The 56,381-nt window shown below is 62.5% G+C and carries 50 protein-coding genes and 5 tRNA genes (2 of these 55 only partly in view); 34 read left to right on the forward strand and 21 right to left on the reverse strand.

All coding sequences use genetic code 11. From position 1 onward, the window contains the following. On the forward strand, positions 1-1,074 hold the 3' portion of the coding sequence (locus BM019_RS10455; protein WP_009047979.1) for a lipoprotein-releasing ABC transporter permease subunit. Its footprint begins 171 nt before the window's first position; the window shows 1,074 of its 1,245 coding nt (coding positions 172-1,245); its start codon lies off the left edge, out of view; its stop codon occupies positions 1,072-1,074. Positions 1,075-1,136: 62 nt separating this feature from the next. On the opposite strand, the gene BM019_RS10460 is transcribed toward BM019_RS10455, so the two are convergent. Both BM019_RS10460 and BM019_RS10465 read right to left on the reverse strand, forming a co-directional pair. Then, a complete protein-coding gene (locus tag BM019_RS10460) occupies positions 1,137-2,498 on the reverse strand; it encodes a heavy metal sensor histidine kinase (protein ID WP_092418196.1) in 1,362 nt (453 codons plus the stop codon). Then, positions 2,498-3,178, reverse strand: a complete 681-nt coding sequence (locus BM019_RS10465) for a heavy metal response regulator transcription factor (protein WP_085530306.1) — start codon at positions 3,176-3,178, stop codon at positions 2,498-2,500. Before BM019_RS10465 ends, BM019_RS10460 begins: the two co-directional genes overlap by 1 nt. 155 nt (positions 3,179-3,333) lie before the next feature. On the opposite strand from BM019_RS10465, the gene BM019_RS10470 reads away from it, so the two are divergent. Then, a complete protein-coding gene (locus tag BM019_RS10470; RefSeq protein ID WP_092418197.1) occupies positions 3,334-3,888 on the forward strand; it encodes a copper-resistant cuproprotein CopI in 555 nt (184 codons plus the stop codon). A gap of 68 nt (positions 3,889-3,956) precedes the next feature. Continuing rightward, positions 3,957-4,787 (forward strand): NADPH-dependent 7-cyano-7-deazaguanine reductase QueF, encoded by an 831-nt coding sequence (queF, locus tag BM019_RS10475; RefSeq protein ID WP_092418198.1) that lies wholly within the window; start codon positions 3,957-3,959, stop codon positions 4,785-4,787. A gap of 45 nt (positions 4,788-4,832) precedes the next feature. Here the strand turns inward: queF and BM019_RS10480 are convergent, their stop codons facing one another. Next, positions 4,833-5,096, reverse strand: coding sequence for a DUF4404 family protein (locus tag BM019_RS10480; protein WP_007926964.1), 264 nt, complete (start codon positions 5,094-5,096; stop codon positions 4,833-4,835). A gap of 113 nt (positions 5,097-5,209) precedes the next feature. Next, on the reverse strand, positions 5,210-5,830 hold the full coding sequence (locus BM019_RS10485) for an HAD superfamily inactivated hydrolase PcrP (protein WP_085530308.1): 621 nt from the start codon (positions 5,828-5,830) through the stop codon (positions 5,210-5,212). A gap of 201 nt (positions 5,831-6,031) precedes the next feature. On the opposite strand from BM019_RS10485, the gene BM019_RS10490 reads away from it, so the two are divergent. Beyond that, a complete protein-coding gene (locus BM019_RS10490) occupies positions 6,032-6,715 on the forward strand; it encodes an MlaA family lipoprotein (protein ID WP_092418199.1) in 684 nt (227 codons plus the stop codon). Between the two features lie 57 nt (positions 6,716-6,772). Here the strand turns inward: BM019_RS10490 and BM019_RS10495 are convergent, their stop codons facing one another. Further along, positions 6,773-7,072, reverse strand: a complete 300-nt coding sequence (locus BM019_RS10495) for a PilZ domain-containing protein (RefSeq protein ID WP_085530309.1) — start codon at positions 7,070-7,072, stop codon at positions 6,773-6,775. A gap of 277 nt (positions 7,073-7,349) precedes the next feature. On the opposite strand from BM019_RS10495, the gene rssB reads away from it, so the two are divergent. Together rssB and rssC are read left to right on the forward strand one after the other, a co-directional pair. Beyond that, the gene (gene rssB / locus BM019_RS10500; protein WP_062823089.1) at positions 7,350-8,531 is read left to right on the forward strand and encodes a two-component system response regulator RssB; all 1,182 of its coding nucleotides are present in this window, start codon (positions 7,350-7,352) and stop codon (positions 8,529-8,531) included. Then, a complete protein-coding gene (gene rssC, locus BM019_RS10505; protein ID WP_007926970.1) occupies positions 8,531-9,013 on the forward strand; it encodes an anti-sigma factor antagonist RssC in 483 nt (160 codons plus the stop codon). The genes rssB and rssC overlap by 1 nt, the downstream gene beginning before the upstream one ends. Before the next feature lie 74 nt (positions 9,014-9,087). Here the strand turns inward: rssC and tal are convergent, their stop codons facing one another. The 3 genes from tal to BM019_RS10520 all read right to left on the reverse strand — a co-directional run bounded on the left by tal (position 9,088) and on the right by BM019_RS10520 (position 12,069). Beyond that, the gene (gene tal, locus BM019_RS10510; protein WP_009043002.1) at positions 9,088-10,014 is read right to left on the reverse strand and encodes a transaldolase; all 927 of its coding nucleotides are present in this window, start codon (positions 10,012-10,014) and stop codon (positions 9,088-9,090) included. Positions 10,015-10,203: 189 nt separating this feature from the next. Then, on the reverse strand, positions 10,204-11,205 hold the full coding sequence (dusA, locus tag BM019_RS10515) for a tRNA dihydrouridine(20/20a) synthase DusA (RefSeq protein ID WP_092418200.1): 1,002 nt from the start codon (positions 11,203-11,205) through the stop codon (positions 10,204-10,206). A gap of 225 nt (positions 11,206-11,430) precedes the next feature. Continuing rightward, positions 11,431-12,069 carry an FMN-dependent NADH-azoreductase gene (locus tag BM019_RS10520; RefSeq protein ID WP_062823072.1) on the reverse strand — a complete coding sequence of 213 codons (639 nt, stop codon included), beginning with the start codon at positions 12,067-12,069 and terminating at the stop codon, positions 11,431-11,433. A gap of 95 nt (positions 12,070-12,164) precedes the next feature. Here BM019_RS10520 and BM019_RS10525 point away from each other — a divergent pair, with 95 nt between their 5' ends. After that, on the forward strand, positions 12,165-13,019 hold the full coding sequence (locus tag BM019_RS10525; RefSeq protein WP_009043005.1) for a LysR substrate-binding domain-containing protein: 855 nt from the start codon (positions 12,165-12,167) through the stop codon (positions 13,017-13,019). 51 nt (positions 13,020-13,070) lie between these two features. Here the strand turns inward: BM019_RS10525 and BM019_RS10530 are convergent, their stop codons facing one another. Then, complete coding sequence (locus BM019_RS10530) at positions 13,071-13,559, reverse strand: hypothetical protein (protein WP_009043006.1); 489 nt, start codon at positions 13,557-13,559, stop codon at positions 13,071-13,073. A 257-nt stretch (positions 13,560-13,816) separates the two neighbouring features. Between BM019_RS10530 and BM019_RS10535 the strand changes: the two genes are divergently transcribed. After that, a complete protein-coding gene (locus BM019_RS10535; protein WP_092418201.1) occupies positions 13,817-15,379 on the forward strand; it encodes a sensor domain-containing diguanylate cyclase in 1,563 nt (520 codons plus the stop codon). A gap of 42 nt (positions 15,380-15,421) precedes the next feature. Here BM019_RS10535 and BM019_RS10540 read toward each other — a convergent pair whose 3' ends face one another. Then, positions 15,422-15,991, reverse strand: coding sequence for a GNAT family N-acetyltransferase (locus BM019_RS10540; protein WP_092418202.1), 570 nt, complete (start codon positions 15,989-15,991; stop codon positions 15,422-15,424). Positions 15,992-16,179: 188 nt separating this feature from the next. Between BM019_RS10540 and BM019_RS10545 the strand changes: the two genes are divergently transcribed. Continuing rightward, complete coding sequence (locus BM019_RS10545) at positions 16,180-17,016, forward strand: arylamine N-acetyltransferase family protein (protein WP_092418203.1); 837 nt, start codon at positions 16,180-16,182, stop codon at positions 17,014-17,016. Positions 17,017-17,062: 46 nt separating this feature from the next. Here BM019_RS10545 and BM019_RS10550 read toward each other — a convergent pair whose 3' ends face one another. Further along, entirely contained in the window at positions 17,063-17,482 is a 420-nt protein-coding gene (locus BM019_RS10550) for a hypothetical protein (RefSeq protein WP_092418204.1), read from the reverse strand. Between the two features lie 237 nt (positions 17,483-17,719). Between BM019_RS10550 and BM019_RS10555 the strand changes: the two genes are divergently transcribed. Continuing rightward, on the forward strand, positions 17,720-19,258 hold the full coding sequence (locus BM019_RS10555; RefSeq protein WP_092418205.1) for a nucleobase:cation symporter-2 family protein: 1,539 nt from the start codon (positions 17,720-17,722) through the stop codon (positions 19,256-19,258). 52 nt (positions 19,259-19,310) lie between these two features. Here BM019_RS10555 and BM019_RS10560 read toward each other — a convergent pair whose 3' ends face one another. Together BM019_RS10560 and BM019_RS10565 are read right to left on the reverse strand one after the other, a co-directional pair. Further along, entirely contained in the window at positions 19,311-20,468 is a 1,158-nt protein-coding gene (locus BM019_RS10560) for an MFS transporter (RefSeq protein WP_092418206.1), read from the reverse strand. A 562-nt stretch (positions 20,469-21,030) separates the two neighbouring features. Next, a tRNA-Asn gene (locus BM019_RS10565) sits at positions 21,031-21,106 on the reverse strand. 270 nt (positions 21,107-21,376) lie between these two features. Between BM019_RS10565 and BM019_RS10570 the strand changes: the two genes are divergently transcribed. Beyond that, positions 21,377-21,610, forward strand: a complete 234-nt coding sequence (locus tag BM019_RS10570) for a hypothetical protein (RefSeq protein WP_007923734.1) — start codon at positions 21,377-21,379, stop codon at positions 21,608-21,610. Positions 21,611-21,616: 6 nt separating this feature from the next. Here the strand turns inward: BM019_RS10570 and BM019_RS10575 are convergent, their stop codons facing one another. Both BM019_RS10575 and BM019_RS10580 read right to left on the reverse strand, forming a co-directional pair. After that, positions 21,617-21,811, reverse strand: coding sequence for a hypothetical protein (locus BM019_RS10575; RefSeq protein ID WP_062823065.1), 195 nt, complete (start codon positions 21,809-21,811; stop codon positions 21,617-21,619). 136 nt (positions 21,812-21,947) lie between these two features. Then, complete coding sequence (locus BM019_RS10580; RefSeq protein ID WP_092418207.1) at positions 21,948-23,144, reverse strand: amino acid aminotransferase; 1,197 nt, start codon at positions 23,142-23,144, stop codon at positions 21,948-21,950. 336 nt (positions 23,145-23,480) lie between these two features. Between BM019_RS10580 and uvrB the strand changes: the two genes are divergently transcribed. Beyond that, positions 23,481-25,496, forward strand: a complete 2,016-nt coding sequence (uvrB, locus tag BM019_RS10585; protein WP_007923725.1) for an excinuclease ABC subunit UvrB — start codon at positions 23,481-23,483, stop codon at positions 25,494-25,496. A gap of 126 nt (positions 25,497-25,622) precedes the next feature. On the opposite strand, the gene BM019_RS10590 is transcribed toward uvrB, so the two are convergent. After that, positions 25,623-27,113 carry an MDR family MFS transporter gene (locus BM019_RS10590; protein ID WP_172962986.1) on the reverse strand — a complete coding sequence of 497 codons (1,491 nt, stop codon included), beginning with the start codon at positions 27,111-27,113 and terminating at the stop codon, positions 25,623-25,625. Positions 27,114-27,162: 49 nt separating this feature from the next. Next, complete coding sequence (locus BM019_RS10595) at positions 27,163-28,224, reverse strand: HlyD family secretion protein (protein ID WP_092418251.1); 1,062 nt, start codon at positions 28,222-28,224, stop codon at positions 27,163-27,165. 236 nt (positions 28,225-28,460) lie between these two features. Between BM019_RS10595 and gltX the strand changes: the two genes are divergently transcribed. The 12 genes from gltX to BM019_RS10655 all read left to right on the forward strand — a co-directional run bounded on the left by gltX (position 28,461) and on the right by BM019_RS10655 (position 37,945). After that, positions 28,461-29,942 carry a glutamate--tRNA ligase gene (gene gltX, locus BM019_RS10600; protein WP_007922014.1) on the forward strand — a complete coding sequence of 494 codons (1,482 nt, stop codon included), beginning with the start codon at positions 28,461-28,463 and terminating at the stop codon, positions 29,940-29,942. A 225-nt stretch (positions 29,943-30,167) separates the two neighbouring features. Further along, positions 30,168-30,243, forward strand: a tRNA-Ala gene (locus BM019_RS10605). 78 nt (positions 30,244-30,321) lie between these two features. Next, positions 30,322-30,397 (forward strand) — tRNA-Glu (locus BM019_RS10610). A gap of 53 nt (positions 30,398-30,450) precedes the next feature. Next, positions 30,451-30,526 (forward strand) — tRNA-Ala (locus tag BM019_RS10615). 80 nt (positions 30,527-30,606) lie between these two features. Then, positions 30,607-30,682 (forward strand) — tRNA-Glu (locus BM019_RS10620). A 182-nt stretch (positions 30,683-30,864) separates the two neighbouring features. After that, positions 30,865-31,404: a TetR/AcrR family transcriptional regulator gene (locus tag BM019_RS10625; RefSeq protein WP_007922012.1), complete on the forward strand. Its 540-nt coding sequence runs from the start codon at positions 30,865-30,867 to the stop codon at positions 31,402-31,404. Between the two features lie 29 nt (positions 31,405-31,433). Then, on the forward strand, positions 31,434-32,267 hold the full coding sequence (locus tag BM019_RS10630; protein WP_009043018.1) for an alpha/beta fold hydrolase: 834 nt from the start codon (positions 31,434-31,436) through the stop codon (positions 32,265-32,267). Positions 32,268-32,315: 48 nt separating this feature from the next. Next, positions 32,316-32,753: an acyl-CoA thioesterase gene (locus BM019_RS10635; RefSeq protein WP_009043019.1), complete on the forward strand. Its 438-nt coding sequence runs from the start codon at positions 32,316-32,318 to the stop codon at positions 32,751-32,753. A gap of 100 nt (positions 32,754-32,853) precedes the next feature. Next, positions 32,854-33,813 (forward strand): tRNA dihydrouridine synthase, encoded by a 960-nt coding sequence (locus BM019_RS10640; protein ID WP_092418208.1) that lies wholly within the window; start codon positions 32,854-32,856, stop codon positions 33,811-33,813. Between the two features lie 121 nt (positions 33,814-33,934). Continuing rightward, positions 33,935-34,381: an Hsp20 family protein gene (locus tag BM019_RS10645; RefSeq protein WP_009043021.1), complete on the forward strand. Its 447-nt coding sequence runs from the start codon at positions 33,935-33,937 to the stop codon at positions 34,379-34,381. A gap of 184 nt (positions 34,382-34,565) precedes the next feature. Next, entirely contained in the window at positions 34,566-35,264 is a 699-nt protein-coding gene (locus BM019_RS10650) for a DUF1266 domain-containing protein (protein ID WP_092418209.1), read from the forward strand. Further along, positions 35,261-37,945 (forward strand): DUF805 domain-containing protein, encoded by a 2,685-nt coding sequence (locus BM019_RS10655; protein ID WP_092418210.1) that lies wholly within the window; start codon positions 35,261-35,263, stop codon positions 37,943-37,945. Before BM019_RS10650 ends, BM019_RS10655 begins: the two co-directional genes overlap by 4 nt. On the opposite strand, the gene BM019_RS10660 is transcribed toward BM019_RS10655, so the two are convergent. The 3 genes from BM019_RS10660 to BM019_RS10670 all read right to left on the reverse strand — a co-directional run bounded on the left by BM019_RS10660 (position 37,942) and on the right by BM019_RS10670 (position 43,990). Continuing rightward, the gene (locus tag BM019_RS10660) at positions 37,942-39,633 is read right to left on the reverse strand and encodes a molecular chaperone HscC (RefSeq protein ID WP_092418211.1); all 1,692 of its coding nucleotides are present in this window, start codon (positions 39,631-39,633) and stop codon (positions 37,942-37,944) included. The two genes, BM019_RS10655 and BM019_RS10660, sit on opposite strands and share 4 nt — an antisense overlap. A gap of 106 nt (positions 39,634-39,739) precedes the next feature. Beyond that, entirely contained in the window at positions 39,740-43,018 is a 3,279-nt protein-coding gene (locus BM019_RS10665; protein WP_092418212.1) for a sensor domain-containing protein, read from the reverse strand. Positions 43,019-43,099: 81 nt separating this feature from the next. Beyond that, positions 43,100-43,990 carry a LysR family transcriptional regulator gene (locus BM019_RS10670; RefSeq protein WP_092418213.1) on the reverse strand — a complete coding sequence of 297 codons (891 nt, stop codon included), beginning with the start codon at positions 43,988-43,990 and terminating at the stop codon, positions 43,100-43,102. 145 nt (positions 43,991-44,135) lie between these two features. On the opposite strand from BM019_RS10670, the gene leuC reads away from it, so the two are divergent. From leuC to BM019_RS10700, 6 genes are all read left to right on the forward strand, one after another. Beyond that, positions 44,136-45,554: a 3-isopropylmalate dehydratase large subunit gene (gene leuC / locus BM019_RS10675; RefSeq protein ID WP_009043027.1), complete on the forward strand. Its 1,419-nt coding sequence runs from the start codon at positions 44,136-44,138 to the stop codon at positions 45,552-45,554. Positions 45,555-45,564: 10 nt separating this feature from the next. Then, positions 45,565-46,209 (forward strand): 3-isopropylmalate dehydratase small subunit, encoded by a 645-nt coding sequence (leuD, locus tag BM019_RS10680; protein WP_007921993.1) that lies wholly within the window; start codon positions 45,565-45,567, stop codon positions 46,207-46,209. Between the two features lie 228 nt (positions 46,210-46,437). Further along, positions 46,438-47,520, forward strand: coding sequence for a 3-isopropylmalate dehydrogenase (gene leuB, locus BM019_RS10685; RefSeq protein ID WP_092418214.1), 1,083 nt, complete (start codon positions 46,438-46,440; stop codon positions 47,518-47,520). A 54-nt stretch (positions 47,521-47,574) separates the two neighbouring features. Further along, a complete protein-coding gene (asd, locus tag BM019_RS10690) occupies positions 47,575-48,687 on the forward strand; it encodes an aspartate-semialdehyde dehydrogenase (protein ID WP_007921989.1) in 1,113 nt (370 codons plus the stop codon). Between the two features lie 185 nt (positions 48,688-48,872). Further along, positions 48,873-49,883 carry an aspartate-semialdehyde dehydrogenase gene (locus tag BM019_RS10695; protein ID WP_092418215.1) on the forward strand — a complete coding sequence of 337 codons (1,011 nt, stop codon included), beginning with the start codon at positions 48,873-48,875 and terminating at the stop codon, positions 49,881-49,883. A gap of 203 nt (positions 49,884-50,086) precedes the next feature. Then, positions 50,087-52,690 (forward strand): motility hub landmark protein FimV, encoded by a 2,604-nt coding sequence (locus tag BM019_RS10700; protein WP_092418216.1) that lies wholly within the window; start codon positions 50,087-50,089, stop codon positions 52,688-52,690. A gap of 77 nt (positions 52,691-52,767) precedes the next feature. Here the strand turns inward: BM019_RS10700 and BM019_RS10705 are convergent, their stop codons facing one another. Then, on the reverse strand, positions 52,768-53,427 hold the full coding sequence (locus BM019_RS10705; RefSeq protein WP_092418217.1) for a M24 family metallopeptidase: 660 nt from the start codon (positions 53,425-53,427) through the stop codon (positions 52,768-52,770). A 230-nt stretch (positions 53,428-53,657) separates the two neighbouring features. Between BM019_RS10705 and truA the strand changes: the two genes are divergently transcribed. The 4 genes from truA to folC form a co-directional block, all read left to right on the forward strand. Next, positions 53,658-54,482: a tRNA pseudouridine(38-40) synthase TruA gene (truA, locus tag BM019_RS10710; RefSeq protein ID WP_009043032.1), complete on the forward strand. Its 825-nt coding sequence runs from the start codon at positions 53,658-53,660 to the stop codon at positions 54,480-54,482. Positions 54,483-54,546: 64 nt separating this feature from the next. Beyond that, on the forward strand, positions 54,547-55,170 hold the full coding sequence (locus BM019_RS10715) for a phosphoribosylanthranilate isomerase (protein WP_085530331.1): 624 nt from the start codon (positions 54,547-54,549) through the stop codon (positions 55,168-55,170). A gap of 268 nt (positions 55,171-55,438) precedes the next feature. Beyond that, on the forward strand, positions 55,439-56,359 hold the full coding sequence (gene accD / locus BM019_RS10720) for an acetyl-CoA carboxylase, carboxyltransferase subunit beta (protein ID WP_092418218.1): 921 nt from the start codon (positions 55,439-55,441) through the stop codon (positions 56,357-56,359). Further along, on the forward strand, positions 56,356-56,381 hold the start of the coding sequence (gene folC, locus BM019_RS10725; protein WP_092418219.1) for a bifunctional tetrahydrofolate synthase/dihydrofolate synthase. It continues 1,282 nt past the right edge of the window; the window shows 26 of its 1,308 coding nt (coding positions 1-26); the start codon lies at positions 56,356-56,358; the stop codon falls past the right edge of the window. Before accD ends, folC begins: the two co-directional genes overlap by 4 nt.

Below are 56,381 nucleotides of genomic sequence, written 5' to 3' on the forward strand. Positions count from 1 at the left end.
CGCATCCTCGGCATGGTGCCCCACGCCACCATCGTCGGCGTCAAGCCGATCGACGACTGGCAGCCGGTGGCCGCCGCGGCGATGAAAAATCCCGAGGTGACGGCCGCGGTGCCGTTCACCGAGATGGAAGGCATGCTCTCCTACAAGGGCTCGATGCAGCCGATCCAGATCAGCGGCATCGACCCGGCCCAGGAAGGCAAGGTCTCCATCGTTGCCCAGCACATCGTGCAGGGCCGCCTGGATGCCTTGAAACCGGGCGAGTTCGGGGTGGTGATCGGTGAGATCACGGCACGGCGCTTCCGCCTGAATGTCGGCGACAAGCTGACCCTGATCGTGCCGGAAATCAGCTCCGCGCCGGGCGGCATCACCCCGCGCATGCAGCGTTTGAATGTGGTCGGGGTGTTCAAGGTCGGGGCCGAGCTCGATGGCTCCATGGGCCTGATCCATGTGGCCGATGCCGCCGAGATGCAGCATTGGCAGCCAAACCAGGTGCAGAGCGTGCGCCTGGCGGTCAAGGACCTGTACGCCGCGCCCAAGGTTTCCAGCGATATCGCAGCCAGCCTGGGTGCTGGCTTCAAGGCCGACGACTGGACCCACACCCAGGGCAGCCTGTTCAGCGCGATGAAGATGGAAAAAACCATGATCGGCCTGTTGCTGCTGATGATCGTGGCCGTGGCCGCGTTCAACATCATCGCCACGCTGATCATGGTGGTGAACGACAAGGGTGCGGACATCGCGATCCTGCGCACTATCGGCGCCACGCCACGGCAGATCATGGCGATCTTCATGGTCCAGGGCACGGTGATCGGTATCGTCGGCACCTTGATCGGTGGCGTGCTGGGGGTGATCGCGGCGTTGAACGTCAGCGCGCTGGTGGGTTGGCTGGAGCGGGTCAGCGGCCAGCACATCTTCAGTTCCGACGTGTACTTCGTCAGCAACCTGCCTTCCGAGCTGCAGGGCGGCGACGTGGCCCTGATCTGTACCGCGGGTTTCGTCCTGAGCTTCCTGGCGACCCTGTATCCAGCGTGGCGTGCGGCGAAGGTCGAGCCGGCGACGGCGTTGCGTTACTCGTAAGGCCCAAGCCCGCTATCGCGAGCAAGCTCACTCCTCCGGGGAGCTTGCTCGCAACCCCTCCGCTAGTCCTGCCTCGGCAACTCAATCACAAAGCTCGTCCGGCCCTGCGTCGATTCGCAACGAATCTGCCCACCATGGGCGCGGATGATCGATTGGGTGATGGCCAGCCCCAAGCCTGCATGTTCACTGCTGCCTTCATGGCGCGCCGGGTCGGCGCGGTAGAAGCGGTCGAACAGCCGTGGCAAGCGTTCAGGCGCAATGCCTTCGCCGGTGTTTTCCACCCGCAGGTATGACCCCTTGGCGGTCTCGCCAAGCCGCACTCGCACTTCGCCGCCAGCCGGGGTGAAGCGCAGGGCGTTGTCCAGCAGGTTGGAAAGGGCGCGGCGCAACATGCTGCGGTCGCCCTGGATCTTCGCGCTGCCTTCGCGCCCCAGGGCGATACCGGCGTCTTCGGCCAGCGGCGTATAGAACTCCAGCAGCATGTCGGTTTCCTCACCCAGCTCCAGGGCTTCGCGTTTCGGCGTCAGCAGGCCGTGGTCGGCCTTGGCCAGGTAGAGCATGTCGTTGACCAGCTGGGCCATCCATTGCAGCTCTTCGAGGTTGCTGTGCAGGGCTTCGCGATAGTCTTCCAGCGCCCGTGGGCGGGTGAGGGTGACCTGGGTGTGGGTCAGCAGGTTGGACAGCGGGGTGCGCAGCTCATGGGCGATGTCCGCCGAGAACGCGGAGAGGCGCTGGAAGGAGTCGTCCAGGCGTCCGAGCATGGCATTGAAGGCATGGGCCAGTTCGGCGAGTTCGCCGGGCATCTGCTGCTCTGGCAGGCGCTGGGTCAGGGAGCTGGCGGACACGCCGGCGGCGACCTCACTCATCCGCCGTAGCGGACGCAAGCCGCTGCGCGCGGCCCAGGCCCCGAGCAGCGCGGTGGCCAGGGCCGAGAGGCCGACGGTCAGCCAGATCAGGTGCTGCATACGCTGCAGAAAATGCTGGTGGTGGGTGATGTCGAGCATCAGGGTCAGCTCTGGCGAGCCGGCCTGGCCAGGCTCCAGGGCCGCACTGTAGACACGGTAGGCGGTGCCGTCATGTTGCAGGCTGTGCAGTCCGCTCGGCTGGGCCGAAGTGGCCGGCAGAACCTTGGCGCTGTCGAACCAGACGGCGCTATCCGCCCCTGTGACCCGTAGCGTCAGGTCCGGTTGATGGCTGAGTTCATCCTGCAGCTGTGCCTTGCGTTCGGCAAAGCGTTGCGGAGTGTCGGCGCCCTGCAGTGCACTGCGCATGGCGATCAGCTTGCCTTCCAGCAGTTGCTGGTCGAGCTCGATGAAGTGCGCCTCGCTGGCGCGGCTGAACAGCACCCCGGCGAGCAACGAAACCACCGCGGTGCAGCCGGCGAACAACAAGGCCAGGCGGCCGCTCAGGGACAAGCGGCGCATCAGGCCTGGCGCTCTTCGAGCACGTAGCCCATGCCGCGCACGGTGTGGATCAGTTTGTTCGGGTAATCGTCATCGATCTTCAGGCGCAAGCGGCGGATCGCCACCTCGATGACGTTGGTGTCGCTGTCGAAGTTCATGTCCCAGACCTGGGAGGCGATCAGCGTCTTGGGCAGCACTTCGCCCTGGCGCCGCAGGAGCATTTCCAGCAACGAGAATTCCTTGGCGGTGAGGTCGATGCGCTGGCCGCTGCGTTCGACCCGTCGGCGAATCAGGTCCAGGCGCAGGTCCGCCAGTTGCAGGGTGGTTTCCTGGGGGGTGGAGCTGCCGCGGCGCAGCAGGCTGCGGACCCGGGCCAGCAGTTCGGAGAAGGCAAAAGGCTTGACCAGGTAATCGTCGGCGCCCAGCTCCAGGCCGTGAACCCGGTCTTCCACCGCATCACGCGCGGTCAGGAACAGTACCGGGATCTCCAGCCCGGCACTGCGCACGGCTTGCAGGATCTGCCAGCCATCGCGGCCCGGCAGCATCACGTCGAGAATCAACAGGGAATAGTCGCCGGTCAACGCCAGGTGTTGCCCCGTGGTGCCATCGGCCACCAGCTCGGCGTTGAAGCCTGCCTCGCTCAGGCCCTGGCGCAGGTAGTGGCCGGTTTTCGGTTGGTCTTCGACGATCAGCAGTTTCATGGGCGGCTCATGGCAAATGGAACGCGGGCTTTATACCCTGGGTGACGGCCGCAGGGCACAAGCTGATAAAGTTGTAATCTAGCAGTCAGCTGGCTGGCAGCGGTGCGGCCTTAGAGTTTCACACAAGCTGAACCTCATCTTGTTGGAGTGCGATTATGTTTTTGCCCAAGGGTGTTTTACCTCGTTCATTGGCGGTGGCCGCGTGCCTGCTGGCGTTGAATGTGCCGGCCTGGGCGTCGCCGGCGCAGACCTACGATTTCGGTCAGGCGGCCCCGGCGGCCAAGGCGACACGTACGGTGGAACTGGTCATGAACGACATGTCCTACACCCCCAGGAGCCTGGACATCAAGGCTGGCGAGACCGTGCGTTTCGTCTTGATCAACAAGGGCCAGTTGCTGCATGAGCTCAATCTCGGCACCGCGAGCATGCATGCCGAACACCAGCAGGAAATGCTGAAGATGCAGCAGAGCGGCATGCTCACGCCCACCGCGATGAAGAGCATGCCCGCCGGGGCCATGGATCACGCCGCCATGGGCCATGGCGCGATGCCCGGCATGAAGCACGACGACCCGAACAGCGTGCTGGTGGAGCCAGGCAAGACCGCTGAGCTGACCTGGACCTTCAGCAAGGCCGGCAGCCTGGAGTTCGCCTGCAATATCCCGGGGCACTATCAGGCAGGCATGGTCGGCAAGCTGACGGTCAGCCAGTAAGCGCCTGGGGCTCAAAGGCGGAGGCAAAGACTGATAGAATCGCCTGATTCTTCAGTCAGGTTTCCGCCATGCATCCCGCAGCCGAACATTCGCCGCTGGGCAAGTCCAGTGAATACGTCTCCACCTACACGCCATCCTTGCTGTTCCCGATCCCGCGGGCGGCAAAATGGGCCGAGTTGGGCCTGAGCGCCGACACTCTGCCTTATAAAGGCGTGGACTTCTGGAACTGCTTCGAGCTGTCCTGGCTGTTGCCCTCCGGCAAGCCAGTGGTAGCCATCGCCGAGTTCAGCATTCCGGCGGACTCGCCGAACATCATCGAATCGAAGTCGTTCAAGCTGTACCTCAACTCGCTGAACCAGACTCCATTCGCGGATCGCCGGAGCCTGGAAGAAACCTTGCGTGCCGACCTCTCAGCGGCGGCCGGCAAGCCGGTGGGCGTGCGCATCCGCAGCCTGGGCGAAGTGGAGGCGGAAGGTGTGGTGGCCTTGCCGGGCACCTGCATCGATGAGCTGGACATCAGCGTCAGCAGCTATGAACACCCGCGTCCGGAGCTGCTGCAGTGCGACAGGTCGCGGATCGTCGAGGAGAGCGTGCACAGCCATCTGCTCAAATCCAATTGCCCGGTCACCAGCCAGCCGGACTGGGGCAGCGTGGTGGTGGAGTACCGTGGTCCGGCGCTGGACCACGCCAGCCTGCTGGCCTACCTGGTGAGCTTCCGCCAGCACTCGGACTTCCATGAGCAATGCGTGGAGCGGATCTTCCTCGACCTGCAGCGCTTGCTGCAGCCGGAGAAGCTGACGGTGTATGCGCGGTATGTGCGTCGTGGTGGCCTGGACATCAACCCGTATCGCAGCACCGAAACCGCGAGTTTCGCCAACTTCCGCCTGGTTCGCCAGTAATGAAAAGCCCCGCTCTGGTAGCGGGGCTTTTTTGTCTGTAAGGGGTTAAATCCCCATGTTGCCGAGGGTTTGCACGATGTTGCGCAAGGTGCCGGCAATGGCGGGGTGCTCAAGCTCGAAGCGTTCGACGGCGAGGTTGACCCCGTCGGCCAGGCTGGTGTCCTGGGTGGCGTTTTCCAGTTTGAGCTCGAGCTCGATCTGTTGCATCAATTCCTGCAGATTGGCGCGTTCTGCTTCCGAAAGCGGTGGGTTCTGCTCCAATTGCTCGCGCAGGGTATTGAGCTGTTCTTGCAGTTCGCGGGCAGGCATGGCGTTCTCCCTTCATTGATAGGCTCAGCCATGGACCGCGCCGATTCGCTAAAGGTCCATGTCTGAGCCTTAGCGTAATCCACTCGCGGGCAATGTGCATGATCTTGATCAAGTCAGGGTTTTTCACCTTTCTGGCGACGCTGGCCGATGTCGGCCAGGCAGGTTGGCAACTCGCCAAGATGGTCGATCACCGAGTGCACGCCGAGGCTGAATAGATGCAGGGTGGCCTTGCCACGCTTGAGCTCGCGCTCCTGTTGGCTCAGTGCCTGCCATTGCGTCGGGCTCATGCCGCAGAGCGAACCGCAGGACGCCAGGCCGATGGTCCACAGGCCGGCGTTGAGGCCCGATTGCAGCAGGCGCGGTTCGCCGCTGACCAGCACGCAGCCGTCCAGGCGGCTGACATTCAGGGCCATCAGCGCCTGCCAGCAGGCATCGGGAGCCGGCCAGCGGGAGCCTGTGTTGGGGCAGGGGGTGAGCCAGTCGGGTAGTGAGCTTGCCAGGTGCTGGCTGAGGGTGGCGGGCAACTCGTCGAGCCAGGCGCAAGGCACGCCTTGATGTTGCAGGCTGTGCAGAATGTCCAGGGCGCCGTGAGTGGCGTGGGCCTGTTCCAGGACCGGGTGGTCGGCGCTGTGCAGGCGCATCCGCGCGCCGAAATCCACCAGGCAACCGCTGAGGCCAAAGAGCACGGCGGTCAAGGTGGGGGCGGATACAGGCAAGGCTTCGGCGTGAGGCATCGTGACGTCCCTGAAATACCTTGCAAGAGTATCGACGACAGATGACCGTTGGATGACATCCCTGTGAACAGGCCATGCAAACGAGGGGGAGAGGGCGAAGCACTGCACCAGTGCTGCATAAATGGATATATCCGACTTATACTAGCGCGCTTACCGCCAGGGCATAGCGCCCGCGACAGTACAATCCAAGGAGTTTCTGCTATGCGCTGGAGCAATTGTCTCGCTCAGCTTATGTGTGCCGGCATGCTGCTGGTGCCGGTTTTGGCCCACGCTGCGGAAGACGATCCGTGGGAAAGCATCAACCGCCCGATCTTCACGTTCAACGACACCATCGACACCTATGCGCTGAAACCTCTGGCGCAAGGTTATCAGGCAGTAACGCCGCAATTTCTCGAAGACGGCATTCACAACTTCTTCCGTAATATCGGTGATGTCGGCAACCTGGCCAACGATATCCTGCAAGCCAAGCCCCATGCCGCTGCCGTCGACACTGCGCGGCTGTTGATGAACACCACCATCGGTGTGGCGGGTTTCTTCGATGTGAGCACCAAGATGGGCTTGCAGCGTAACGATGAAGACTTCGGCCAGACCCTCGGTTACTGGGGCGTCGGCAGCGGTCCTTATGTGATGCTGCCATTCTTCGGGCCGAGCACCCTGCGCGATGCGCCGGCCAAGTATGTGGACAGCTTCACCGAACCTTACCGTTATGTGAATGACGTGCCAGTGCGCAACAGCGCGTTTGCCCTGGACCTTGTCGACACCCGCGCCAGCCTGCTGTCGAGCGAGAAGCTGATCAGTGGCGACAAGTACACCTTCATTCGCAATGCGTACCTGCAGAACCGCGAATTCAAGGTCAAGGACGGCAAGGTCGAAGACGATTTTTAAGCGACCTGTCCATGAAAAAGGCGGCCCTTGGGGCCGCCTTTTTTGTTGATCTTAGAATCAGTCCATCTTCAGGATTGTAAGGCCAAGTTTCTGGCCGTTGCCTTCCAGCTCGGTGACCCAGACCACCTCGGTGTCCGCTTCCAGTCCCCTGAGGGCGGCGTGCTCGGAATCGATACGCACGCTGAGCTGGTCGCCGACCTTAAATGAGCGCGGAGCCTGAACCTGCATGCCACTGCTGGAAAGGTCGATGCAGACGGCCGCAATCACCTGGCCCTGGTGGATCAGCGTGACCTCTGCATCCACTCGCATGCGGATGTAATCGCGCTTTTCACTGTAGTCACGATCGTTTGGGCTCATAGGCTCCAACCTGCGTTTAAGTTGCGGATTTGCCTGTTCTTATAACTCCCGGTGATTTGAGGTGTAAAGACGTCCAGCGACCATCGGCATGAGCTTGAAACGCCCCGCGGATGGGAGTACCGTCTGCGCCTTAGAAGGGCACCTCTGATGGTCGAGCGTGCAGGGCTACGGGCCCTGACTCCATTTCCAGAGTGGCTAGAAAGCGAATCCAGTAGTGTGTGTCCAGGCCTCGTGCCCAGCCACCTACGCCAACCTAATTCTGGCGCCGTTTGCCCACATGCCAAAAACCAGTGCCACGCTGCTGATAATCGATGACGACGAAGTAGTGCGCGCGAGCCTCGCGGCCTATTTGGAAGACAGTGGCTTCAGCGTCCTGCAGGCCAGTAACGGTCAGCAGGGACTTCAGGTGTTCGAGCAGGAAAAGCCCGACTTGGTGATCTGCGATCTGCGCATGCCGCAGATGGGCGGCCTCGAACTTATCCGTCAGGTAACCGACATCGAACCGCAAACCCCGGTCATCGTGGTTTCCGGTGCCGGTGTGATGAACGATGCCGTCGAGGCCCTGCGCCTGGGCGCGGCGGACTACCTGATCAAGCCGCTGGAAGACCTCGCGGTGCTGGAGCACTCGGTGCGCCGGGCCCTGGATCGCGCGCGCCTGCTGCTGGAAAACCAGCGCTACCGGGAGAAGCTGGAAGCCGCCAACCGCGAGCTCGAAGCCAGCCTGAGCCTGCTGCAGGAAGATCAGAACGCCGGGCGCCAGGTGCAGATGAACATGCTGCCGGTGAGCCCATGGACCATCGATGAGTTCAAGTTCGCGCACCAGATCATTCCGTCGTTGTACCTGTCCGGCGATTTCGTCGACTACTTTCGTGTCGACGAGCGCCGCGTAGCCTTTTACCTGGCGGATGTTTCCGGGCATGGCGCGTCTTCGGCCTTTGTCACGGTGCTGCTCAAGTTCATGACCACGCGCTTGCTGTTCGAGTCCAAGCGCAACGGCACTTTGCCGGAATTCAAGCCGTCGGAAGTCCTGGGCCATATCAACCGTGGCCTGATCAGCTGTAAGCTGGGCAAACACGTGACAATGGTCGGTGGCGTCATCGACGAGGAGACGGGCTTGTTGACCTATAGCATTGGCGGACACCTGCCATTGCCTGTGTTGTACACGCCAGACAGTGTGCGTTACCTGGAAGGGCGGGGTCTGCCGGTAGGCTTGTTCAATGAAGCCACCTATGAAGACCACATTCTGGAACTGCCTCCGAGCTTCAGCTTGACGCTGATGTCTGATGGCATTCTGGACCTTTTGCCGGAACCCACACTCAAAGAGAAAGAGGCCGCCTTACCTGATCGGGTGAGAACGGCCGGCGGCAGCCTGGATGGTCTGCGGCAGGTTTTTGGATTGGCCACGCTAGGGGAGATGCCGGATGATATCGCCCTGTTGGTGTTGAGCAGGAATCTTTAATGAGTACCGGTAGAATCCAGTTCGCCGAGCAGGACGGCACCTTTGTCCTGAAGTTTATCGGTGAAGTGCGCCTGACCCTGTGTTCGGCGCTGGATGCGACTATTGAGCGGATCTTCACGGCGCTGAACTTCTCGGCGATCGTGATCGACCTGACCGAAACCCGCAGTATCGACAGCACCACCCTGGGCCTGCTGGCCAAGCTGTCGATCCTGTCGCGGCAGAAGGTCGGCCTGTTGCCGACCGTCGTCACCACCCACGAAGACATCACCCGACTACTGCAGTCCATGGGCTTCGATCAGGTGTTCAACATCGTTGATCGTCCGATCCCATGCCCGGAATGCCTGACCGACTTGCCATCCCAGGACCAGTCGGAAGAGGTGGTGCGGCTCAAGGTGCTGGAGGCGCACAAGATCCTCATGGGCTTGAACGACTCCAACCGCGAGGCTTTCCACGATCTGGTGAATGCCCTGGAACGCAACTGATCCCATAAAGCGGCAGCAGATAAAAAAGGGCGAACCCGTGAGGGTTCGCCCTTTTTGCGTTGGCGCTCGCTCGATCAGAGCTTGGCGGCCAGCAGTGCCTCGAGTTTTTCCTGGTCGCGGGCGAACTGACGGATGCCTTCGGCCAGTTTTTCGGTGGCCATGGCGTCTTCGTTGGAGGCCCAGCGGAACTGCGCTTCGTTCAGGCTCTGGCGGGCTTCGCCAGCATGGCCCGGCGCCAGTTTGCGCTCCAGCTTGCCGGTGTCGGCGGCCAGTTTCTCGATCAGGTCCGGGCTGATGGTCAGGCGGTCGCAGCCGGCCAGTTGCTCGATCTGGTTCAGGTTGCGGAAGCTGGCACCCATGACCACGGTCTTGTAGTCATTGGCCTTGTAGTAGTTGTAGATGCGGGTCACCGACTGCACGCCCGGATCGTCGGCGCCGGTGTAGTCGTTGCCGCTGGCTTTCTTGTACCAGTCGTAGATGCGGCCCACGAACGGCGAGATCAGGAACACCCCGGCCTCGGCGCAGGCGATCGCCTGGGCGAAGGAAAACAGCAGGGTCAGGTTGGTCTGGATGCCTTCGCGTTCCAGCTGCTCGGCGGCGCGGATGCCTTCCCAGGTGGAGGCGATCTTGATCAGTACACGGTCACGGCCGATGCCGGCCTTGTCGTACAGCTCGATCAGGCGATGGGCGCGCTTGAGCATGGCATCGGTGTCGAACGACAGGCGGGCATCCACTTCGGTGGAAATGCGGCCGGGGATCAGTTTCAGGATTTCTTTGCCCACTGCGACGCCAAAACGGTCGCTGGCCAGGCCGACATCGCCCTTGACGTCACTGACGCAGGCGTTCAGCAGCTCGGCGTAACCCGGAATGGCCGCGGCCTTGAGCAACAGGGAAGGATTGGTGGTGGCGTCTACCGGTTTGACCCGGGCGATAGCGTCGAAGTCACCGGTGTCGGCAACCACGGTGGTGAACTGCTTGAGTTGTTCCAGCTTGGAAGTCATGAGTGTGCTCTGTCCTGTGGGTCTGTTGACATTACCCGAGCGCTGACAGCCGCTCAAGGGCGCGAATACGTAACCGGATGCCTAAACGAGCCCCAAGGGCAACAACCTGAAAAACAGGTGTTTGAATGCTGGGGCGCTATCCGTTTACTACGATGCCAAAACACCCATCAGGTTCAACCCGAGCGACCGTTAGCGACCTTCGAGCAACTGCCCGGCCTGATCCAGCAGCGCCAGCGGATCCTTGGCCTTGTGAATGTCCACCGAGAGCAACTGGCGGAACTTGCGCGCCCCCGGAAAACCGGTGCCCAGCCCCAATACATGGCGAGTGATGTGGTGCATGGCGCCGCCCGTGGCCAGGTGCCTGGCGATATAAGGTCGCAATTGTGTCAGCGCCTCGGCCCGGGAAATCACCGGTGCGCTGCTGCCGAACAACTGCTGATCCACCTCCGCCAGCAGGTAAGGGTTGTGATAGGCCTCGCGGCCCAGCATCACCCCGTCGAAAGTCTGTAGATGCTCATGGCAGGCCTCCAGGGTCTTGATGCCGCCGTTGAGGACGATCTCCAGCTCGGGGAAATCCGCTTTCAACTGTGCAGCTACGTCATAACGCAGAGGAGGAATATCGCGGTTTTCCTTCGGCGACAGCCCTTCGAGAATCGCAATCCGCGCATGCACGGTAAAACTGGTGCACCCAGCCTCCCGCACCTGGCCGACGAAATCGCACAGCTCTTCATAACTGTCGCGGCCATTGATGCCGATCCGATGCTTGACCGTCACCGGAATGCTCACCGCATCGCGCATCGCCTTCACGCAATCGGCCACCAGGCCCGGATGCCCCATCAGGCACGCGCCGATCATATTGTTCTGCACCCGATCGCTCGGGCAGCCGACGTTGAGGTTCACCTCGTCGTAACCATGCTCCTGCGCCATCCTCGCGCAAGCCGCCAGATCCGCCGGCGTACTGCCACCCAACTGCAACGCCAGGGGATGCTCGGACTCGTCGTGACGCAGAAAACGCTCATGATCGCCATTGAGCAACGCACCGGTGGTGACCATCTCGGTGTAGAGCAGGGCGTGCTTGGACAGCAGGCGCAGGAAGAAGCGGCAGTGCCTATCAGTCCAGTCCATCATCGGTGCCACGGAAAAGCGGCGGGAGAGGGCTGGCGAGGCAGTTGGAGCAGGAGATAAGAGCATTGGGCAATCTGGATGGGTGAGGCGAAGGAGGGGAAGTTTATCAGGAATGGAGTTCCGGGGTTGCAAGGGCGCGCGTACCAGGAAGATGAAGGGTCTTCGGTTCCTATATTCCGATCGGTTGTATGAACAGCGGCAGGCTAATAAAAAGCGGGCGATCTTAAGGTCGCCCGCTTTTGTGTGTGATTCGATAGCCGCATGGCGAGGCGAATGTTCGCTGCATTTGAATCACTTGAAGCTGTCCGCCAGCTCCCTGGCCCGATTCCCGGCCTCTTGCCGCGCCACCTGATCCACCTCATGCCCCAGGATGGTCTTTTCCACGATCAGCGCGTGGACCTGGGTGACGCCAACGAACTTCAACCAGGCCTCGACGTAGGGCTTCTGGAAGTCAAAGCGTTCCGCAGGCGTGTCGGATAGCGGCGAGAAGTCGAGGCCGCGGGCGTAGGCGACGACCGCGGTTTTGTTGTGCAGCAGGCCGCGCAGGCCGTGTTCGGCGGTGAAGCTGAAGAGGATGTCTTTCTGTGTGACCAGGTCGATGAAGTGCTTGAGCTTGTAGGGGATGCTGTAGTTCCACAGGGGGACGGAAAGTACCAGCAGATCGGCGTGGTGCAGGTGGGCAGCGAGGGTTTCGAGGGTGTTCCAGGCGCCTTGCTGGTCAGGGGACAGGGCCATGCCTTGCAGGCCGGCGTACTTGGCGTCCATGGCGTGCTGGTCGAATTCCGGCAGGTCCAGGCTCCACAGGTCCAGGGTGCTGACTTCGGTGTGTGGATGGTGGGTCTGATAGCGGTCGATAAAACCTCGGGCGATTTGTTGCGAGGCGGAGCGTTCTTTGCGGGGGGAGCATTGGATATGCAGCAGGCGGGTCATGACGGCATCTCGGATGAGGAATGCCGGGCATTGCAACATAGCGCTTTGCGGAATATAAATCGTAAATAAATGGCTGATTGATCACGTATCTTTATATGTTCGATGTTCTGTTACTCAAGACCTTTGTAACAGTGGTGGACGAGGATGGCTTCAGCCGTGCCGCCGAACGGCTGCACCTGACGCAGTCGGCGGTCAGCGGGCATCTGCGACGCCTGGAAGAGCAGGTCGGCAAGCCGCTGCTGACCCGTACCACGCGTTCCCAGCACTTGACTGCCGATGGCGAGCGCCTGATGGCCTATGCGCGAGCCATCCTCGCCTTGAACCGCGATGCCTGGGCCGAGCTGACGCGTTCGCCGTTTCACGGCCGGGTGCGGATCGGCATGTCCGAGGATTTTGTCGAGCCCCGCCTGCTGCGCCTTTTGCAGGAGTTCGCGGCGCAGTACCCGGGCATGGAAATCGATATACAGGTGAATATTCCCGGCACGCTGCTGGAGCGTATGCAGCAGGGCGGTCTTGAGGTGGTCATAGGTTCGCTGTGTGAAACCCGTGAGCCGGGCCTGCTGTTGTGGCAGGAGCCGTTGGTATGGGCCAGTTCCGCGTATCTGGTCGGCCGCTTGCCGACTCCGCTGCCACTGGCGCTGTTTCCCGAGCCATGCCCTTATCGGGCGGTAGCCCTGCAGCATCTGGCGCAAGCGGGAATCGCCCAGCGCACGGCAATGCTTTGCTCGAGCACCGCGGCGTTGCGCACGGCGGCCCTGTCCGGGTTCGCGGTGGCGCCGATAGCCACCAGCCAGCTGGGGCAAGGGCTTGCGGTATTGGGGGTGGAGCATGGTTTGCCGGTACTGCCTGACGCGGAGTTTCGGCTGTTCACGGCCAAGGATGCCGATCAGGGCATAGTGGCTGCGTTGTCCCAGGTGATAGTGGCGTATTGTGCGGCGCGGCGGCTCTAGCCGTCGGCTTCAGGGGCGCGACTGCCCGAGGGGCAGTCGCTTGAGCGGAGTTCAGAGGTCCAGGCCTTCCTGGATCACGGACAACAAGGTGTCTTCATTGAGTTCGAGCGGGTCCGGCCTGGATTTACCGGAGCCGGGAACCGTCTGGATCAGCCAGTGCCCCTCTCCATGTTCGCTGCCGTTGCGCAGCAGGTAGCGTTCAGGGCCTTTGCCGTGGATTTCGACACGCCCGGCGCCACCCGTGGTGAAGCGGGCGATGGGGTCGAGGAGGATGCTCTGGTGGTTGCCCTCGATCAGCAGTTGATCGATGGCATAGTTGAAGGTGGCGCCAGAGGGGTGGCTCTCGAACACGCGAGTGGGGACGCGCCGGATATTCAGCCCGACCTCTGAAAGTGGAGTCAGCCAGGTCTCGACCTGGTGGTACATCTCATAGACCTGTGCAGGCCACAGCTCGATGGCCTTGTCTGCCGAGATGTCTTCCTTGGCCCAGCTGTCCTGTTTTTGTTTCAGCCTTGCGGCGAGTTCATCGACCTTACTCATTCCGACTTCCTATCGTGATGTGAGGGTAAGTGTAGTTTCGGAAGGTACTTTACCTTGGCGGAGGGTGGCCAGCGATTCATGACCCTCTGCTGGATGCCGATGTTTGTATTGTGACGGGGTGTTTTTTATATATCCCTGATGAGCATCAGAAAAATGCTCTACATTTTCAGACGACGCCACCCTGAATTGTCCGCTATTACCTCTTAGGATTGGCCGGCCCGGCTGCATTGGATGCCTTACCCTGCCAGGATGATGCTTTGCCTATCCCGATTCACGACCCTCACCATGCCTCCGATCGAACCTTGAAACGACTGCCGCTGCTCAAGGCCGCGGTGGTATTCATTTCGATGGTTTGCCTGTGCCTGTGCGGCCTGCTTTATCTGCAGCTGGCGCAGTCCTATCACTACGATATGGCGCGGGCACAGGTCGCCTCGTCGAACCTGACCCGGGCCATGGCGCAACAGGCCGAGGACACCTTCATCGAGGCCGACCTAGTGCTGGCCAGCCTGGCCGACTGGATTCAGAAGGATGGTTATGGCCCTGAGCAGAAGCCTTTCCTGCAGAAGATCTTTGCGCAGAGGGCGCAAGCGCTCAAACAGATGCATGGCCTGTTCCTGTTCGACCGGGCGGGGCAATGGGTGGTCACCTCCTTCGAGCGTTTGCCACGCAGCGCAGGCGTGGCCCATCGCGACTACTTCCGCTTTCATCAGCAGAACGCTTCCTTGCTGGCCCACGTCGGGCCTGCAATCCGCAGTCGGGAAAACGGCGAGTGGATCATTCCGCTGACGCGGCGCCTGAACGACAAACAGGGCAATTTCGAAGGCGTGCTGCTGGCCGGCATCCGGCTGGCCTATTTCGACCGGTTCTTCAAAGGCTTCGACATCGATGACAACGGCAGCATGTTCCTCGCCCTGTCCGATGGCACCCTGTTGGCGCGGCGTCCGCTGGAGGAGCGGCAGATCGGCGCATCCCTGGCGCGCGGGGAGATTTTCAGCAAGTACTTGCCTGAGTCTTCTTCGGGTACTGCGATGATTCGTTCGCTGGTCGACAGGAAGATGCGACTCTACGGCTATCGGCAGCTGGAGGCTTACCCACTGGTGGTGGGCGCGGCCAGCTCGAAGGATGCGGTCCTCAAGGACTGGTACGCCAGCGCCTACCAGTCCAGCGCCATTGTCGCCCTGGTGGTTCTGGGGATCGGCCTGTTCGGCTGGGTGTTTGTGCATCAGGTGCGCAACGGCGAACGCATCGAGGCCGACCTGCGGACCGCGCAGGCGGCGCTGGAGGTGATCGCGACCCATGACAGCCTGACCGGCCTGGCCAATCGCCGGCTGCTCGAGCGGGCACTGGAGACCGAGTTCGGGCGCGGCGGGCGGCAGGCGAGCCCGCTGAGCCTGATCATGCTCGATATCGATTTCTTCAAGCGCTACAACGACACCTACGGCCATGTCGCCGGGGATCAGTGCCTGGCCGAGGTGGCGCAGGTGCTGAGGGATTGCTGTCAGCGCAAGGCCGACCTGGCGGTGCGTTATGGCGGGGAGGAATTCGTGGTCCTGTTGCCCGATACCGAGATGCAAGGGGCGCTGGCCATGGCCGAGCAGATTCGCTGCGGCGTCATGGAGAAAAACATCCCGCATACCGGCTCGCCCTTTGGGCGAGTCACCCTCAGCCTGGGTTGCTACTGCTTCGTGCCGAACGGGCACGACAGCATCGAAGCGTTCCTCGAGCACGCCGATGCCGCGCTGTACCAGGCCAAGAAATCCGGACGCAATCGGGTGGCGATCGAGAGCGTCAGCCAACCGTTGGCCCGCTCGGATCGCTGACAACTCGTTGCCGGTGCCTTCGGGCGCTTAGTCCTGATCCGGTTAGCCCAGCTTGCGTTCGAGATGTTGCCTCACGCCGGGCCATTCATCGTCGATGATGCTGAAACGCACTGAGTTGCGCTTGCGGCCATCGGGCATGATCCGTTCATGGCGCACGATGCCTTCCTGTTTTGCTCCCAGGCGCAGAATGGCGTTGCGCGACTTTTCATTGATTTCGTCGGTGGTGAACTGCACCCGTACACAGTCGAGCATCTCGAAGGCGTGGCGCAGCATCAGGTACTTGGCTTCGGTGTTGACGAAGGTTTTCTGCCAGCGTGTGGCGATCCAGGTGCTGCCGATTTCCAGCTTGCGGTTCTTGCGGTCGATCTTCCAGAAGCGGGTGCAGCCGATCACCTCGTTGCTGGCCTTGAGGACCGTGGCGAAGGGCAGGACAGTACCGGCGTCGCGACCGCTGAGGGCGATCTGCAGGTAGTCGTCCACCGTCGCGCTGGACGGCACCACGGTGAACGGTAGCCTCCACAGCTCGCCATCCTCGGCGGCCTTGACCAGGGCGTCGGCGTCGGAGAGTTGCAGCGGTCGCAGGAGGATTCGCGGGCCTTCCAGTATGTCCATGGCAGGTTTTTTCCAGCAGTGAAGGAGTGGGCTTCGGCCGTCTATTACAGGCAGACACCTAAGCCTTGGCAAGGTCCATTCATGGGCTGTTTCGAGCAGGGATATTGGCCAAATCAATTGTCGGTTCGGGGCTTTAATGGCTTATACATAGCGCCGATACGCGACACCTCATGCATAAGGACCACCCCATGAGTCAGCCCCATCTGATGAATTTCGCGCTTTACCTGCAACGGCTCGGCTACGACAGCGCGCCGCCGCCGACCCTGGCGACCTTGCGCGAGCTGCAGTTGCGCCACACCAGCACCTTTGCCTTCGAAAGCCTGTCGACCCTGTTGCGCGTGCCGGTGCCGATCGACCTGGCTTCGGTGGAACGCAAGGTCCTGCATGAGGGCCGTGGTGGCTACTGCTACGAGCTCAACCAGATGTACCAGGTGCTGTTGCAGTACCTGGGCTACGAGGCACGCGGCATTACCGGGCGAGTGGTGATGGGCGGGCCGGAAGATGCCTGGCCGGCGCGTACTCATCGCCTGGTACTGCTGACCCTGGATGGCGTGCGCTATGTCTCGGATGTCGGCTTTGGCGGCATGGTGCCCACCGCGCCGCTGCTGCTCGATACCGAGGATGAGCAGGCCACGCCCCATGAGCCCTATCGCATCACCGAGCGTGACGGCAGCTACACCCTGCGCGCCAAGGTCGCGGGTGAATGGCGGGCGATTTATGTGTTCGACCTGCAGCGGCAGGAAGCGGCGGATTACGAGATGGGCAACTGGTTCGTTTCGACCCACAAGGACTCGCCGTTTCTCGGTCAGTTGAAAGTCGCGCTGATGGGCGAAGGCCTGCGCCGGAGCCTGAATAACGGCAGTTACGCCGTGCATAGCCTGGGCCAGGACAGCGAGCGGAGGCAGATCAGCGACCCCGACGAGCTGATTGCCCTGTTGCAGAACGAGTTCGCCATTCGGGTGCCGCAGCATCCGCGGCTGCGAGAGGTTCTTGGCGAATTGCTCGCGCTGCCGCAACCGGCCTGATCGGTTCGGCTTCAGGGCTCCTCGGTGTCAAAGAGGCGGCTCAGGGTCAATGCCATAAAGGCGTCTGCTCATAACCATCCTTCAGCTGGCGGCGATACGTCCAGTGAGTCAGTAGAGCAATCAACGCACTGTCCAGCAGCCAGAGCGGCATCAGCAGGCGCAAGGCCGGGTGAAGGCAAAGTACACCGGCGATTGACAGCCCCAGCAGCAGGCTGCTGAGCCAATTGGCGAGGCCTTTCGCGCAGAGCAGGGCGTACAACGGGGTAAACACCAGCGCCATGGGTAGAAAGCCAAACAGCAGGCCGCCGCTGACGAACAAGGCGAATGCCCCAAGGGCAAACCAGAACCCTTGCCACAGGCTATCGGCGAAACAGGCTCCAAATACTGCAACCGCGAAGCTCTGTAGCACTATGACTGTGCGGAAGCTGCCATAGGCGAGGATAAAGGTTTGCCATAGATGATTCATTCAAGTGCTTCCATGCGTAGACGAAGGGCGTTGCCTGGGTGGACGCCCTCGGAGGCGGGGATTCTATCAGGGTGTCTGGGGCGGTGTTCGGGGGGGTGAAAGGCGGGGCTGGCAATCGGGTGGCGCGGGTTTCTGAGGCCGGGCAGTGTCGAATAAAGTGTATACAACTCTATAGACATTTGTCCCGACTGTTGAATACAGTGTGCCCCATAACAAAAACCAGGGAACCCCCCAACCATGAAAACGCCCTCTGTTTCACCGCAACGGCCTGAAGATGAAAACCTGGGTCTTGGCGCGAATATGGCTTACGGCCTGCAACATGTCCTGACCATGTACGGCGGTATCGTTGCGGTGCCTTTGATCGTTGGCCAGGCCGCCGGCCTGGCGCCGGCGGACATCGGTCTGCTGATCGCGGCGTCGTTGTTCGCCGGCGGTCTGGCGACTCTCCTGCAAACCCTCGGCCTGCCGTTTTTCGGCTGTCAGCTGCCGCTGGTCCAGGGCGTGTCCTTCTCGGGCGTGGCGACCATGGTGGCGATTGTCAGCAGCGGTGGCGAAGGGGGCTTCCAGTCGATTCTCGGGGCGGTGATCGCCGCCTCGTTGATCGGTCTGCTGATCACTCCGGTGTTTTCACGCATCACCAAGTTCTTTCCACCGCTGGTCACGGGCATCGTGATCACCACCATCGGCCTGACCCTGATGCCAGTGGCGGCGCGCTGGGCCATGGGTGGCAACAGCCATGCGGAAAACTTCGGCAGCATGGCCAATATCGGCCTGGCGGCGATCACCCTGGTCCTGGTGTTGCTGCTGAGCAAGATCGGCAGCGCGACCATCTCCCGGCTGTCGATCCTGCTGGCCATGGTGGTGGGCACGATCATCGCGGTGTTCCTGGGCATGGCCGATTTCTCCATGGTCACCCAGGGGCCGATGTTCGGCTTCCCGACGCCGTTTCATTTCGGCATGCCGACTTTCCATTTCGCCGCCATCCTGTCGATGTGCATCGTGGTCATGGTGACCCTGGTGGAAACCTCGGCCGACATCCTCGCGGTGGGTGAGATCATCGACACCAAGGTCGACTCCAAGCGCCTGGGCAACGGCCTGCGCGCTGACATGCTGTCAAGCATGATCGCGCCGATCTTCGGCTCCTTCACCCAGAGCGCCTTTGCCCAGAACGTCGGGCTGGTGGCGGTGACCGGGATCAAGAGCCGTTATGTGGTGGCCACCGGCGGGGTGTTCCTGGTGATCCTCGGCCTGCTGCCGTTCATGGGGCGGGTGATTGCCGCGGTGCCGACCTCGGTGCTCGGCGGTGCCGGTATCGTGCTGTTCGGCACCGTGGCGGCCAGCGGTATCCGCACCCTGTCCAAGGTCGACTACCGCAACAACGTCAACCTGATCATCGTTGCCACCTCGATCGGCTTCGGCATGATTCCCATCGCCGCGCCGAACTTCTACGACCATTTCCCGAGCTGGTTCGCCACCATCTTCCATTCCGGCATCAGCTCCTCGGCGATCATGGCCATTGTGCTGAACCTCACCTTCAACCACTTCACCCTGGGCAACTCGGACCAGCAATCGGTGTTCGCCGTGGCGTCCGAGCGCACCCTGCGCTACCAGGACCTGGCAGCGTTGCGTGAGGGCGATTATTTCAGCGGCGGCAAGCTGCACGATGCCGAGGGCAACGAGATCCCGGTGGTGGATACGTCCCATGGCGAGCATGCTCCGGCTGCTCATCAGGCGTCGTCCCATCCCTCGGGCGCGGTCGAAACCAGCAAGGTCTAGGGCCGGCCGAATCGCCAGGCTGGACGCAATCAGTCCAGGCCTGGCCGGCTAACTACTCCGCGACTCGGTCTGGCAGCCCTTGGCGGACCAGCGCCAAGGCGAACAGCACCACCACGGCGGCTGCCGCCGACAGCGTCAAGGGCAGGCCGTGGGCGCCACCGCTCATGGCTGCGCCGCTGAGCAAGGGGCCCAGCAGGCTGCCGATCCCCCATAACAAACCCGCGCTGGCGTTGGCCGTGACCAGGTCGGGGCCGCTGAACTCCTGGCCGATCAGGATGATCGCCAGGGTGTACACCCCGCCGGCCGCCGCGCCGAGTATCACCAGGCTCGGCCAGAGCAGCGCCGGGTAGTTCATCAGCAGTGGCAGCCCCAGGCCGATCAGCAACGACACCACGCCGCAGCCCAGGTAGATGGCGGCGCGTCCGGCCTTGTCCGACAGCCAGCCCAGGGGGAACTGGAACGCCGCATCCCCCAGCAGAATGATGCTGATCATCAGCGCCGTGAGCTTGATGGCGTAGCCGTGAGTCGCGGCGTAGACCGGAAACAGCGAGAGAATCACCGTATCGAAGAAGGCGAAGAACAGGATGCCCACGCACAGCGCCGGTGCCACCCGGATAAAGCCCAGCACTGAGAAACTCTGGTTTTCTGCGTGTCCGGCAACGGGGCGCTGGCGTGGCAGGGTCAGCCAGATCACCGCAATGGCCAGCAGGTAACCGGTACTGACCGTGGCGATCACCGCCGGACCTTCGGTGCCGAGCAGGGCCACCAGGCCGGGGCCGATCATCTGGAACACGGTGAAACAGGTGGTGTAGACCGCGATCACTCGTCCGCGCACGGCGTCCGCGGCCATCTCGTTGACCCAGGTTTCCCCCAGGATGATGATCAGCCCGGCGCCGAAGCCCATGACGATCCGCGCCAGCCCCAGGCCGGTCAGGCTGATCCCGGGGAGTTCCAGGGCGCCGATGCTGAGGGCGCACAGGCTGAAACACAGTAGGTAGATCTGCCGGCGGCTGAGTTTCCGGCACAGGCCGTTCACCAGGAACGCCGACAGCATCATGCCGGCGGCGGGAAGGGCCGACATGATGCCGATCTGGGGGTTCGAGGCACCGGCCTGGTACAGGCGCAAGGCAATGACCGGCACGGTGGAACCGATGCTCAGGCCGACAATCGAGATGCCAAGGATCAGCGCGGCCAACAGGGTTTTATTCATGGAAGACACCTGCGCCCGACGGGGCGGGCGCTCAAAAACGGTTTGTTGTGGCGCGGTGCTTTTGCTCGGGCAGGGTTGCGGTTCGGCATACGCGGGCGTAGGTCGGGCCGGGGTTCTGCGGTGCAAAGCGGCGGATGGGTCAGTGCGCGGTGAACAAGCGCGGCAGCTGTATCAGGTCCGCGCCGGCTTCAGGCGCAACGGTGGGGTTCAGGCGTGAGGGGAGAAGGTGAAGGCGAACAGCACGCTGCGGCGGCGGCGATTGATCGCGCAGTCGGATTGCGACACCGCGAAGGTCTGCGATGGGCTCATCGAGAGAAAGCTGTGATGGAGCTGTGCGGGGAAAAACATGAGTCGTGATGGCTGGCGTGAGAAGGGGCACAGCCTACTTCAGGCGCTGGCGCCAGGCAATCGGAGACAGGTTGGAATCGGGCGCAGCGCAAACGCGTATCCGCATGCCGGTCTGGCATGCGCTGAATCGATCTTGGGGAGGGTAACGCTGAACTGATTCGCCGCAGGAGCAGGGCGCTCCTTGAAATGTTGCTGGCCAATCAGTGTAGGAAGATGGCTCCACGACCTGGACTCGAACCAGGGACCCAGTGATTAACAGTCACTTGCTCTACCAACTGAGCTATCGCGGAATGCGGCGTATCTTACTGATTAAAATGGATAAGTCAAGCATATCCAAATAATTTTTCGCTTGAGTGAGCCTGGTCGACCCTGGCCATTATGCCAATCCGCGGCTATTTGGCCGTTGGCGGTTACCGGAATCGCGGCACAGGTCTACCATGGCGCCCCGGCAGTGGTTTCACGCGCTCCCGGCTTCCAGCCGAAAAGGTAACGCTCATGACCCTGTTCAAGTTTTTACCCATCACACTGCTTGCCCTGTCGCCTCTGCCTGAGGAGGTTTTATGAGCATCGAGCAGATCAGCCTGCCCAAAGGTGTCGGTCCCCAGGCCATGAAACTGTGGGATGCCATTACCCAGGCCGGATCGGCCGCTGAACTGAACCGCGCGGGTGGCAAGGCCGAAGGTTTTGTCCTCGGGCTGGAAAGCGCCAAGGCCATCAAGAGCCAGGTCGCCGAGTCGCTGTACGTGGCCTTCGATGATGCCGCCAGCCAGCGCAGTGCTGAACTGGCCGGTTGAGCGTTCTCAGCCGCCGAAAGTGAAGGTGCCCAGCATGAGCTTCGCGGCCAGCGAGGTGGCGGCCAGTTGCACCAGCCACAGCGCCAGGCCGCCGAGAAATACCCCCAGGGCAATTTGCAGGACCAGGTTCCTTTCGCGTTTCTGTGGGCGGGGGAAGTGGTCCAGTTCGTCGCGGTCGGCTCGCAGGTCGTCGTGTCTCATGGGGTGTTCTCGATAGGGAAGCGATAGGGAAGAAGGCAAGCTGGATTCAGTCTAGTGGGCATCGGCCTGGCGAGGGCGGCCCACAAAAAAGGGGGAAGCCCTCAGGCTTCCCCCCTTTTCACTCACCGCGCGTGGCTCAGATCACCTGGATGATGGCCTTGGTCACAACGTCGATGTTGTTCTGGTTCAGCGCGGCCACGCAGATGCGGCCGGTGTCCAGGGCGTAGATGCCGAACTCGTTGCGCAGGCGCGTCACTTGATCGACGGTCAGGCCGGAGTAGGAGAACATGCCACGCTGACGGGCCACGAAGCTGAAGTCGCGCTGTGGCGCGCCCTTGGCCAGCAGGTCGACCATCTGCAGGCGCATGCCGCGGATCCGCAGGCGCATTTCGGCCAGTTCGGCTTCCCACTGGGCGCGCAGTTCCGGGCTGTTGAGCACGGCGGCGACGATGCTTGCACCATGGGTCGGCGGGTTGGAGTAGTTGGTGCGGATCACGCGTTTGACCTGCGACAGCACGCGCGCGCTTTCTTCTTTCGACTCGCTGACGATCGACAGGGCGCCAACGCGCTCGCCGTACAGCGAGAACGACTTGGAGAACGAGCTGGAGACGAAGAAGGTCAGGCCCGATTCGGCGAACAGGCGCACGGCGGCGGCGTCTTCGGCGATGCCGTCACCGAAGCCCTGGTAGGCCATGTCGAGGAACGGCACCAGGTTTTTCGCCTTGATCACCTGCAGTACGTTTTTCCAGTCTTCCGGGCTCAGGTCGACGCCGGTCGGGTTGTGGCAGCAGGCGTGCAGGACCACGATCGACTGGGCTGGCAGGGCATTCAGGTCTTCCAGCAGGCCGACGCGGTTCACGTCGTGGGTGGCGGCGTCGTAATAACGGTAGTTCTGCACCGGGAAGCCGGCGGTTTCGAACAGCGCGCGGTGGTTTTCCCAGCTTGGGTCGCTGATGGCCACGACCGCGTCAGGTAGCAGTTGCTTGAGGAAGTCGGCACCGATCTTCAGCGCGCCGGTACCGCCGACGGCCTGGGTGGTAACCACGCGACCGGCGGCCAGCAGCGGCGAGTCGTTGCCGAACAGCAGCTTCTGCACGGCCTGGTCGTAGGCGGCGATACCGTCGATCGGCAGGTAGCCACGGGAGGCATGTTGAGCGGCGCGGATCGTCTCGGCTTCGACAACGGCGCGCAGGAGTGGAATTCGCCCCTCCTCGTTGCAGTAAACACCGACCCCCAGGTTGACCTTGTTGGTACGGGTATCGGCGTTGAATGCTTCGTTGAGGCCCAGGATAGGATCGCGTGGTGCCATTTCGACAGCGGAGAACAGGCTCATTATTACGGCGGCTCTGAATGGAGTGTGGAGGGACGTGTCGCGCTCCAGCCGAATGCACTAGAGCGGTGCACAAACGGGGAGCTAGTATAGAGGCACATCACTGCGCGCGGCGACAGCTGAAAGGGCTTTTCCGGCAAGTTTTTCGGTTTATTTTTCGACCGTTAGTCTTATTGCAACGTCAAAGTCGTACAGGGTCCTGGGACCTTTGCCTTGAAAGCTGTGGAATTTGCCTCCACATCCAGCACAATCCAGTATTTTCCCGGCGACGCTCGTCGTTTGTGGTCTTTCTCGTTCCTGTGCGGCGGCGTCGTGCTGGAGTGAACCCAGAGGTACGTTATGTCTGAATTCCAGCTAGTCACCCGCTTCCAGCCCGCCGGCGACCAGCCGGAAGCCATCCGCCTGATGGTCGAGGGTATCGAGGCCGGGCTGGCGCACCAGACGCTGCTCGGTGTGACCGGCTCGGGCAAGACCTTCAGCATCGCCAACGTGATCGCCCAGGTACAGCGTCCGACCCTGGTGCTGGCGCCGAACAAGACCCTGGCCGCGCAGTTGTACGGCGAGTTCAAGGCGTTCTTCCCGAACAACGCGGTGGAGTACTTCGTTTCCTACTACGACTACTACCAGCCGGAAGCCTATGTACCTTCGTCCGACACCTTTATCGAGAAAGATGCCTCGATCAACGACCATATCGAGCAGATGCGCCTGTCGGCGACCAAGGCGCTGCTGGAGCGCAAGGACGCGATCATCGTCACCACGGTGTCGTGCATCTACGGCCTGGGCAGCCCGGAAACCTATTTGAAGATGGTGTTGCACGTCGATCGCGGCGACAAGCTCGACCAGCGCGCCTTGCTGCGCCGCCTGGCCGACCTGCAGTACACCCGCAACGACATGGATTTTGCCCGCGCCACCTTCCGCGTGCGCGGCGACGTGATCGATATCTACCCGGCGGAATCCGACCTGGAAGCGATCCGCATCGAGCTGTTCGATGACGAGGTGGAAAGCATCTCCGCCTTCGACCCGCTGACCGGCGAAGTGATCCGCAAGCTGCCGCGTTTCACCTTCTACCCCAAGAGCCACTACGTGACGCCGCGGGAAACCCTGCTGGATGCCATCGAGGGGATCAAGGTCGAGTTGCAGGAGCGCCTGGAATACCTGCGCAGCAACAACAAGCTGGTGGAAGCCCAGCGCCTGGAGCAGCGCACCCGTTTCGACCTGGAGATGATCCTCGAGCTGGGCTACTGCAACGGCATCGAAAACTACTCGCGCTACCTGTCCGGGCGGCCTGCCGGGGCGGCGCCGCCAACCCTGTATGACTATTTGCCGGCGGACGCCTTGCTGGTGATCGACGAGTCCCACGTCAGCGTGCCGCAGGTCGGCGCCATGTACAAAGGCGACCGTTCGCGCAAGGAAACCCTGGTGGAATACGGTTTCCGCCTGCCCTCGGCGCTGGACAACCGACCGATGCGCTTTGACGAGTGGGAAGGGGTCAGCCCGCAGACCATCTTCGTCTCGGCCACGCCGGGCAACTATGAAGCCGAGCATGCCGGCCGCGTGGTCGAGCAGGTGGTGCGCCCGACCGGCCTGGTCGACCCGCAGGTGGAAGTGCGCCCGGCGCTGACCCAGGTCGATGACCTGCTGTCGGAAATCACCAAGCGCGTGGCCGTGGAAGAGCGGGTCCTGGTGACCACCCTGACCAAGCGCATGGCCGAGGACCTGACCGATTACCTCGCCGATCACGGTGTGCGCGTGCGTTATCTGCACTCGGACATCGACACCGTGGAGCGGGTCGAGATCATCCGCGACCTGCGCCTGGGCACCTTCGATGTGCTGGTGGGGATCAACCTGCTGCGCGAAGGCCTGGACATGCCGGAAGTGTCGCTGGTGGCGATTCTCGATGCGGACAAGGAAGGTTTCCTGCGCTCCGAGCGCTCGCTGATCCAGACCATTGGCCGTGCCGCGCGTAACCTCAACGGCCGGGCGATTCTCTACGCCGACCGCATCACCGGTTCCATGGAGCGGGCGATCGGCGAGACCGAGCGCCGTCGCGACAAGCAGATCGCCTTCAACCTGGCCAATGGCATCACCCCCAAAGGCGTGTTCAAGGACGTCGCCGACATCATGGAAGGCGCCACCGTGCCCGGTTCGCGCAGCAAGAAGCGCAAAGGCATGGCCAAGGCCGCCGAGGAAAATGCCCGCTACGAAAACGAACTGCGCTCGCCCAGCGAGATCACCAAGCGCATTCGCCAGCTCGAAGAGAAGATGTACCAGTTGGCTCGCGACCTGGAGTTCGAAGCCGCGGCGCAAATGCGCGACGAAATCGGCAAGCTGCGTGAGCGTTTGCTGACGGTTTGAGCCTCACCTGTAGCCGCTGCCGCAGGCTGCGATCGGCCGGTACGGCCGTGGCGGCATCACTACCGCTGAAGGTCCTTCGGACCTATCGCGGCCTGCGGCAGCGGCTACAACGGTTACCCTGGCAAGTCAGTGCGCTTCCCCGGCCTTGATCCCGGCCGGCAGCGCCTTGGTCAGCAGAATCGCCAGCATGCTGACACCCAGGGCGATCCCGACAAAATGGAAGGCGTCGTTGTAGGCCATGATCAGCGCCTGCTGGTGGGTGATTTCGCTGAGCTTGCCGAGGGCGGCGGTATCGCTGCCGAACTTCTCGGCCAGGGTCGCCAGGCGTTCGGCCACTTGCGGGTTGCTCGGCACTATGGATTCGCGCAGGTAGTCGAAGTAAGTCTTGGTCCGCGCATCGAGCAGGGTCGCGAGCAGGGCGATGCCGATCGCGCCGCCGAGGTTGCGCAGGATGTTGAACAGGCTGGAGGCCGAGCCGGCGTCCTGCGGCAGGATGTAGGCGGTGGCGATCAAAGAAATGGTGACCATGATCAACGGCTGCCCCAGGGCGCGGATGATCTGGATCTGGTTGAACTGCGGCCCGGCGAAGTCCGGGTTGAGCACCCCCGAAGAAAAACTCGCCAGGCCGAACAAGCCAAAGCCCAGGGTGCATAGCCATTTGGGCGAGATGAACTGCATCAGCTTCGGCACCAGCGGAATCAGGAACAGCTGCGGCACCCCCATCCACATGATCACTTCGCCGATCTGCAAGGCGTTGTAGTTCTGGATCTGCGCCAGGTACAGCGGCAACAGATAGATGGAGCCATACAGACCGACGCCCATGCCCAGGCTGGAAATGCTCGACAGGCCGAAGTTGCGGTTGCGCAGGATGCCCAGGTTGATCAGCGGGTTGGGCTTGGACACCTGGACAATGACAAAGGTGATCAGGCTCAGCAGGGCGATGCTGCCCAGGCTGACGATCAGGTTCGATTCCAGCCAGTCCTTGCGGTGACCTTCCTCGAGAAACACCTGCAGGCAACCGAGGCCGACACCCAGGGTGAGAATGCCGGCGTAGTCGGTGCTTTTCAGCAGCTCCCAATGGGCTTCCTTCTTCTCCAGGCCATAGAGCAGGCCGGCGATCATGATCAGGCCGGGCGGGATGTTGATATAGAAGATGTATTCCCAGCCCCAGTGCTCCGTGAGCCAGCCACCCAGGGTCGGGCCGATGGACGGGGCGAAGGTGGCGGTCATGGCGAACATGGCCATGCCCTTGGCGCGATGGTGCTCGGGGAGCTTGATCAGGGTCAGGGTGAACGCCAGCGGGATCAGCGCACCGCCGGTAAAGCCCTGCAGGGCGCGGAACACGATCATGCTTTCCAGGCTCCAGGCCATGGAGCAGAGCAGGGAGGCGATCAGGAATCCCGCCGACACCCAGACCGCCAGGCGCCGCGCCGACAGCAGCTGCACCAGCCAGGCGGTGAGGGGGATCATGATGATCTCCGCCACCAGGTAGGAAGTGGAGATCCACGAGCCTTCTTCGAGGGTTGCCGACAGCGCGCCCTGGATGTCCTTGAGCGAGGCGTTGGTGATCTGGATGTCCAGCACTGCCATGAAGGCGCCGAGCATCACGCTCATCACCGCGATCCAGTCGCGCCGGGTCGGTTCGCCGACCGGGCGTAACAGTTGGTCACCGGCCATCGTTCGAGGGTTCTGGGTTCAGGGGCTGGATATTCACTTTGACAGTAACTGACATGCCCGGGCGGATCTTGCCGTGCAGTGGGTTGTCGGCGGCAAAGGTCAGTTTCACCGGAATGCGCTGCACCACCTTGGTGAAGTTGCCGGTAGCATTGTCCGGCGGCAGCAGGCTGAACTGCGCGCCCGAGGCGGCGAACAGGCTGTCGACGCGGGCTTCGATCGGCGTGTCGCCGTAGGCGTCGAACAGCAGCTCGGCCTTTTGTCCCGGCTGCATGTGGCCGATCTGGGTTTCCTTGAAGTTGGCCTGAACCCAGATGTCCTGGTCCGGCACGATCGACAGCAGATAGGCCCCAGCCTGCACGTACTGGCCGTTACGCGCCGCGCGCTGGCCGATCAGGCCGCTGATGGGGGCGTGGATTTCGCTGCGGGTCAGGTTCAGCTCGGCCTGGGCCAGGTCGGTGCGGGCATTGGCGATCTGCGCGTCGAGGCGCTTGATCTCGGCGCTCAGGGCATTGACCTGCTGGCGCTGGCCTTGCAGGTCGGCCTGGGCCTTGGCCACTTGCGAGCGGGCGATATGGTTGTCGGCGGACAGGGTGGTGACCCGCTCTTCCGAGACATAACCCGGCTTGCGTAGGGTTTGCGCGCGGGACAGGTCGATCTGCGAGCGCCCGAGGCTGGCCTGGCTGGAGGCCACCTGGGCCTCGCCGGCGGCGATCAGGCTGGCCTGTTGCGTGAGTCTGCTCTGGGCTTGCAGGCGTTCGGCCTCGCGGGTGGCCAGGGTGGCGTTGGCGCGATCCACGGCGAGGTGGAAATCATCGCCTTCGAGCCTGATCAGCAGCTGGCCTTTTTCGACGTGCTGGTTGTCCTGCACCAGCACCTCGTCGATACGCGCGCCAAGCTGGCTGGAAACGCGGGTGATTTCACCCTGGACATAGGCGTTATCGGTGCTTTTATAAAAGCGTCCATGGAAAAACCACTGCGCCAGAAAGCCCAGGGCAATCAGCAGGACCAGGAACAGGAAAATAAACAGGCGACGCTTGAGTTGAACTGGCATGGGGCGGCAGGCTGCGGTCAGGTAAATGTAAGGAAATTTGTCAGGGGGCGAATCTGGCATACGGCCGACCAGTGGTAAATGCCACGGGCAGATAATCGGCGGTTCGGCGGCCCGGGCGACTCGAGTAGCCTCAACCTTGGCTTAAATGCCCTGCTCACTGGAGCGGGGCCGGCATCGCCTGTTACCATTCGCCTCTTGTTTGATCTTCGCTTTTCATATTCTTTCCGAGACATGCCATGACCACCGTCCGCACGCGCATCGCGCCATCGCCTACCGGGGATCCCCACGTAGGTACCGCTTACATCGCCTTGTTCAACTACTGCTTCGCCAAGCAGCATGGCGGTGAGTTCATCCTGCGCATCGAAGACACCGATCAACTGCGTTCGACCCGCGAGTCCGAGCAGCAGATTTTCGACGCCTTGCGCTGGTTGGGCATCAACTGGAGCGAAGGCCCGGACGTGGGCGGCCCGCACGGCCCTTACCGGCAGAGCGAACGTAGCGAGATCTACCAGAAGTACACCCAGCAGTTGGTCGACATGGGCCATGCCTTCCCGTGCTTCTGCACCGCCGAAGAACTGGACCAGATGCGCGCCGAGCAGATGGCCCGTGGCGAGACGCCGCGCTACGACGGTCGCGCGCTGCTGCTGTCCAAGGAAGAGGTCGCGCGGCGCCTGGCCGCTGGCGAGCCGCACGTGATCCGCATGAAGGTGCCGAGCGAAGGCGTCTGCGTGGTGCCGGACATGCTGCGTGGCGATGTCGAGATCCCGTGGGATCGCATGGACATGCAAGTGCTGATGAAGACCGACGGCCTGCCGACCTACTTCCTGGCCAACGTGGTCGACGACCACTTGATGGGCATCACCCACGTATTGCGTGGCGAAGAATGGCTGCCTTCGGCGCCGAAACTGATTCTGCTCTACGAGTATTTCGGCTGGGAGCAGCCGCAGCTGTGCTACATGCCGCTGCTGCGCAACCCGGACAAGAGCAAGCTGTCCAAGCGCAAGAACCCGACCTCCGTGACCTTCTACGAGCGCATGGGCTTCATGCCGGAAGCCATGCTCAATTACCTGGGCCGCATGGGCTGGTCGATGCCGGACGAGCGCGAGAAGTTCTCGCTGCAGGAAATGGTCGACAACTTCGACCTGTCGCGGGTCTCCCTGGGTGGGCCGATTTTCGATATCGAGAAACTGTCGTGGCTCAATGGCCAGTGGTTGCGCGACCTGCCGGTGGAAGAGTTCGCCAGCCGCGTGCAGACCTGGGCGCTGAACCCCGAATACCTGATGAAGATCGCGCCGCACGTGCAAGGCCGGGTGGAAACCTTCAGCCAGATCGCGCCGTTGGCCGGGTTCTTCTTCGCCGGTGGCGTGACCCCGGATGCCAAGCTGTTCGAATCGAAGAAGCTTTCGGGCGATCAGGTGCGGCAGTTGATGCAACTGATCCTGTGGAAGCTGGAAAGCCTGCGCCAGTGGGAAAAGGACAGCATCACCGCGACCATCCAGGCCGTGGTCGAATCCCTGGAGCTGAAGCTGCGCGATGCCATGCCGCTGATGTTTGCTGCGATCACCGGTCAGGCCAGCTCGGTCTCGGTGCTCGATGCCATGGAAATTCTGGGCCCGGACCTGACCCGTTTCCGCCTGCGTCAGGCCATCGACCTGCTGGGTGGCGTGTCGAAGAAAGAAAACAAAGAGTGGGAAAAGCTGCTGGGCGCGATCGCCTGATTCAGCCTGCTGATTCGCGGGAGCCGGCATGCTGGCTCCCGCGGACCTGCGCAAGAAGTAAGATCGCGACCGTTGGTGGAGGGCACAACGGTCGGCAAAAGCCCCGGATTTACGGGGGAGGGCGGTAAGTGATTGTTATGCCGGCAAATTTTTTTAAAAAAAGCTGAAAAAAAATTTGACAGCCTTCCGATACGCCCTTAAGATTCGCCCCGTCCTCACCGACGAGGGGCTATAGCTCAGCTGGGAGAGCGCTTGCATGGCATGCAAGAGGTCGACGGTTCGATCCCGTCTAGCTCCACCAATTTACAGTTCAAGGTCTGGCCACACCGGCCTTGAATCGATCAGTTCTCAGCGCTGATCAGTTGTTAGAAGGGTTTGCGTCCCCTTCGTCTAGTGGCCTAGGACACCGCCCTTTCACGGCGGTAACAGGGGTTCGAGTCCCCTAGGGGACGCCAGTTTTACAGAAGCGATGTTGCAAGATGTCGCTCCGCCGCGAGGCGAAAAATCTGGGGCTATAGCTCAGCTGGGAGAGCGCTTGCATGGCATGCAAGAGGTCGACGGTTCGATCCCGTCTAGCTCCACCAATTTTACAGTTCAAGGTCTGGCCACACCGGCCTTGAATCGATCAGCTCTCAGCACTGATCAGTTGTATAGAAGGGTTTGTGTCCCCTTCGTCTAGTGGCCTAGGACACCGCCCTTTCACGGCGGTAACAGGGGTTCGAGTCCCCTAGGGGACGCCACGTTTACCCGCTCTGCGGGATTTATAAGGGTCATTCAATTATTGAATGGCCCTTTTGTTTGTCTGGCGTTTGGCCAATTCTCCCTTTCTCCCCACACTGTTCTCCTGACCGACGGTCACACTAACGACTTGCGAAAATTTATTATGGGAATAATATTTTGATCGTAATATTCGGAGGCAACGATGAACGATAAAAAAGCTCAAACCCGCGAGCGCATTCTCCAGGCCGCCAGCACCGCGCTGGTGCAGCGTGGCCCGGCCGAGCCGAGCGTGGGCGAAGTGATGGGTGCCGCGGGCCTGACGGTCGGTGGCTTCTACGCGCATTTTGAAAGCAAGGACGCCCTGATGCTGGAAGCGTTCAGTCAATTGCTGGCCCAGCGCCGGGGCCTGATCGCCGATATGGACGCATCGTTGACCGGCGAGGAGCGGCGAGCGCTGGTGGCGGCGTTCTATCTGTCGCGCAAGCACCGCGACTCCACCGAGCAGGCCTGCCCGATCCCCGCGTCGGTCGGTGAAATGGGGCGCTTGCCGGACGATTTCCGCAAAGTCCTAAATGAACACATCGAGCTGATGCTGGCTCAGTTGGCGACCACCCCCGAAGACACCGACAAGGCCCTGGCCGATCTGGCCCTGATGGTGGGCGGCTTGTCCCTGGCCCGGGCGCTGGGAGCCGGTGAGCTGTCGGACCGTTTACTGCGCGCTGCCAAGTCGGCGGTGCTATGACCTGAGGCGCTGGCCTGAGGAGAGAAGCGATGAGCACGTTAAGTTGGGTTCGTGGCGTTAACGGCACCTTGGGCTGGGTTGCACCGAAGCTGGTCGCCAGCAAGATGCGGCTGGCCTTCATGACGCCGCGCGAGCGGCTGCCGCGTGACTGGGAGTTGCCGCTGCTGGCGCGTTCGGAGCGTATCACCCTGCGCTTCGGGCTCTCGGCATTGCGCTGGGGCCAGGGGCCGGCGGTGCTGCTGATGCATGGCTGGGAAGGCCGCCCCACGCAGTTCGCCAGCCTGATCGATGCGCTGGTGGACGCCGGCTACAGCGTCGTGGCGCTGGACGGTCCCGCCCACGGGCGTTCTCCCGGTCGCGAGGCCAATGTGATGCTGTTTGCCCGGGCCATGCTCGAAGCCGCCGCGGAGTTGCCGCCGCTGCGCGCGGTCATCGGCCACTCCATGGGTGGCGCCAGCGCCATGCTGGCGGTGCAGCTGGGCTTGCGTACCGAGACCCTGGTCAGCATCGCCGCCCCGGCGCGGATACTCGGCGTGTTACGCGGCTTCGCCCGCTATGTGCGCCTGCCGCCCAAGGCACGCTCGGCCTTTATCCGCCAGGTGGAGCAGGATGTCGGCATGCGCGCCGCGGCCCTGGATGTCGCGCACTACCAGCTGGATATGCCCGGGCTGATCGTGCATGCCGAAGACGATTGCTTTGTCCCGGTCAAGGAGTCCGAACTGATCCACGACGCCTGGTTCGACAGTCGCTTGTTGCGCCTGAAGGAAGGCGGGCATCAGCGCGTATTGGCCGATCCGCGGCTGATCGAGGGTGTGCTGACGCTGTTGGCCGGCCGCAGCCTGCAAGCGCGCCAATCCGCCTGAGCAATCCGTTACACTGCCCCGGTCGAATAATCTGACCGGGAGTGGGGCATGGGCTGGGATCTGGCAACGCCGTTTATCATCGATCTGCAGGTAGGCGCCGAAGACATCGACGGCTTGGGGCACGCCAACAACGCGGTGTACGTCACTTGGCTGGAGCGTTGCGCCTGGCGTCATTCCCAGCGCCTGGGCCTGGACCTGAGCGAATACCGCCGCCTGGATCGGGCCATGGCGGTGGTACGCCACGAGATCGACTACCTGGCGGCGGCCTATGAAGGCGACGAGCTGCAGCTGGCGACCTGGATCGTCGACTGGGACCAGCGCCTGAAGATGTCGCGGCGTTTCCAGCTGGTGCGTCCGAGCGACGGCAGCACCTTACTGCGGGCCCAGACCACCTTTGTCTGCATCGAGCTGTCCAGCGGCAAGCCCAAGCGCATGCCGGCGGAGTTTCTCGAGGGTTATGGGCCGGCGTTGCAAGGGGCGAGCTGAGCTGGCCCGCGACCATCCACCCGTTGAAATACCTGCTTCCCAGCGAAACCCAGTAAACTGCCGCACGTTTTTTTATCGCGTTTTACGTTGAGTGTGATTCATGCAAATTGCTTTGGCGCCCATGGAAGGGTTGGTCGATGACATCCTGCGGGATGTGCTGACCCGGGTCGGTGGTATCGACTGGTGCGTGACCGAGTTCATCCGGGTCAACGACCAGTTGCTCACACCGGCCTATTTCCACAAGTTCGGCCCCGAGTTGTTGAACGGCGCCCGGACCGCGTCCGGCGTGCCGCTGCGGGTGCAACTGCTGGGTTCCGATCCGGTATGCCTGGCGGAAAACGCCGCCCTGGCCTGTGAGCTCGGCTCCGAAGTCATCGACCTGAACTTCGGCTGTCCGGCCAAGACCGTCAACAAATCCCGTGGCGGTGCGGTGCTGCTCAAGGAGCCGGAACTGCTCAACCAGATCGTCGAGCAGGTGCGGCGTGCCGTGCCTGCGCACATCCCGGTGACCGCCAAGATGCGCCTCGGCTTCGACAGCCCGGATGGCTCGCTGGTGTGCGCCACGGCGCTGGCCGAAGGCGGCGCGGAACATATCGTGGTGCATGCACGGACCAAGGTCGACGGCTACAAGCCGCCGGCGCACTGGGAGTGGATTCCGCGAGTGCAGGACGTGGTCAAGGTGCCGGTGTTCGCCAACGGCGATATCTGGAGTGTCGAAGACTGGCGCCGTTGCCGCGAAATCAGCGGGGTGGAAGACATCATGCTCGGCCGTGGCCTGGTGTCGCGTCCGGATCTGGCCCGGCAAATCGCCGCCGCGCGGGTCGGGGAAGAGGTGGTCGAGATGACCTGGGCCGAGCTGATGCCGCTGATCCAGGACTTCTGGCTGCAAGCCAAGGCGCAGATGACGGCTCGCCAATCGCCGGGTCGCCTGAAGCAGTGGTTGGCGATGCTGACCCGCAATTATCCCGAGGCGGTGGCGCTGTTCACCGTCCTGCGTCGCGAAACCGAGCCGGATCAAGTCTCGCGTTTGCTGGGCTTGCCGGTGGCCGAGGCGGCCTGAAAAAAATCTGCGAAAAGTCTCTTGAAATGCAATTGGCGGTCCCTATCTAAGGGTTACGCGATGCCGAATTCGGGTCGCGGAGACAAAAAAACTTGCTGATTGTTTTCAGGAGATTTGAACCATGAGTACTGCATTTTCCCTCGCGCCACTGTTCCGTTCCTCGGTGGGTTTCGACCGTTTCAACGACCTGTTCGAAACCGCCCTGCGCAATGAGCCAGGCAGCACCTATCCGCCCTACAACGTCGAAAAGCACGGCGACGACCAATACCGCATCGTCGTGGCCGCCGCCGGGTTCCAGGAAGAAGACCTGGAGCTGCAAGTCGAGAAGGGCGTGCTGACCATCAGTGGCGGCAAGCGTGACGCGAACGAAGGCGTCACCTTCCTGCACCAGGGCATCGCCCAGCGTGCGTTCAAGCTGTCCTTCCGCCTGGCCGATCACATCGAGATCAAGGCCGCCGGCCTGAGCAACGGTCTGTTGAGCATCGACCTGCTGCGAGTGATCCCGGAAGAGGCGAAAGCCAAGCGCATCCCAATCAACGGGACGCAGCAAGCGGCTCTGCAGCATTGATCCATGCGCAGCAATGCAGGCGCTTGATCGAGCGCTGAGTCGCCAAATGAAGGCCCCGACTTGTCGGGGCCTTTTTTATGCCCGGCAGAATCATCGTTCACCTTTGCTGCCCGCGATGGTTTCTCTACAATCCGCCGCAGTTTTGCCGACCCCCCTCCTTACCGGTCGGCCTGGAGCCTTTTTCATGGACGAGATACACCAGCGCTGGCTGTGGAGCCTCTCTGCGCCGATGGTTGCGCTCAACCCTCGCGCCGAATACGACAACCCCGCGTTCTACCCCAGCCCGGAATCCATCGACCTGCAAGGCAGTTGGGGCATCGGTGACCGACGGCAGTTGCTGGACATGCTGGAAAAGATGACTGACCACGGTCACGCCGCCCGCCTCGACGACGCCTATCGCGCGTGGCAGCGCTGCCTGCCGAGCGAGTGGCAGGCCCTGCTCGAGACCCTCGAGCCCCGTGAACGCATCCTGCATGAGTTCGCCAGCCGTACCTTTGGTGCTTGCGGCCCGGGCGGGATCCTGGCCTGGGATTACGGGCGCATGGGTTTTCTCTTGCGTTGCGGCGTGCGCAACCAGTGGATCGATCTGGCCGAGAGCCTGTGGCTGCACGGCCGGCTGGCGGTCAGGGCGCAATACCACTACGGCAGCTGGTTCGCCTATTTCAATGGCTTCCTGGCTGGCCGCGCGTTCTGGGGTTGCCTGGGCAATAGCGACGACGAATTGGCTTACGAGCTGGATCGACAGGGGGAGAACCCCAACAGCCTGATGATCGCCCAGGGGCTTGCGCAAAACATGGCGGACTGCCTGGCGGACTTGCCCTGGCACCTGGATCTCGATTTGCCGCAACGTCCGGCGTCGCTTGAGGAGTTCGACTGGTCATGAGTTGCTGGATAAAGCTGGGTATCGACCCTACCACCGATGAAACGCTGATTCGCAATGCCTATCGTGCCCGTCTGCCGGAGCATCACCCGGAGACCGATCCCGAAGGGTTCCAGGCACTGCGCCAGGCCTATGAGAGTGCCCTGCGGCTGGTGCGTGACAAGGAGCAGGAACTTGAAGCGGCGCAGGAGAGCGAGCCTGAGCCTGCGCAGGCCATCCTCGATTTTGATGCGCTGCTGAGTGATCCGGCGCGACGCTTCAATCCTGAGGCCTGGCAAGCCTTTATCAAGACCCTGGATCAACTGCCGCTCGGCATGCTCGATGACCTGCGCTGGGAGTTGTTCGGGCGGACGGCCAATGCCGGACCGCTGTCCCATCGTTGCGCGGGCCTGCTGGCCCAGCGCATGGGCTGGGAGCATCAGGTGCTGGAGCTGGGGTTCGATCAGGCCCGGCATGTCGAGGACTATCTGGAGCGGATCAAGACCCCGGATCCATTCGATACGGCGCTGATGGGGAATTGGTCGGAACCGGCACAGACCGAAAGCCTGTGGTACGCGCGCAGTCTCGACTTCATCTTCGACCGGCGACCGCTCCACGAGTACGAAGGCTTCGCCAGCCAACACACCTGCCTGCCGTTGCCGAACGATGCGCTCTTCATCAAGCGCTTGCTGGTGCAATTCACCCAGGCCGGCATCGGTGGCCAGGGGCTGTTGCAGCTGTGCATCGAGCAGCAGCGCGAAGCACCGGATGATATGGACTGGCTTTACCTGCTGGCGTGCCAGAACAGCCTGCTGGGGCTGGACGATCAGGCGTTGCCTTGCTGGGTCCGGCTTTGGCAGGAGCATCGTCATCCCAAGGCCGAGAGCCAATTGCTGGCGTTGTGCGCCAAACGTCAGCCGGACTTTTTGCCGCTGCTGATCCAGGCGTTTGATCGTCTGGAGAACTTCAGCGGCTGGTCCACCGATCTCGCCCATGTCACTCAGGAATACGGCAGCCCTTCACAACGTCCCGAGACGCTGATCCGCTGGCTCGGCGTTGGCCGGCTCGAGCTGCAGGGATTGGCGCAGGCCTTTATCGACTGGCGAATGACCGGCGACGAGTTGCCCTTGCTGGCGCAGTTGCTGGGCCAGAACACCGACACCCGGTTGTTGCGCCTGTACCGGCATGCCTGGGCCTTGCACCGTGGCGCAGCAGATCTGTTGCAACAGGTGCTGGACGAACCGCAGCCACTGGATGCCCTCGAAGGCCTGGTGCTGAGCGGGTTCAAGGACCAGGCCGGGCAGCACTTGCGCTGGTTGAGCCAGGCGCCGATTCCGTTGGCGATGAATGCCTTCATTGATGAGGGCGCGGCTTCGGTAGAACTGGCCGGTGCGCTGACAACCGGTGAGCCGCATAAGATCTGCCGTGTGTGGCTGCGCCGATTGCGCCCTTACGGTCACGCTGCCCTGGAGCGTATCGCCGAGTCTTTCGAATTGAACGATACGGATGCCGCTAGCGATTTGTCGGAACTGAACCTGCTGCTGCAACTGAGCCAGCATGGCGTAGTGTTGCCGCCGCCAGGGGCGGGAGAGGCGGTCTGGCACTGGTACGCCCATACGCTGTTCCTGATGGCCTTGCTGCAGCAGCCGGAACGCTGGTGGCAATTGATCGACTCGCGGTGTCTGGAGCGTCTGGCGCTCAATCCGTCCCATCCGCTCAGCCGGCTGCAGCCGCAGCTTGCCCAATTACAGCGCGAACAGGGCGACCTGAGCGCTTTGCTCGGCTGGCTGCAATTGGACGATCCGCTGCATGCCTTGCTCGACCGGCAATTGCTTGGCGTCCAGGAAGCGCTCGACAGTGCGCGGTTGTTGAGCAATGAGCGCTTGTTCGCATGCCTGCGCAGCGACCTGCACGCCTTCGAGGACGATTTGCTCGGGCGCATGCTCTTGAGCGGTGTGCTGTATCACGACCCGGTGATCGATGCGCAGCAGCGTCGATACCTGCTCGATCGGATTACCGAAGTCACCAATCCCCAGGACTGGTTCGACGGCTTCCGCCACGGCTTGATCAAGGGCGAGCCGCCACGGCCGCCACAGCAGACGCTGGTCGAAGACGAAGGGATCGACAGCGAGGCCTTTTACCTGGCCCTCGATGTGCTCAAGGGACTGGTGCGTTACGGCAGTGCCGGTGTGCCTCGGCAGAAAGTGCTGCTGCGCATGCAGCGGGCCAAGGACAATCCGGAACACGGACTCGGCCTGCGGTTTGCCTTCAGTGCGCTGCTGTCCTGGAGCGAGCGTCTGCTGCTGGCCAAGGGCGACAGCCGTCCGACGCCCGCCACGGCTTTCTGGCGTCTGGGCACACGGCTGGGACGCGGGGCGTTTTTCTGGCAGGTGCTGGGCGCTGTGCTGGTCACCCCGCTGGCCGCGTTGTTCAGCGGCACGTCGCTGTCCGCGATCGTTGTGTCATTGCTGGGCAGCCTGTTTTTACTCGGGGTGATTCTGCGCCGCCTGCATGACATGGGGCGTGGTATCCCGACCTTGCTGGTGCTGGGCGGTCTGTCGGTGTTCTTTCCATTTCTGTCGCTGATCCTGTTCGCCTTTCCCGGCGACAAGCTGCCCAACCGCTATGGCGTACCGCCGGACAGCGCGGGTGAAGACGCGCTGCCCGGTGGTTTGCAGGCCTGTTTACGGCGGCTCAACGGCTAGAGACGCAGTTGGTCCAGCGCCTTGTTCAGCTGGGTTCGATGGCTGGCGATTTGCGCTGGTTGCTGGCCGCCGAGCACGGCGGTGAAGGTGCCCAGCCAGTCGGCGATCTGTTCGCGTTCGTCGCCCAGGCTTTGCGCCCACGCCCGTTCCAGGCGTGCCAGCAGGGTGCGGTTGGGCAGGGCCTCGCGGGGGGGGATTTTCAGCGCGGTCAGCCGCTCATGGCTGGCCTGCCGGGATTGCGCATCGAGCCCGGTGGGGCTGCGGTCGATGCTGTGGCTATGGCGTTCGCCGCTGGCCAGCAGGGTGACGTCGACTTCGAGCAGGCCATTGATGTCATAGCTGAAGCGCACGTCCAGGGACTGGATCTGTTCGCTGGGCGTCAGGGGCACGTCGAAGGCGTCGATGAAAATATTGTCCCGTACCCAGGGCCGCTCGCCCTGGTACACCTCGATGCGGATAAACGCCTGATGCGGGTGCGTGGTGTAGAACTGCTGCACCCGTGAGGTCGGGATTACCGTGTTGCGTTCGATGATCGGCGAAAAGGCCCCGCTGACCTGTTCGCCGCGACGGGTGGAAATCCCCAGGGTGTAGGGGCAGACATCAGTCAGGATCAGTTCTTCGATGGCCCCGTCCCGAGCCTTGCAGGCGGCCTGGGTGGCGGCACCCAGCGCGACGATCGTATCCGGGTCGAGATGGCGGTAAGGCAGGCGGCCGAACAGGGTGGCGACCATCTGCTGCACTGCCGGCATCCGGGTGGCGCCACCCACCAGCACCAGGCTGTCGAGGTCGCGAGGCTTGAGACGGGCATCGCGCAGGGCCTGTTCGATGGGCGCGCGCAAGCGGGCCAGCAGCGGCTCCCAGATTTTCAGTGCCAGCGCTTCGTCCAGGGTCCATTCATACGAGGTGTCCCCATGGCGCCAGCTCAGTGACTGAGTGCCTTCGGCGAGTGTGCACTTGAGCTGCTCCAGGGCGTCGCCCAGGCTGGCCATGCCCTGGGCGTCGATCTGCGCCGGGGTGAGTTGCCAGTCCTTGAGGCAGGCCTGCAACAAGGCCTCGGTAAAGTCCTCGCCGCCCAGGAAGTTGTCGCCGGTGGAGGCATGCACCTCAATCAGCGGCAGCGCGTATTCCAGCACCGTGACGTCGAAGGTGCCGCCGCCCAGGTCGAAGATCAGCGTGCGTTCGAACTTCTGTTCGTGCAGCCCGTAGGCCATGGCGGCCGCGGTCGGCTCGTTGATCAGCCGCGACACCGTCAGGCCCGCCAGTTCGGCGGCGAACAGCGTGCGCTTGCGTTGTTCGTCGCTGAAGTAGGCGGGCACCGAAATCACTGCTTCCTGCACCGGATGGCCGAGAAAGGCTTCGGCATCCTGTTTGAGCGAGCCGATCACCAGTGCCGAGAGTTCTTCCGGGCTGAACGGCCGGCCGCCCAGTTCGAGGCGCTTGTCGCTGCCCATGAAGCGCTTGAAGGCCGCGACCGTGCGTTCCGGGTGGGTTGTCAGGCGGGCCCGCGCGGCCTTGCCCACCAGGATGCTGTCGTCTTCATCGAGGCTGACCACCGACGGGGTCAGGACATCGCCGAGGGCGTTGGGGATCAACTGGGCGCGGCCGTCCTGCCAGACGGCGATCAGGCTGTTGGTGGTGCCAAGGTCAATGCCCAGCAGGGCCGGGCGGGGGAGGGTTGCATCCTGCATGATCGATCTCGTGGGCGTCACAAAAAACGCGACCCTACAGGTTGTGCCAAACACTGGCAATTGCTGCCCCGTTGATCTGTCAGGCCGGCGATTGCATGTCGCCCGCTCAGACCAGCAGGGCTTTCAAACCCTCCAGCGGCAGCGGTCGGCTGTGCAGGTAACCCTGATACAAATGGCAGCCCAGGCCTTGCAGGAACTCGAGCTGCTCCGCGGTTTCCACGCCTTCGGCGATCACCTTCAGGTCCAGGCTGCGAGCCATGGCGACGATGGCGCGCACGATCTCCGCGTCGTTGGGGTCGTGGGTCGCATCGCGGACGAAGGACTGATCGATCTTCAGCGCATCCACCGGCAAGCGCTTGAGGTAGGTCAGCGACGAATAACCGGTGCCGAAGTCGTCCATGGCGAAACTCACACCGAGTTTTTTCAGGCGACGCATCTTGCCGATGGTGTCTTCCAGGTTCTGGATCACGATGCCTTCGGTGATCTCCAGCTTCAGCAGCGAAGGCGGCAGCTGGTAATGGCTCAGGCTGTTCTCTATACGCTCGACGAAGTCGTTCTGGCGGAACTGTCGTGGGCTGATGTTCACGCACAGGCTGAAGTCGAGCGGGTCCACCAGGCCTTCGGCGATCAGTTGGCTGAAGGCCTGGCAGGCTTCGTCGAGAATCCAGGTGCCGACCTCGAGGATCAGGCCGCTGTCTTCCAGGACCTTGATGAACTCGGTGGGCGATTGCGCCCCCAGTTCGGGGTGGTGCCAGCGCACCAGGGCCTCGGCGCCGACGATGCGGTTGTCGCGGGCATCGACCTGGGGCTGGAAGTGCAGGCTGAACTCGCCCCGGGACAGCGCCAGGCGCAGGTCGGTTTCCATGCGCATGCGCTCGCTGGCGGCTTTCTGCATGGTGTTGTGGAACATCTGGGTGGTGTTGCGCCCGGAGTCCTTGGCCCGGTACAGCGCGATGTCGGCGCGCTTGAGCAGGTCGGTGGGGGTCGAGCCGTGATCGGGAATCAGCGCCACGCCGATGCTCGGGGTCACCTGCAGGCGCTGGCCGTCGAGGAACATCGGTTCGGACAGCAGCTCGCGCAGGGTATCGGCCAGTTCACGCACCTGCTCGCTGACTTCGCTGCGGCTGCCTTCCAGGCCGCTGAGCAGGACCACGAACTCGTCGCCGCCCAGGCGTGCCACGGTGTCTTCCATGCGCACGCTGGCTTCGAGCCGCGCGGTGACGATCTTCAGCACGGTGTCGCCCACCGGATGGCCGAGGGAATCGTTGATGTGCTTGAAATGGTCCAGGTCGAGAAACAGCAGGGCGCCGCGCAGGTTGTGGCGCTTGAGCAGGGCGATCTGCTGGCTCAGGCGGTCCATCAACAGTGCGCGGTTGGGCAGGTTGGTCAGCGGGTCGTGGTAGGCCAGGTGGCGAATCTGCGCCTGGGCGTTTTTCAGCAGGCTGACGTCCCGCGCGGTGAGCAGCAGGCAGGGGGTTTCATTGAGGGTAATGGGTTCGATCGAGACCTCGACTGTCAGGATATCGCCACGCTTGTTGCGGCCGAGCATTTCCAGGTGATTGACCCGACCTTTGAGCTGCAGCTCGGCGAGCAGGATCGAGCGCTGTTTTTCCTCGGCCCAGATACCGACCTGATACACGGTGCGGCCGATCACTTCTTCGGCGCGGTAACCGGTCAGCCGGCAGAAGCCGTCGTTGACCTCCAGGTAACGCCCGGTGTCGCGTTCGGTGATGGTGATGGCGTCGGGGCTGGAGTGGAACGCCTTGGCGAACTTCTCTTCGCTGGCCTTGAGCGCGGCCTCGGAGCGTTGTTGCTGGGTGATGTCGCGCAGCGTGGTGACAATGCACGGCTGTTTGTCGACGGTGATCTGTCGGCTGGAAATGATGCAGGTCAGGGGTTGCCCGTCCTTGTGCCGGACCACCACCGCGACGTTGTTCAGCGCCTGTTCGCGGATAACCTGTTCGACCCGTTGCAGGCGCTGGGCGGAGTCGTCCCACAGACCGATTTCGTCGGCGCTGCGGTTGAGCACCTCGTCGGCGGTCCAGCCGAAAGTCTGGGTGAAGCTGGAGTTGATCTCGATGAGCTGCCCGGTTTCCTGGAGCGTGACGCAGATTGGGTCCGGGCTGACCTGGAACAGGCTGGCGAACTTCTCCTCGGACGTCACCAGGCGCTGCTCGCGCTCGACCTGTTCGGTAATGTCCAGCAAGGTCCCGGCCATGCGCAGCGGATGGCCCTGCTCATCGCGGTAGAGGCGGGCGCGGCTTTCCAGAAAGCGTGACGAGCCATCGGCCAGTTGTACGCGGTAGGTCAGCTGATAATTGCCGGCCGGGCCTTCGCGCAGGCTGCGGTAGGCATCGCGCATGCTGTCGCGCTCTTCGTCGGGCACGCCCTCGAAAAACGCATCGAAGGACTCATGGAACGGCATCGGCTCCAGGCCGTGCAACTGTGCGGCGCGGGCCGAGCCGTAGAGCATGCCGCTGGGAATGTGCCAGTCCCAGGTGCCGAGCTGGGCCGAGTCCAGCGCCAGGTCGAGGCGCTCCTGGCTGTCCTTGAGGGCCTGTTCGGCGAGCTTGCGTTCGCTGGTGTCGAGAAAGGTGCTGAGCAGGTAGGCCTGGCCTTCCAGCTCGACTTTCTGGGCACTGAGAATGCCGTCGTGAATCTGCCCGTTGCTGGCGCGCAGTTGCACCTCGAGGGTGGCGGCCTGGCCGCGCTTTTGTACCGCCTTGACCATTTGCGCGCGTTGTTCCGGGTCGACCCACAGGCCCAGTTCGAGGGTGGTGCGGCCGATGACGTGCTGCACCGGCCAGCCGAAAAGGCTTTCGAAGTACTGGTTGGCTTCGCTGATCAGGCCATCTTCCTGGCGGGTCAGCAGCACCATGTTCGGGCACAGGTGAAACAGCGTGGCAAAGCGTTTTTCCGAACTGCTGAGGGCTTGTTCCCGCTGGCGTTGGTGGGTGATTTCGCGAATCACCCCGATCATTCGGGGCTTGCCATGTTTGTCCGGCAGCACGCTGCCATTGATTTCCAGCCAGTGCAGGCTGCCGTCGGGCCAGCGGATGCGGTGATGCATCGCCTGTTCCAGCGGCGCGCCGGCCAGCACCGAATGGAAGGCGCGAATGGTTTTGGCGCGGTCTTCCTCGGGCAGCAGGTCGAGGTATTCCAGGTCTTTGGGCAGCGGCTGGCGCGGATCGAAGCCAAACAGCGCCTGGGTGCCCCGCGACCAGCTGATTTGCCCGCTTTCGATGTCCCAGTACCAGGCGCCCAGCCGTGCGCCATTGAGTGCGGCAAGCAACTGCGGGGCGCTCTCCCAGCTTTGCTCCGACTGTTTCGGGTCGAGCGCGTGAACGCGCGGCATGGGCGGTAGACGGTCAGCGGGTTTTGGCATGAGCAGCGGGCCTTGGGCTGAAAAGAGCGTTAGGCGCAGGTTCAGGCAAGCAAAGAGGTGGCATAAGTCATGCCGGGACGCTTACGCCTGGGTCCCTGGCCAATCGACTTGTGCATCCAGTAAGGCCATGAAAGCCCGCGCAGCATTCGACAACGTCCGTTCGGTATGCAGGATATAGCCTAGCTGGCGAGTGAGCTGTATGCCCGGTAAAGGAATGCGCGCCACCTGTTCGTCGAGCATGGTGCGCGGCAAGACGCTCCAGGCCAGGCCGATGGACACCATCATCTTGATGGTTTCCAGGTAGTTAGTGCTCATGGCGATGTTCGGGGTCAGGCCCTGGGCCTCGAACAGGCGCTGGACAATATGGTGAGTGAAGGTGTTGCCGCCGGGAAATACCGCCGGATGCAGGGCAATATCGGCCAGGCTGACCGTGCCGTTGCTCACCAGCGGGTGCTCGGGGGCGGCGACGAAGTCCAGTGGGTCGTTCCACACCGGCGTGGCCTTGACCAGTGTATGGGGCTCGGGGGCCAGGGTGATCACCGCCAGCTCGGCGCGACCATGGAGAATCTCTTCATAGGCCACTTCCGAGTCGAGAAACTGGATGTCCAGGGCCACTTCCGGGTATCGGCGGGTAAAGGCGCGCAGCAGGGGCGGCAGGCGGTGCAGGCCGATATGGTGGCTGGTCGCCAGGGTCAGGCGGCCGCTGACTTCGCCGGTCAGGTTGGTCAGCGCCCGGCGGGTGTCGTCCAGCACGTTGAGGATCTGATAAGCCCGCGGCAGCAGGGCGCGTCCGGCCTCGGTCAGGCCCACTTCGCGGCCCAGGCGATCGAACAGCCGGACATTGAGCTGTTGCTCAAGGCCGGCGATGCGCTTGCTGATGGCCGGCTGGGTCAGGTGCAGGCGCTCGCCGGCTCCGGAGAAGCTGCCGGTTTCGGCAATCGCGATAAAGGCATTGAGGTTGGCCAGGTCCATGGTCGTATTCCAGTCGGTTATCCAAAGTATAAAAAATATGAATTTGAGTTATTTAATGTAACGCCATAGCATCAGCCTCACAAGCCAAGGGGTTATTGACCGATGTCAGAGACCCGCGGCATAGAAAATGATGAGGAACCGTCTGATGGCCGGCAAAACGCTCTACGACAAGCTCTGGGATTCGCATTTGGTCAAGCAGCGCGATGATGGCTCGGCGCTGATCTATATCGATCGTCACATCATCCACGAAGTGACCTCGCCGCAAGCCTTCGAAGGCCTGCGTCTGGCCGGGCGCAAGCCTTGGCGCATCGATGCCAACATCGCGACCCCGGACCACAACGTACCGACCACGCCGGAGCGCAAGGGCGGCATCAGCGCCATCGCCGACCAGGTCTCGCGTTTGCAGGTTCAGACCCTCGACGACAACTGTGACGAATACGGCATCGTCGAATTCAAGATGAACGACGTGCGTCAGGGCATCGTTCACGTCATCGGCCCGGAGCAGGGCGCCACCTTGCCCGGTATGACCGTGGTCTGCGGCGATTCCCACACCTCGACCCACGGTGCCTTTGGCGCCCTGGCGCACGGCATCGGCACCTCCGAGGTCGAGCACGTGCTCGCCACCCAGTGCCTGGTCGCCAAGAAAATGAAAAACATGCTGGTGCGGGTCGAGGGCAAGTTGCCATTTGGCGTGACCGCCAAGGACATCGTCCTGGCCGTGATCGGCAAGATCGGCACCGCTGGCGGTAACGGCCATGCCATCGAGTTCGCCGGCAGCGCGATTCGCGACCTGTCCGTCGAAGGCCGCATGACCATCTGCAACATGTCCATCGAAGCCGGTGCCCGCGTGGGCCTGGTGGCCGCGGACGAAAAGACCGTGGAATACGTCAAGGGCCGTCCATTCGCCCCCAAGGGCGCGGAATGGGACCTCGCCGTCGAAGCCTGGAAGGACCTGGTGTCCGACGCCGACGCCAAGTTCGACACCGTGGTCGAGCTGGATGCCGCGCAGATCAAGCCGCAAGTCAGCTGGGGCACTTCGCCCGAGATGGTGTTGGCGGTCGATCAGAACGTGCCGGACCCGGCCAAGGAAATGGACCTGGTCAAGCGCGACTCCATCGTCCGTGCCTTGAAATACATGGGTTTGACCGCCAACCAGGCGATCACCGACATCCAGCTGGACCGGGTATTCATCGGTTCCTGCACCAACTCGCGGATCGAAGACCTGCGCGCCGCGGCGGTCATCGCCAAGGGCCGCAAAGTGGCCTCGACCATCAAGCAGGCGATCGTGGTCCCGGGTTCGGGCCTGGTGAAGGCCCAGGCGGAGTCGGAAGGCCTGGACAAGATCTTCCTCGAAGCGGGCTTCGAATGGCGCGAGCCGGGCTGTTCGATGTGCCTGGCGATGAACCCGGACCGCTTGGAGTCCGGCGAGCATTGCGCTTCGACCTCGAACCGCAACTTCGAAGGTCGTCAGGGCGCCGGTGGCCGTACCCATCTGGTCAGCCCGGCCATGGCCGCGGCCGCCGCCGTCAACGGTCGTTTCGTCGACGTCCGTGAATTGATCTAAGGAGCGCAGCATGAAAGCTTTCACCCAGCACACCGGTCTTGTCGCGCCTTTGGATCGTGCCAACGTCGACACCGATCAGATCATTCCCAAGCAGTTCCTCAAGTCGATCAAGCGCACCGGCTTCGGCCCGAACCTGTTCGACGAGTGGCGCTACCTGGATGTCGGCCAGCCGTACCAGGACAACTCCAAGCGTCCGTTGAACAAGGATTTCGTGCTCAACGCCGAGCGCTACCAGGGTGCCAGTGTATTGCTGGCCCGGGAAAACTTCGGCTGCGGCTCCAGCCGCGAGCACGCGCCTTGGGCGTTGGAAGAATATGGTTTTCGCAGCATCATTGCGCCGAGCTACGCTGACATCTTCTTCAACAACAGCTTCAAGAACGGCTTGCTGCCGATCATCCTCAGCGATGCTGAAGTCGATGAATTGTTCCAGCAGGTCGAGGCCAATCCGGGCTACCAGTTGCAGATCGATCTGCAGGCCCAGACCGTGACCCGTCCCGATGGCAAGGTGTTGAAATTCGAGATCGATGCGTTCCGCAAGCATTGCCTGCTCAACGGTCTGGACGATATCGGCCTGACCTTGCAGGACGGCGACGCGATTGCCGCCTTCGAGGCCAAGCATCGTGCCAGCCAGCCGTGGTTGTTTCGCGACGCCTGATCGGCGTTAAAGTGATGCATTGATGGCGAGCCAGCTCGCTCCGGCAGGAGAGGACACACAACCTGTAGGAGCGAGCTTTTTGCTCGCCGCAACCGCCAAAAAAAGCCATGGCGGCTTGATATTCGGGCCAGCGCTTCGTTCTCTACGGGTGAACGGACGCCGCAGGCCAGGCAACAGCATTTTTCCGGGCGTGCCAACCAGCACACCGACAGAGCAAATGAGGAAAGCATGAGCAAGCAGATTCTGATTCTCCCAGGTGACGGCATCGGCCCGGAAATCATGGCCGAGGCGGTCAAGGTGCTGGAGCTGGCCAACGACAAGTACAGCCTGGGCTTCGAACTGAGCCATGACGTGATCGGTGGCGCGGCCATCGATAAGCACGGCGTGCCGCTGGCCGACGAGACCCTGGATCGTGCGCGGGCTGCCGACGCGGTCCTGCTGGGCGCCGTGGGCGGCCCGAAATGGGACAAGATCGAGCGTGATATCCGCCCTGAGCGCGGCCTGCTGAAAATTCGCGCGCAGTTGGGCCTGTTCGGCAACCTGCGTCCGGCGATCCTTTATCCGCAACTGGCCGATGCTTCCAGCCTCAAGCCGGAAATCGTGTCCGGCCTGGACATCCTCATCGTTCGCGAGCTGACCGGCGGCATCTACTTCGGCGCGCCACGTGGCACCCGCGAGCTGGAAAACGGCGAGCGTCAGTCCTACGACACCCTGCCGTACAGCGAGAGTGAAATCCGCCGCATCGCCCGGGTCGGCTTCGACATGGCCCGTGTGCGCGGCAAGAAGCTCTGCTCGGTGGACAAGGCCAACGTCCTGGCGTCCAGCCAGCTGTGGCGCGAAGTGGTCGAGCAGGTGGCCAAGGATTACCCGGATGTCGAACTGAGCCACATGTACGTCGACAACGCCGCCATGCAGTTGGTGCGTGCGCCGAAGCAGTTCGACGTGATGGTCACCGACAACATGTTCGGCGACATCCTTTCCGACGAAGCGTCGATGCTCACCGGTTCCATCGGCATGCTGCCGTCGGCGTCGCTGGATGCCAACAACAAGGGCATGTACGAGCCATGCCACGGTTCGGCGCCGGACATCGCCGGGCAGGGCATCGCCAACCCGCTGGCGACCATTCTGTCGGTGTCGATGATGCTGCGTTACAGCTTCAACCTGAACGACGCGGCGGATGCCATCGAGCAGGCCGTGAGCCTGGTACTGGACCAGGGATTGCGCACTAGCGACATCTGGTCGGCCGGTTGCACCAAGGTGGGTACGCAGGAAATGGGCGATGCAGTAGTCGCCGCGCTGCGGAATCTGTAATCTTTCGGGCCCACCGCTCAGACGGTGGCCCACTTTTGTATAGGTGTAGTTGCGATGAAACGTGTAGGTCTGATCGGTTGGCGCGGTATGGTCGGTTCCGTGCTCATGCAGCGGATGCTGGAAGAGCAAGACTTCGATCTTATCGAGCCGGTGTTTTTCACCACTTCCAATGTCGGTGGCCAAGGCCCGTCCGTGGGCAAGGACATTGCTCCGCTCAAGGACGCTTACAGCATTGAAGAGCTGAAGACCCTCGACGTGATTCTGACCTGCCAGGGTGGCGACTACACCAGCGAAGTCTTCCCCAAGCTGCGCGAAGCCGGCTGGCAGGGCTACTGGATCGATGCCGCTTCCAGCCTGCGCATGCAGGACGACGCGGTGATCATCCTCGACCCGGTGAACCGCAAGGTCATCGACCAGCAGTTGGACTCCGGCACCAAGAACTACATCGGCGGCAACTGCACCGTCAGCCTGATGCTGATGGGCCTGGGCGGCCTGTTCGAAGCCGGTCTGGTGGAGTGGATGAGCGCCATGACCTACCAGGCGGCCTCCGGTGCCGGCGCACAGAACATGCGCGAACTGATCAAGCAGATGGGCGCGACCCACGCCGCCGTGGCGGATGACCTGGCCAACCCGGCCAGCGCCATCCTCGACATCGACCGCAAGGTCGCCGAAGCCATGCGCAGCGATGCCTACCCGACCGAGAACTTCGGTGTGCCGCTGGCCGGCAGCCTGATCCCGTGGATCGACAAGGAACTGCCGAACGGCCAGAGCCGAGAAGAGTGGAAGGCCCAGGCCGAGACCAACAAGATCCTCGGCCGCTTCAAGAGCCCGATCCCGGTCGACGGCATCTGCGTGCGGATCGGCGCCATGCGCTGCCACAGCCAGGCGCTGACCATCAAGCTGAACAAGGACGTGCCGATCGCCGATATCGAAGGGTTGATCAGCCAGCACAACCCTTGGGTCAAGCTGGTACCGAACCAGCGTGACATCAGCATGCAGGAGCTGAGCCCGACCAAGGTCACCGGCACCCTGAACATCCCGGTGGGCCGTCTGCGCAAGCTGAACATGGGGTCGCAGTTCCTCGGCGCGTTCACCGTCGGCGACCAGCTGCTGTGGGGCGCCGCCGAACCGCTGCGCCGCATGCTGCGGATCCTGCTCGAGCGTTGATGCTCTGATGCGTTGAAAGAGCCCGCGCCTTGCAAGAGGCGCGGGCTTTTTTCATCTCGGAGCAGCTCCTGATTGCTGGCTATGAGCATGTTTGCGAAAAGTCTGATGTGCCAGATCTGATAAATTGCCTCGCCCCCAAGCGCCGGGTAAAGTGCCGCTCCCCCCGTTTCGCCAGAGGTAGCACCATGAGCCAGTCCTTCGATATCGCCGTTATCGGTGCCACCGGTACTGTCGGCGAAACCCTCGTCCAGATTCTCGAAGAGCGCGATTTCCCGATCGCCAACCTGCACCTGCTGGCCAGCAGCGAGTCGGCGGGGCACTCGGTGCCGTTTCGTGGAAAAAATGTGCGCGTGCGTGAGGTCGACGAGTTCGATTTCAGCAAGGTGCAGCTGGCGTTTTTCGCTGCCGGCCCGGCGGTGACCCTGAGCTTCGCCCCGCGGGCGACGGCGGCCAATTGCGCGGTGATCGACCTGTCGGGCGCATTGCCTTCGGCCCAGGCACCGAATCTGGTGCCGGAAGCCAACGAGCGCGTGCTGAGCGGCCTGGAGAAGCCCGTTCAACTGAGCAGCCCCAGCGCCGCAGCCACATCGCTGGCGGTGGTCCTGGCGCCGTTGCAGGCCCTGTTCGAGATCCAACGGGTCAACCTGACCGCCAGCCTCGCGGTGTCCACCCAGGGCCGTGAAGCGGTAATCGAGCTGGCGCGGCAGACCGCCGAATTGCTCAATGCGCGTCCGTTGGAGCCGCGATTCTTCGACCGGCAGATGGCATTCAACATGTTGGCGCAGGTCGGCACGCCCGACGAGCAAGGTCACACCTTGTTGGAAAAACGCCTGGTCCGGGAGTTGCGCGAGGTGCTGGCGCAGCCTTTATTAAAGATTTCTGTCACTTGTGTTCAAGCCCCGGTGTTTTTTGGCGATAGCTATAGCGTGACTCTGCAGTCAGCCACGGCGATCGACCTGGACGCGGTCAATGCTGCGCTCGAAGCGGCGCCCGGCATCGAGTTGGTGGAGGCGGGCGACTACCCGACCGCGGTGGGCGATGCGGTGGGGCAGGATGTGGTCTACGTTGGTCGGGTGCGCGCGGGGATCGACGACCCGGCGGAACTTAATCTCTGGCTGACGTCAGATAACGTACGCAAAGGGGCTGCGCTCAACGCCGTGCAGCTGGCTGAGTTGTTGATAAAAGACCTTCTGTAAAAGATACTTGGCAACAATTTGCAGAATGATTCTAGCTGGGCGCTATGCTTGGCTGGTTGCTGGAGGTGAGCTGCCGTCGCGCTCTTCCAAGGCATGCAGACATATATCGCGCGAAGCGGCCCTTCAGGCCGCACGCAATGCCTTACGGCAGCGCTACAACACCTTCTCGCTGGCCGAGGAATGTTCAAACAAAGGATGAGGCTATGGTTCAAGTTCGCAAACTGGTGTTAGCAATAGCGGCCGCGTCGGCGCTGTCCTCCGGTATGGCGCAGGCGCTTGGGCTCGGGGAGCTGACCCTGAAGTCGACTCTGAACCAGCCACTGGTTGCAGAAATCGAGTTGCTGGACGTCAAGGATCTCACCGCCGCCGAGGTTGTGCCGAGCCTGGCCTCGCCTGAAGATTTCGCCAAGGCGGGCGTCGATCGCCAGGCCTTTCTCAATGACCTGAGCTTTACGCCGGTGCTCAATGCCAACGGCAAGAGCGTGCTGCGGGTCACGTCGAGCCAGCCGCTCTCCGAGCCGATGGTCAAGTTCCTGGTGCAGGTGATGTGGCCCAATGGCCGTCTGCTGCGCGACTACAGCGTCCTGCTCGACCCTTCCAAGTTTTCCCCGCAAACCGCTGAAGCGGCCGCGCAATCTGCGGCACAGACGCCAGCGGTTGCCGCGCCGGTCACCGGTGCCGGCAAGCCTGCTCAATACACCACCTCGGCCCGCGACACCCTCTGGGAAATTGCGGCCAAGGCCCGCAATGGCGGTTCGGTCCAGCAAACCATGCTGGCTATCCAGGCGCTGAATCCGGATGCCTTTATCGACGGCAACATCAACCGGCTGAAAACCGGGCAGGTATTGCGCCTGCCCGATGCGGTGCAGAGCACCAGCCTGCCGCAGCCGCAAGCGATCGCCGAGGTCGCCGCGCAGAATACGGCGTGGCGTCAGGGGCGCCGCCTGGCGCCGCGTGGCGCTCAGCAGCAACTGGATGGCACCCGGCGCGCGGGCGCGGACAAGGCGTCTGCACAAGGCGCGGTCAAGGATAATCTGAGCCTGGTGTCTGCCGAGTCGGGCAAGGCGCGGGGCAAGGGCGCGGCTGGCGACAGCCAGGCGCTGAGCAACAAGCTGGCGGTGACTCAGGAAAGCCTCGATACGGCCCGGCGTGACAACGCCGAGCTGAAAAGCCGTCTGACGGACCTGCAAAGCCAGCTGGACAAGCTGCAACGCCTGATCGAATTGAAGAACGACCAGTTGGCCAAATTGCAGGCGCAAGGGGCGGGTACCGTGGCGCCAGCACAACCGACCGCGGCCATGCCGGCGCAACTGGCCGAGCAGCCTGCGACCCCGGCGGCGCCAGTGGCCGATCCTGCGGCAGCTGCGGGCGAGGCCCCGGCTGAAGCGGCACCGGCCCAGGCGCAAACACCGGCGTCCGATGAGGACAAATTCAACGACCTGCTGACCAATCCGATCCTCCTGGGGTTGGCGGGTGGCGGGGCAGTGCTGGTGCTGTTGTTGCTGCTGTTGCTGGCTCGCCGTCGCAAGGCTCGGCAGGAGGCGGAAAAGCATCTGCGCATGGCTCGCGCCCTGTCCGAAGAGTCTGAGCTGTCCAAGGATCTGGATCTGCCGGAAAGCAGCTTCGAAGGCCTTGAAGTTCCACCGCCGAGCGTCAAGCTCGCTCCAGCTCCAGCTCCAGCTCCAGCTCCAGCCCCGGTCGTGGCGCCTGTGGTGGACGCGGCGCCGGTGGCTGCCGCAGTCGAGCATCCGGTCGATGTGCTGGATCAGGCCCAGTCCCATATCGATGGCGGTCGCCTGAACCAGGCGGCGGCGATTCTGGAGGAGGCCGTCAAGCTGGAGCCGCAGCGTAGCGAGGTGCGCTTGAAGCTGATGGAAGTCTACGGTCATCAGGGCGATCGCAGCGCCTTTGTGGCCCAGGAGCGTCAGCTGGTGGCCAATGGCAAGAATCACGCTGAAGTCGAACAGCTGAAAAGCCGTTTCCCGGCAATGGCTGCGGTGGCGGCTGCAGGTCTCGGTGCGGCTGCTGCAGCGGCTGCGCTGGATGCTCAATACGTCAAGGAGCTGTTGCTCGACGAGCCGCAGGAGCCAGCTCCGGCACCGGCTGTCGACGACCTGGATACCGACTTCGATCTGAGCCTGGACGATCTGGAGGCAGCCTCTCCAGCGGCGCCAGTTGCTCCGGCTGTTCCTGCTCAAGTTGAGCCTGAGCTGGACGACTTCCCGCTGGATGACGACCTGAGCTTCGAGTCGGTGCTGCAGCAGCAAACCGCAGCCAAGGAAAGCCTGGATGATCTGTCGGATTTCGACCTGGATCTGGGTGAGGACCTTCCTGCAGCGGCGCAAGCCGATGAGGATTTCCTTCTCAGCCTGGATGACGACCTGAAGGATCTGCCGGCTGTCGAAGTGCCTACGGTGACCGAAGCTGCGCTCGACGATCTTGAGCTGCCTGCGGACTTCGACTTGTCACTGGCGGACGAGATGGATGCGCAGCCCGCTGCCAAGGATGCTTTCGCTTCCGAGCTGGACGATGTCAACGCCGAGCTGGATCGCTTGTCGCAAAGCCTCGAGCAGCCGGACCTGGCCGAGCCGACCTTTACCGCAGAGGATGCCGCAGGCAGTGCCGACGAAGGGGATTTCGATTTCCTTTCCGGCGCCGATGAAGTGGCGACCAAGCTCGATCTGGCCCAGGCCTACATCGACATGGGCGATAACGATGGCGCGCGGGATATTCTCGGCGAAGTCATCAGCGAAGGTAACGACGGTCAGAAAAGCGAAGCCAAGGAAATGCTCGCGCGTCTGGCCTGAGTCGGCGCTAGCAGCAAAAAACGGCAGCCATCGAGGCTGCCGTTTGTGTTTCTGGGCCCATGGCAGCGCTTGCGCGGTTAAGCCAGCAGGTCTTCGTAGAAGGCGCCGAACGGCCGGGTAGGGTGGGCGATCTGGATTTCCAGAATCCACAGGCCAACGTTGGGGCATGCCTCGAAGTTGCCCAGGTCGCCCGCTCGATAAATGGCATGGGGGAAGTCGCTGACCCGGTGCCCCTTGATCTCCAGGTTCAGCACCCAGCCCATGGCGCTCGCCTGTTCTTCGGCATAGCGATACAGGGCGGGGCCGGCCACCTTGTGCTCGCTCCAGTGATCACGAACCCGTTCGAACAGGGTTTGGGCCGCCGTGGCGCAGGCTTGCATCTCGGGATCGTTGCCGGTGACGAAGGTGGCGCCGCAATCACCTTCGTGTCGGTCCCAGACCACCCCCAGGTCAATAAAGAAGATGTCGTTGTCGCCCAGTATCGGATCGCCTTCGGAGCGTTGCTTGAAGGTCTTCAGGGTGTTTTCGCCAAAGCGCACCAGCGCCGGGTGCCAGATCCGGTCCATGCCCAATTCCGCAAGCACCTCCAGCCCCAAGGCGCGAGCCTGGGATTCGAGCATGCCTGGCTGAATGCGCGCGGCTATCTGCGCGATGGCTTCCCAGGTCTTGCGCTTGGAGTGGAGCATGCCTTGCAGGCTGTAGGCGAGGCCCACGGCCTCCTTGTTGATGGCGGTCATTGGTCAGGTCCCGGTCGAGTGGATTTATGCTTATCGCTATGTACCTTTCTATATAGCGTTTGTCCTGGTTTTCACGCAATCCTGTTTACGCTCGCTGGCGCTTAATGGGCAAACATCAACTAAAAGCGGGCCGCGCATGGCGTCTGCTTGCGCGCGCCTTATAATGGCCGTCTTTGCGCATATCAGCAGGCTGTAAGTTCTTGGCAAATATAGATAACGCGGCCGCCGAAATGGCGGCCGCAGGCTTTTTCAGAATCGCGTTGGGTGTCGAATACAAGGGCTCGCGTTATCGCGGCTGGCAGCGTCAGGCTTCCGGTGTCCCGAGTGTCCAGGAAACCCTCGAGAAGGCGCTGTCCCGGGTGGCGGACTCGCCGGTGCTGCTGTCTTGCGCCGGACGTACCGACGCCGGCGTGCACGCCTGCGGGCAGGTGGTGCACTTCGATACCCAGGCCGAGCGTTCGATGAAGGCGTGGGTGATGGGGGCCAATATCAACCTGCCCCACGACATCAGCGTGAGCTGGGCCAAGGTCATGCCGGCGCATTTTCATGCGCGGTTCAAGGCGATTGCCCGCCGCTATCGCTACGTGATCTACAACGACCAGATCCGTCCGGCGCACTTGAACGAGGAGATCACCTGGAATCACCGGCCGCTGGATGTCGAGCGGATGGCCGAGGCTGCCCAGTATCTGGTGGGTACCCATGATTTCAGTGCATTTCGGGCAGGGCAGTGCCAGGCCAAGTCGCCGATCAAGGAAATCCACCATCTGCGGGTCACCCGGCACGGCAAGATGATTGTCCTGGATATCCGCGCCAGCGCGTTCCTGCATCACATGGTGCGCAATATCGCCGGAGTGCTGATGACCATCGGCGCGGGCGAGCGTCCGGTCGAGTGGGCCAGGGAAGTGCTGGAGAGCCGGATTCGCCGCACGGGCGGGGTGACGGCGCATCCTTTCGGACTGTATCTGGTGCAGGTCGAGTATCACGATGAGTTCGAGCTGCCCGAGCGATACATCGGGCCACATTTCCTCACCGGCTTCTCGGAACTTGACGGCTGACGCCCGGAAAAGCATTTGCTACCATCCGGGACTTTCCCCGGATTTGCCCTGAGGTTTAAACGACATGTCAGCCGTTCGCAGCAAAATTTGTGGGATTACCCGCATTGAGGATGCGTTGGCGGCGGTCGAGGCCGGGGCCGATGCCATCGGGCTGGTGTTCTACGCCAAGAGCCCACGGGCGGTGAGTGTGCAGCAGGCACGGGCGATCATTGCCGCGCTGCCGCCGTTCGTGACCACCGTGGGCCTGTTCGTCAATGCCAGCCGCTGCGAGCTGGGCGAGATCCTCGATGCAGTGCCGCTGGACCTGTTGCAGTTTCACGGCGATGAAACGCCGGCGGACTGCGAGGGCTATCACCGGCCCTACATCAAGGCGCTGCGGGTCAAGGCCGGCGACGATATTGCCAGCCGTTGCGCGGCTTATGCGCGGGCCAGCGGCATCCTGCTCGATACCTATGTCGAGGGCGTACCGGGCGGAACCGGCGAAGCCTTCGATTGGTCACTGGTACCGCAAGGCTTGAGCAAGCCGATTATCCTGGCCGGTGGCTTGACTGCCGAGAATGTCGGCCAGGCGATAGCGCAGGTTCGCCCGTACGCCGTGGATGTCAGCGGCGGGGTGGAGCGGAGCAAGGGCATCAAGGATCACGCAAAGATTCGCGCATTTATGCAGGCCGTTCGCGGCAGCTGTTAGTCGATGTGACGGCTGGCAGTCTGCCGCCGTCCATAACACCACTGTACAAAACAGGCCGGCACCGTCGCTGGGCGGGCCGAAATCGAAGTGGCAGCCGCTCTATCCGGGGGTTGCCGGGATGGCTGAGGAGCCGTTCGGTACAGGCAGGTCAAGCTCGCGCTGACCGCGGTAGCGAACAGATCATCGCCGCATACATGAATTTAGCTCAAGGGCATACGCGGGGCCGCGAACCAGAGCGTTCGGGCCGCCGGTACTGGAGAAAGAAAGCATGAGCAACTGGTTAGTAGACAAACTGATCCCTTCGATCATGCGTTCCGAGGTGAAGAAAAGCTCGGTGCCTGAAGGTCTGTGGCACAAGTGCCCGTCCTGCGAGGCGGTGCTGTATCGTCCGGAGCTGGAAAAGACCCTGGACGTCTGCCCCAAGTGCAACCACCACATGCGTATCGGCGCTCGCGCCCGTATCGACATTTTCCTCGACGCTGAGGGCCGTGCCGAACTGGGCGCCGACCTGGAGCCGGTAGACCGTCTGAAATTCCGCGACGGCAAGAAGTACAAGGATCGCCTCACCGCGGCCCAGAAGCAGACCGGTGAAAAGGACGCGCTGATTTCCATGAGCGGGACCCTGCTGGGGATGCCGGTGGTGGTATCGGCGTTCGAGTTCTCCTTCATGGGCGGCTCCATGGGTGCCATCGTTGGCGAGCGTTTTGTGCGTGCTGCCAACTACGCGCTGGAAAAGCGTTGCCCGATGGTCTGCTTCTCCGCTTCCGGCGGTGCGCGGATGCAGGAAGCGCTGATCTCCCTGATGCAAATGGCCAAGACCTCCGCGGTGCTGGCGCGTCTGCGTGAAGAAGGCATGCCATTCATCTCCGTGTTGACCGACCCGGTCTATGGTGGCGTTTCCGCCAGCCTGGCGATGCTGGGTGACGTGATTGTCGCCGAACCCAAGGCCCTGGTCGGTTTCGCCGGTCCTCGCGTGATCGAGCAGACCGTGCGTGAAAAACTGCCGGAAGGTTTCCAGCGCAGCGAGTTCCTGCTGGAGCATGGCGCTATCGACATGATCATTCCGCGCCAGGAGCTGCGTCCGCGCCTGGGCAACCTGCTGGCTCAACTGATGGGCTTGCCGACGCCTGAGTTTGTGGCCGCGCCCGTCGAGGCGATCGTAGTGCCACCGGTGCCTGCAAACATATGACCGAGCGTACCCTTGGCGACTG

Source organism: Pseudomonas sp. NFPP07 (genome assembly GCF_900115645.1).
In the GTDB taxonomy this organism is placed as follows: domain Bacteria; phylum Pseudomonadota; class Gammaproteobacteria; order Pseudomonadales; family Pseudomonadaceae; genus Aquipseudomonas; species Aquipseudomonas chlororaphis.

Coding starts and splice junctions, on each gene's coding strand:
- BM019_RS10540 (WP_092418202.1), bottom strand. CDS start 15,991: ATGGACATACTGGAAGGCCCGCGAATCCTCCTGCGACCGCTGCAACTC.
- BM019_RS10545 (WP_092418203.1), top strand. CDS start 16,180: ATGAGTCAGCCCCATCTGATGAATTTCGCGCTTTACCTGCAACGGCTC.
- BM019_RS10570 (WP_007923734.1), top strand. CDS start 21,377: ATGAGCATCGAGCAGATCAGCCTGCCCAAAGGTGTCGGTCCCCAGGCC.
- BM019_RS10625 (WP_007922012.1), top strand. CDS start 30,865: ATGAACGATAAAAAAGCTCAAACCCGCGAGCGCATTCTCCAGGCCGCC.
- BM019_RS10635 (WP_009043019.1), top strand. CDS start 32,316: ATGGGCTGGGATCTGGCAACGCCGTTTATCATCGATCTGCAGGTAGGC.
- BM019_RS10495 (WP_085530309.1), bottom strand. CDS start 7,072: ATGAGCCCAAACGATCGTGACTACAGTGAAAAGCGCGATTACATCCGC.
- asd (WP_007921989.1), top strand. CDS start 47,575: ATGAAACGTGTAGGTCTGATCGGTTGGCGCGGTATGGTCGGTTCCGTG.
- BM019_RS10660 (WP_092418211.1), bottom strand. CDS start 39,633: ATGCAGGATGCAACCCTCCCCCGCCCGGCCCTGCTGGGCATTGACCTT.
- rssB (WP_062823089.1), top strand. CDS start 7,350: ATGCCAAAAACCAGTGCCACGCTGCTGATAATCGATGACGACGAAGTA.
- rssC (WP_007926970.1), top strand. CDS start 8,531: ATGAGTACCGGTAGAATCCAGTTCGCCGAGCAGGACGGCACCTTTGTC.
- BM019_RS10525 (WP_009043005.1), top strand. CDS start 12,165: ATGTTCGATGTTCTGTTACTCAAGACCTTTGTAACAGTGGTGGACGAG.
- BM019_RS10715 (WP_085530331.1), top strand. CDS start 54,547: ATGTCAGCCGTTCGCAGCAAAATTTGTGGGATTACCCGCATTGAGGAT.
- BM019_RS10555 (WP_092418205.1), top strand. CDS start 17,720: ATGAAAACGCCCTCTGTTTCACCGCAACGGCCTGAAGATGAAAACCTG.
- BM019_RS10665 (WP_092418212.1), bottom strand. CDS start 43,018: ATGCCAAAACCCGCTGACCGTCTACCGCCCATGCCGCGCGTTCACGCG.
- BM019_RS10575 (WP_062823065.1), bottom strand. CDS start 21,811: ATGAGACACGACGACCTGCGAGCCGACCGCGACGAACTGGACCACTTC.
- BM019_RS10485 (WP_085530308.1), bottom strand. CDS start 5,830: ATGCCTCACGCCGAAGCCTTGCCTGTATCCGCCCCCACCTTGACCGCC.
- BM019_RS10490 (WP_092418199.1), top strand. CDS start 6,032: ATGCGCTGGAGCAATTGTCTCGCTCAGCTTATGTGTGCCGGCATGCTG.
- leuD (WP_007921993.1), top strand. CDS start 45,565: ATGAAAGCTTTCACCCAGCACACCGGTCTTGTCGCGCCTTTGGATCGT.
- BM019_RS10470 (WP_092418197.1), top strand. CDS start 3,334: ATGTTTTTGCCCAAGGGTGTTTTACCTCGTTCATTGGCGGTGGCCGCG.
- BM019_RS10550 (WP_092418204.1), bottom strand. CDS start 17,482: ATGAATCATCTATGGCAAACCTTTATCCTCGCCTATGGCAGCTTCCGC.
- BM019_RS10650 (WP_092418209.1), top strand. CDS start 34,566: ATGGACGAGATACACCAGCGCTGGCTGTGGAGCCTCTCTGCGCCGATG.
- BM019_RS10705 (WP_092418217.1), bottom strand. CDS start 53,427: ATGACCGCCATCAACAAGGAGGCCGTGGGCCTCGCCTACAGCCTGCAA.
- BM019_RS10480 (WP_007926964.1), bottom strand. CDS start 5,096: ATGCCTGCCCGCGAACTGCAAGAACAGCTCAATACCCTGCGCGAGCAA.
- BM019_RS10630 (WP_009043018.1), top strand. CDS start 31,434: ATGAGCACGTTAAGTTGGGTTCGTGGCGTTAACGGCACCTTGGGCTGG.
- queF (WP_092418198.1), top strand. CDS start 3,957: ATGCATCCCGCAGCCGAACATTCGCCGCTGGGCAAGTCCAGTGAATAC.
- leuC (WP_009043027.1), top strand. CDS start 44,136: ATGGCCGGCAAAACGCTCTACGACAAGCTCTGGGATTCGCATTTGGTC.
- BM019_RS10595 (WP_092418251.1), bottom strand. CDS start 28,224: ATGCCAGTTCAACTCAAGCGTCGCCTGTTTATTTTCCTGTTCCTGGTC.
- truA (WP_009043032.1), top strand. CDS start 53,658: ATGGCGGCCGCAGGCTTTTTCAGAATCGCGTTGGGTGTCGAATACAAG.
- uvrB (WP_007923725.1), top strand. CDS start 23,481: ATGTCTGAATTCCAGCTAGTCACCCGCTTCCAGCCCGCCGGCGACCAG.
- BM019_RS10700 (WP_092418216.1), top strand. CDS start 50,087: ATGGTTCAAGTTCGCAAACTGGTGTTAGCAATAGCGGCCGCGTCGGCG.
- BM019_RS10580 (WP_092418207.1), bottom strand. CDS start 23,144: ATGAGCCTGTTCTCCGCTGTCGAAATGGCACCACGCGATCCTATCCTG.
- BM019_RS10640 (WP_092418208.1), top strand. CDS start 32,854: ATGCAAATTGCTTTGGCGCCCATGGAAGGGTTGGTCGATGACATCCTG.
- BM019_RS10530 (WP_009043006.1), bottom strand. CDS start 13,559: ATGAGTAAGGTCGATGAACTCGCCGCAAGGCTGAAACAAAAACAGGAC.
- BM019_RS10695 (WP_092418215.1), top strand. CDS start 48,873: ATGAGCCAGTCCTTCGATATCGCCGTTATCGGTGCCACCGGTACTGTC.
- BM019_RS10465 (WP_085530306.1), bottom strand. CDS start 3,178: ATGAAACTGCTGATCGTCGAAGACCAACCGAAAACCGGCCACTACCTG.
- BM019_RS10560 (WP_092418206.1), bottom strand. CDS start 20,468: ATGAATAAAACCCTGTTGGCCGCGCTGATCCTTGGCATCTCGATTGTC.
- BM019_RS10655 (WP_092418210.1), top strand. CDS start 35,261: ATGAGTTGCTGGATAAAGCTGGGTATCGACCCTACCACCGATGAAACG.
- BM019_RS10520 (WP_062823072.1), bottom strand. CDS start 12,069: ATGACCCGCCTGCTGCATATCCAATGCTCCCCCCGCAAAGAACGCTCC.
- gltX (WP_007922014.1), top strand. CDS start 28,461: ATGACCACCGTCCGCACGCGCATCGCGCCATCGCCTACCGGGGATCCC.
- BM019_RS10645 (WP_009043021.1), top strand. CDS start 33,935: ATGAGTACTGCATTTTCCCTCGCGCCACTGTTCCGTTCCTCGGTGGGT.
- dusA (WP_092418200.1), bottom strand. CDS start 11,205: ATGCTCTTATCTCCTGCTCCAACTGCCTCGCCAGCCCTCTCCCGCCGC.
- tal (WP_009043002.1), bottom strand. CDS start 10,014: ATGACTTCCAAGCTGGAACAACTCAAGCAGTTCACCACCGTGGTTGCC.
- accD (WP_092418218.1), top strand. CDS start 55,439: ATGAGCAACTGGTTAGTAGACAAACTGATCCCTTCGATCATGCGTTCC.
- BM019_RS10670 (WP_092418213.1), bottom strand. CDS start 43,990: ATGGACCTGGCCAACCTCAATGCCTTTATCGCGATTGCCGAAACCGGC.
- leuB (WP_092418214.1), top strand. CDS start 46,438: ATGAGCAAGCAGATTCTGATTCTCCCAGGTGACGGCATCGGCCCGGAA.
- BM019_RS10460 (WP_092418196.1), bottom strand. CDS start 2,498: ATGCGCCGCTTGTCCCTGAGCGGCCGCCTGGCCTTGTTGTTCGCCGGC.